Below are 56,229 nucleotides of genomic sequence, written 5' to 3'. Positions count from 1 at the left end.
CCTGCGTTCGACTACCACCGCGTCGGCGCCACCTGGGAATACTCGGCCAACGCGTACGGCGAGGCGATCGCCCGCGCCAGCAAGCAGCCCGACGCCCACCCCACGCTGCGGTTGACCACCAACCTCAACATCGGCCTGGAAGGCCGCGAAGCCCGCGCCCGCACCCGGATGAAAGAGGGCGACGACATCTTCGTCGCGCTGAGCTGGACCAAGCACCCGGCGCCGCAGACCTACGAAGAAGCCGCCGACAAGATGTGGCAGACCACCGAGTGCTGGCGTCAGTGGATCAACATCGGCAACTTCCCCGACCACCCGTGGCGGGCCTACCTGCAGCGCAGCGCGCTCACGCTGAAGGGCCTGACCTACTCGCCCACCGGCGCGCTGCTGGCGGCCAGCACCACGTCGCTACCGGAAACGCCTCGGGGCGAGCGCAACTGGGACTACCGCTACTCCTGGATCCGCGATTCGACGTTCGCGCTGTGGGGCCTGTACACGCTGGGGCTGGACCGCGAGGCCGACGACTTCTTCGCGTTCATCGCCGACGTATCCGGCGCCAACAACAACGAACGCCACCCGCTGCAGGTGATGTACGGCGTGGGCGGCGAGCGCAGCCTGGTGGAAGAGGAACTCAACCACCTGTCCGGCTACGACCACGCCCGCCCGGTGCGGATCGGCAACGGCGCCTTCGACCAGTCCCAGCACGACATCTGGGGCTCGGTGCTGGACTCCTTCTACCTGCACGCCAAGTCCCGCGAGCAGGTCCCCGAGACCCTGTGGCCGGTGCTGAAAAAGCAGGTCGAGGAGGCGATCGAGCACTGGCGGGAGCCCGACCGCGGGATCTGGGAGGTGCGCGGCGAACCAAAGCACTTCACGTCGTCGAAGGTGATGTGCTGGGTGGCGCTGGACCGCGGCGCCAAGCTGGCCGAGCGCCAGGGCGAAACCAGCTATGCCCAGCAGTGGCGCCAGATCGCCGAGGAGATCAAGGCCGACATCCTCGAGCACGGGGTGGACGCTCGCGGCGTGCTGACCCAGCGCTACGGCGACGACGCCCTGGACGCGTCGCTGCTGCTGGTGGTGCTGACCCGCTTCCTGCCGCCCGACGACCCGCGGGTGCGCGCCACGGTGCTGGCCATCGCCGACGAGCTCACCGAGGAGGGCCTGGTGCTGCGGTACCGGGTTGAGGAGACCGACGACGGGCTGAGCGGCGAGGAGGGCACATTCACCATCTGCTCGTTCTGGCTGGTATCGGCACTGGTCGAGATCGGGGAGGTGGCCCGCGCCAAGCGGCTGTGCGAGCGCCTGCTGGCCTACGCCAGCCCGCTGCACCTCTACGCCGAGGAGATCGAGCCGCGCACCGGCCGCCACCTGGGCAACTTCCCGCAGGCGTTCACCCACCTGGCGCTGATCAACGCCGTCGTGCACGTGATCCGCGCGGAAGAGGAAGCCGACAGCTCCGGCACGTTCCAGCCCGCCAACGCGCCGGTATAGCAGCCGTTTGTTCGCGTGCCGGCCCGCGAGCGTGCGCAGTTGTACGCCCGACACGCCGCGGTGACCCCGGCCTGCTGACCGGCATTGTGTGCACTTTCGGGGCGGCCAGGCCCGTCGCGTGCCCGCGAGGGCGCTCACATTTGCGTGAGATGGGGGGTGGGGCCTCAAATTTGGGGACTGTCGCCGCGGCGCTGCGTTGATCTAACGAGTCCCAGCGTCACAAGAAGTCGGCATACGGCCTTTTGGCCGCCTTCGAGCGACAGCTTGTCGCGCTGAGGCCGGCAAACCGGCACATGGTTCCCGACGCGCAGCCGCCGGCTCAGGTCAGGGCGCTGACTTTGTCCATCATGCGGTGAGCGAGGTCGATGCCGCTGGTGCTGACGTCGGCCGACCCCTTGTCGCCCAGGTCCGACGCGCTGTAGAACGCGATGTCGACGTCGACGATGCAGTTCGCGCGCACTCCGAGGGCCCGCGCGTGGGGGATGCCCGAGTCCGAGGGCGAGGTGTCCGAGGTGACCGAAATCGTGGCCGCGAGCACAGAATTGGCCACCCGCACGTCGCTGATGGCCTCGTTGAACTTGATGGTGGAACCGTCCACGGTCACGGTCGCACCGGCGCACTGCTGCCACTGCGGGATGAACTTTGCGAACAACGCGCCCGCGGCCGCGGCGCTGGGCAACGTGACGATCCCTTCCTCCACATTGATCACCTTCGCGGCACCGCCCTCGTGCCACCATATTTGGCTGCCCACGTCCTTGACATTGGCCGAGGCATAGTCCCGCTGCATCTGCATTGCGGTGATGCTCATGCAATCGGCGCGCGGGGACCTATTCCGAGTGCCGCGCAGTTTGTCGGGCCCCCCGAACCATGACCGGTTCATACCCGAGGATTCGAAGGGCTGCTCGAGGATCTTCGACAGCGCCGCGTTGTCGAAAAACACCTGATTGGCCGCTTGCCCGATGAGTGGCCGCGGCTTCATGTTGGGCGCCGGCCGCACCGCTCCGCTCACCACGTGCGTGCAACCGGTGGCCAGGATGACGATCCACAGGCAGGCGAGCAGGCAGCGGGGTCGGTTCATGGGGGTCAGCTCAGGCCGGAGACTTTGTCCATCATCGCGCGCACGACATCGATGCCGCTGGACGCGAGTTCGGCCGAGCCCTGGTCCGACGGACGGCGCGAACTGTAGAAGGCGACCTCGACCTCGACGATGCAATTCACCCGCACGCCCAGCGCCCGGGCCTGCGGAATGGCCGAGGCGCCAGCGCGGTTCGACTTCGACGACACAGTGGCGGCGAGGACGGAGTCGGTCACCCGGACGTCGCTCACCGTATCCGTGAAGCTGAGGCTCTGGTCCGGCAGGTCGATGCTCACGCCGTCACACTGCTGCCACTGCCCACTGAACTTCGCGAACAACTGGTTGGCCGCCGCGACCGTGGGCAGCGTCGCCACGCCTTCGGTCACGCTGATCACCTTCGCGGAACTGCCTTCATGCCACCATGATTCACCGGCGACGTTCTCGATGCTGGCCGACTTGTAGGTGCCCTTCTCCAGCAACGTCGTGACGCCCAGGCAGTCTGTGCGCGACGGCGATTTGCTGTAGGAGCTGCGCAGCTTGTCGGGCCCGCCGAACCAGGGCGGCAGATCCGAGTCCGCCTTGAACGGCTGTTCGAGCATCTTCGTGAGCGCATCGCTGTCCAGCAGCACCTGCTTGATGTTTTGCACCGTCAGCGGTTTCGGCTTGAGGTTCGGCGCCGCGCGCACCGTGCCGCGGACCACGTCGGTGCAACCGGTGGCCAGCATGAGGACCACCAGTCCGGCAAGAACGTGCCTGACGCAGCGGGTTCGGGCCGGCAAGCGTCGCTTTGCGGTCATGCTTACTTCTTACCCCTGTCCCCCGCGGACTCGGTGGACAATGCGGCAACAAACGCCTCTTGGGGTACCTCGACGCGCCCGATGGTCTTCATCCGCTTCTTGCCTTCCTTCTGCTTTTCCAGAAGTTTGCGCTTGCGGGTGATGTCGCCGCCGTAGCATTTCGACAGCACGTCCTTGCGGATCGCGCGAATGTTCTCGCGGGCAATGATTTTCGATCCGATGGCCGCCTGCACCGGAACCTCGAACTGCTGGCGCGGGATCAGTTCCTTGAGCTTGGTGGTCATCTTGTTGCCGTAGGCGAACGCCGAATCCTTGTGCACGATCGCGGAGAACGCGTCGACGGTCTCGCCCTGCAGCAAAATGTCGACCTTGACCAGCTGGGCCTCCTGCTCGCCGGCTTCCTCGTAGTCCAGGCTGGCGTAGCCGCGGGTGCGCGACTTCAGCGAGTCGAAGAAGTCGAAGATGATCTCGCCGAGCGGCATGGTGTAGCGCAGCTCCACCCGCTCCGGCGACAGGTAGTCCATGCCGCCCAACTCGCCGCGGCGTGACTGGCACAGCTCCATGATCGTGCCGATGAACTCACTGGGCGCGATGATGGTGGTCTTCACGACGGGTTCGTAGACCGTGCGGATCTTGCCGTCCGGCCAGTCCGACGGGTTCGTCACGACAATGGTGTTGTCTCCGGCGCCGTCCAACTCCACCCGGTACACGACGTTCGGCGACGTCGAGATCAGGTCCAGGTCGAACTCGCGCTCCAGGCGCTCGCGGGTGATCTCCATGTGCAGCAGACCCAGGAAGCCGCAACGGAATCCGAAGCCCAGCGCCACGGAGGTCTCGGGCTCGTAGGTCAGGGCGGCGTCGTTGAGTTGCAGCTTGTCCAGGGCGTCGCGCAGGTTCGGGTAGTCGCTGCCGTCGACCGGATACAGGCCCGAGTACACCATCGGCTTGGGTTCGCGATAGCCGGTCAGCGCTTCCTTCGCGCCGTGGCGCGCCGTCGTCACGGTGTCACCGACCTTGGACTGCCGCACGTCTTTGACGCCGGTGATCAGATAGCCGACTTCGCCGACGCCCAGACCCTCGCTGGGCTTCGGCTCGGGCGAGACGATGCCGACCTCGAGCAGTTCGTGGGTGGCGCCGGTGGACATCATGGCGATGCGCTCGCGCGGGCTGACCTTGCCGTCCACCACACGGACGTACGTCACCACGCCGCGGTAGATGTCGTAGACGGAGTCGAAGATCATCGCGCGGGTGGGTGCGTCCGGGTCGCCCTGCGGCGGCGGCACTTCACGCACCACGTGGTCGAGCAGGTCGGCCACCCCTTCCCCGGTTTTGCCGGACACCCGCAGCACGTCGGCGGGATCGCAGCCGATGATGTGGGCGATCTCACCCGCGTAGCGGTCCGGGTCCGCGGCGGGCAGGTCGATCTTGTTCAGCACCGGAATGATGTGCAGGTCCCGGTCCAGCGCCAGGTAAAGGTTCGCCAGCGTCTGCGCCTCGATGCCCTGGGCGGCGTCGACCAGCAGGACCGCGCCCTCACAGGCCTCCAGCGCGCGTGACACCTCGTAGGTGAAGTCGACGTGACCGGGCGTGTCGATCAGGTGCAGCACGTAGTCGGTCTCCTGGCCGTTGTCGGACACCCGCCAGGGCAGCCGCACGTTCTGCGCCTTGATGGTGATGCCGCGCTCGCGCTCGATGTCCATGCGGTCCAGGTACTGGGCCCGCATCGACCGTTCGTCGACGACGCCGGTGAGCTGCAGCATCCGATCCGCCAGCGTCGATTTGCCGTGGTCGATATGGGCGATGATGCAGAAGTTCCTGATCTGCGCCGGCGCGGTGAAGGTCTTGTCGGCGAAACTGCTGATGGGAATCTCCTGGACTGACGGTCTGTGCGGCACGTCCAGCGTACTGGGACACGCCGCGGCACGACCGCCCCTCTCCGCTCGCGTCTATGCTGCGAATATGTCGTCCGCTCGCAAATCACAGTGGAAGACGTTGCAGGATTTCGCGGAGAACCTGGTGTCCAACCGTGCTCCCAAGCTTGCCCGTCACGTGCAGAACTCGCAGGCCGTCCTGCGGGAGATACAGCAAGTGGTGAAGGTCACCGTCAACGTCATCGCCGCGGTGACGCCGCAACCGCCCGCCGAGATCACCACGGGACGGCCGGTGAGCAAGACCAGCTTTCCCACCGCGCAGCGCGCCCGCAAGCTCGTCTACGCGCCCAACCTCGACGGCCGCGCCGACCCCGGGGAGATCGTGTGGACCTGGGTGGTCTACGAGGAGGATCCGACCCGCGGCAAGGACCGGCCCGTGCTCGTGGTGGGCCGTGACCGCAGCGTCTTGCTGGGGTTGATGGTGTCCAGCAAGGAGCGGCACGCTGCCGACCGGGACTGGGTCGGGATCGGCAGTGGCAACTGGGATTACGAAGGCAGGGAGAGCTGGGTGCGGCTGGATCGGGTGCTGGACGTGCCCGAGGAAAGCATTCGCCGCGAGGGCGCGATCCTGGAACGTGAAACCTTCGACGTGGTCGCCGCGCGGTTGCGCGCGGACTACTCCTGGCGCTGAGCGCCCCGGCCGGGCGGACTACCCCTGGGTGATGTAGGACTGCAGCTGCTGCTGCTCGGCTTCGAGCTCCTGCATCCGGGTCTTCACCACGTCACCGATGCTGACGATGCCGATCAGGCTCCTGCCGTCGAGCACCGGCACGTGCCGAACGCGGTGCTTGGTCATCAGCACGCTGACGTTGTCCACCGTGTCGGATTTGGTGCAGGTGGCGACCGCGCTGGTCATGATCTTGGACACCGGACGGGACAGCACGCTGGCGCCGTGGGTGTGCAGCTGACGCACCACGTCGCGCTCCGAGACGATGCCGACGACACCCTCCGGGCCCATCACCACCATGGCGCCGATGTTCTGCTCGGCCAGGCCGGCAAGTAGTTCGCGCACCGTCGCGTCGGGGTTGATCGTCGTAACCGCCGCACCCTTGTTCCGCAAGACGTCCGCGATGCGCATTCAGCCTCCAGCCGGTTGTGATCTCCTTCACATCAGGCTACGGCCTACTCGGGCGGCACGGAAGCCAACGCGAGAACACGCAACCCACGCCCGGTTGACCGGGACTAAGGCAACCCTTAGTTTATGGGGGTAACTAACCGATGAATTGGGGGCCTGTGGATACCGTTGCCACTCGCCAGGGCGGGCGACCGCCGGTGATCGCGTTGGACGACGTCGTGCGGACCGGCCGCAGCCTGGGCATGCGACGGCTCAGCATCAACGCGGTGGCCGCCGAGCTCGGCGTTTCCGCGACGGCGCTGTACCGGCACGTCGAGGGCAGGTGGGAGCTTGAGCGCCTGGTCGGCGAAAGCTTGCTCGCCGAACTCGAGTTGCGCGACGACCCCAGCGCGGACATCGAGGTACACCTGCTGTCGTTCGGCCTGCAGTTGTTGGACTTCGCCGCCGACCACCCCGGCCTCGCGTCGTATCTGCAGGTGCTGTTCCCGCGTGGCGATGCCGGTGCGCAGCTGATGGCCGCCGAGGTGGAGGCGCTGAGCCGACGCGGGTTCTCCGCGGACGCCGCGATGGTGTTGAGCAGCGCGGTGGCGACGCTGGCGATCAGCCTCGCGGCGCGAGAAGAGAGCAACGCCAACGCGACCGGCGGCGGACAGGCTCAGGGGTTCGCGGAGGAACGCGACGCCGCCGCCCATCGGCTGGCGCGCGACGCGAGGCTGGGCGCGGCGAGCGTCGGCCTGCCGCAGGTGGAGAGCACGGAGTTTGTGCGGCTGCTGCTGGCCGCATCGATCCGGGGCCTGGTCGCGCTGATTCCGCCCGGCCGCCCGATCGAAGAAGTCGTCGCTCAGCTCAACGTCAAGGGAGAGGAACGCTGATGGCACGCGGGTTTCAGGGGGCGGTGCTGCGAGGTTTCGGCGCCCGCGACCACACCGCAACCGTGATCGAAACCGTCCGGCTCGCCCCACACTTCGTGCGGATACGGATGGTGTCGCCGACCCTGTTCGAAGACGCCGAGGCCGAACCGGCGGCGTGGCTGCGGTTCTGGTTCCCTGACCCGGACGGATCGAACACCGAATTCCAGCGCGCGTACACGATCACCGAGGCGGACGCCGACGCGGGCCGCTTCGCGGTCGACGTCGTGCTGCACGAACCGGCCGGCCCGGCCTGCACGTGGGCAAGCGGAGTGCAACCCGGCGCGGAGATCGCCGTCATGTCGCTGATGAGCTCCTCGGCACGTTTCGCCGTGCCCGAAGAACAGCCCGCCGGCTACCTGCTGATCGGCGATTCGGCGTCGATCCCCGGGATCAACGGCATCGTCGGAACGATTCCCGACGACGTCCCCGTCGAGATCTACCTCGAGCAACACGACGACAACGACACGCTGATCCCACTCGCGCAGCATCCCCGGCTGCGGGTGCACTGGGTGTCCCGCCACGACGAGAAGTCCCTGGCCGCGGCCATCGAAAACCGGGACTGGTCGAATTGGTACGCCTGGGCCACACCCGAAGCCGGGACGCTCAAGCAGGTCCGGACGCGGCTGCGTGACGAATTCGGCTTCCCAAAGTCCGAGGTCCACGCCCAGGCCTATTGGAACGCAGGGCGCGCGATGGGCACACGCCGCGGCGACGAGCCCAAGACGCCGGCCGCCACACGGGCCCCCGCACCGGCGACAGCGCCGGCCCCCGCCCAGGCCCAGCCGGAGATCCCGGCCACGCCGACAGAACCGGTTCCCGCCCCGGCGGCGCGGGGCAGCTGGCGCGCCCAGGCGGCCGGTCGGCTGCTGGCGCCGCTGAAGTCGTCGCTGATCCTGTCCGGCATCCTGCAGGCGGTGATCACGCTGCTGCAGCTGGCGCCGTTCGTGCTGCTGGTCGAACTGGCCCGGCTGTTGGTGTCGGGCGCCCCCGAGTCGCGGTTGTGGCCGGTCGGCATCGCGGCCGCGAGCCTGCTGGGCACGAGCACCCTGCTGAACGCCGCCCTCACGCTCTGGCTGCACGTGGTCGACGCGCGCTACGAACGCAAGCTGCGAACCCAGCTGTTGCGCAAGCTTTCCCGGCTGCCGCTGGGCTGGTTCACCGCCCGCGGGTCGGGGTCGATCAAGCAGCTGGTGCAGGACGACACGCTGTCGTTGCACTACCTGGTCACCCACGCCATCCCGGACGCGGTCGCCGCCGTCGTCGCACCGGTGGCGGTACTGGTCTACCTGTTCGTCGTCGACTGGCGGGTGGCGTTGGTGCTGTTCGGCCCGATCCTGGTTTACATGGTGATGATGTCGGTCATGTCGGTGCAGTCCGGCGCGAAGATTCCGCAATCACAGCGCTGGGCCGAGACGATGAACACCGAGGCGGGCGCCTACCTCGAGGGGCAGCCGGTGATCCGGGTCTTCGGTGGCGCCGCCGCGTCGAGTTTCCGGCGTCACCTCGACGACTACGTCGAGTTCCTGGTGTCCTGGCAGCGGCCGCTGGCGGGCAAGAAGACCATGATCGACCTGGTCACCCGCCCCTCCACCTTCCTGTGGCTGATCACCCTCACCGGGACTGCGCTGATCGCGTCCCATCAGATGGATCCAGTGAACCTGCTGCCATTCCTGTTGCTGGGCACCACCTTCGGTGCGCGGCTGCTCGGCGTGGCCTACGGGCTCGGCGGTATCCGCGGCGGGATGCTGGCCGCCCGGCGCCTGCAGATCGTGCTCGACGAGCCGGAGCTGCAGGTGCAGCAAGTGGCGGGCGAACGATCCCGCGACTCGTCGGGCACCGTCGTGTTCGACAACGTCAGCTTCGGCTACCGGCCGGGCGTTCCCGTCATCCACGACGTGGCGCTGACGCTGCGGCCGGGCACGGTCACCGCGCTCGTCGGCCCGTCCGGGTCCGGCAAGTCGACGTTGGCCGCGCTGCTGGCCCGCTTCCACGATGTCCAGCAGGGCGCGATACGCGTTGGTGGACAGGACATTCGGTCGATGACCGCCGACGAGCTCTACACCCGGGTCGGCTTCGTGCTGCAGGACACCCAGTTGGTGCACGGCACCGTCGCCGAGAACATCGCGCTGGCGGTTCCGGATGCCACCGCCGACCAAGTCCAGGCGGCGGCGCGCGAGGCGCGGATCCACGACCGGATCCTGCGGTTGCCCAACGGGTATGACACCGTTCTCGGTGCCGCCAGCGGGTTGTCGGGCGGGGAACGGCAACGCCTTACCATCGCGCGCGCGATCCTCGCCGACACCCCGGTTCTGATCCTCGACGAGGCCACCGCCTTCGCCGACCCGGAATCGGAATACCTTGTGCAGCAGGCGCTCAACCGGCTGACCCGGGACCGCACCGTGCTGGTGATCGCACATCGACTGCACACCGTCACCGGAGCCGACCAGATCGTCGTACTCGACCACGGCCGCATCGCCGAACAGGGCACCCACGACGACCTGCTCGCCGCCAACGGACGCTACCGGCAGCTCTGGGACAGCGGCCGTCACGAGCCGCTGGCCGTCACGACCGCTCAGGAGGGTGCGCGATGATCCGCACTTGGATAAGCCTCGTCCCGTCCGATCGACGCCCCAAGGTGTTCGCCTATGCCGCACTGACGTTGGCCTCCGTGGCGGTGCGCGCGGTGGGCACCGTGTTGCTGGTTCCGCTGGTGGGGGCGCTGTTCGGCGCCGCGCCCCAACACGCGATCGTGTGGCTGGCCTGGCTCACCGCGGCGACCGTCGCCGGCTGGCTGATCGACACCGCGGCCGGCCGGATCGGTTTCGACCTGGGCTTCGCCGTGCTCGACCACACGCAGCACGACCTCGCCGACCAGCTTCCGGAGGTGCGGCTGAGCTGGTTCACCGCGGAGAACACCGCGACCGCACGGCAGGCGATCGCCACGACCGGGCCCGAACTCGTCGGTCTGGTCAGCTACCTGCTGGCCCCGCTGGCCTCCGCGATCCTGCTGCCGGCCGCCATCGGACTGGCACTGCTCGCCGTGAACTGGCAGCTGGGCGTGGCCGCCCTGATCGGACTGGTGCCCCTGCTCGGGGCACTGTGGGCCGCGGTGCGCCTGTCGCGGCGCGCGGACGCCACCGCGGCCGCGGCCAACACCGCACTGACCGAGCGCATCATCGAATTCGCCCGAACCCAGCAGGCTTTGCGCGCGGCCCGGCGCGTCGAGCCCGCGCGCAGTATGGTCGGCGATGCGCTGGCGGCCCAGCACGGCGCCACCATCCGGCTGCTGACCATGCAGATCCCGGGCCAGGTGTTGTTCAGCATCGCCAGTCAGCTGGCGCTGATCCTGCTGGCCGGGGCGACCGCGGCGATGACGGTGGCGGGCAACCTCAGCGTGCCGGAGGCTGTCGCGCTGATCATCGTGATCGCGCGGTACCTGGAACCGTTCACGACAGTCAGCGAGCTCGGCCCGGCGCTGGAGAGCACCCGCGCGACCCTTGAGCGCATCCGATCCGTGCTCACCGCACCGACCGTCGAGGCCGGGACAGACTCGATGCACCACGCGAATGCCGCTCCCGGCATCGACTTCGACGGCGTCACGTTCAGCTATGACGATGCCGGCAGACCCGTGCTCGACAGAATGAGTTTCGCGTTGCGGCCGGGGACGACGACGGCGATCGTCGGCCCGTCGGGCTCGGGCAAGAGCACCATCCTGGCGCTGATCGCCGGGCTGCACGAGCCCTCCGGCGGTCGTGTGCTGATCGACGGCGTGGACGCCGCGACGCTGAACGGGCAGGACCGGCGGGCAATCAGCAGTGTGGTGTTTCAGCACCCCTACCTGTTCCACGGCTCCATCCGGGAAAACGTCTTCGCCGGGGCCCCCGGCGCCACGGAAGACACGTTCGCCCGGGCGATCGCACTCGCCCGCGTCGACGAGCTCACCGGCAGGCTGCCCGACGGCGCCGACACCGTCGTCGGCGAGGCCGGCTCGGCGCTGTCGGGCGGCGAGCGGCAGCGGGTCAGCATCGCGCGCGCCCTGCTCAAGCCGGCGCCCATCCTGCTGGTCGACGAGGCGACCAGTGCGCTGGACACCGAGAACGAGGGCGCGGTGGTCGATGCGCTCACGGCCGATCCCCAGTCCCGGACGCGGGTGATCGTCGCCCATCGGCTGTCCAGCATCCGTCACGCTGACCGGGTCCTGTTCGTCGACGACGGCAGGATCGTCGAGGACGGCACGGTCGACGAACTGCGCGCCGCGGGTGGGCGTTTCGACGAATTCTGGCGACAGCAGCACGACGCCGCCGATTGGCGCATCCTGGCCGAATAGCCCGTGGGCGGGGCCGGCCGGCTGCAAGGATGGGGCCATGATCGAAGTCACCCTGCTCGGAACCGGCAGTCCCATCCCCGACCCGAACCGCGCCGGGCCGTCGACCCTGGTGCGGGCCGGCGGGCAGGTGTTCCTGGTGGACTGCGGTCGCGGCGTCCTGCAGCGTGCGGCGGCGGTCGGTGTCGGCGCCGCCGGCCTGTCGGCCGTGCTGCTGACGCACCTGCACAGCGACCACATCGCGGAGCTCGGTGACGTGCTGATCACGAGCTGGGTCACCAACTTCGCGCCGGATCCCGCGCCCCTGCAGATCATCGGGCCGCCCGGCACCGCCGAAACGGTGGAGGCGATGCTGAAGGCGTTCGGTCGCGACATCGGCTACCGGATCGCCCACCACGCCGACCTGAACGCGCCACCGCCGATCGAGGTGCGCGAGCACACCGACGGCCTGGTGTGGGATCGCGACGGCGTGACGATTCGCGTGGCTCCCACCGATCACCGGCCGGTCGCCCCCACCATCGGGTTCCGCGTCGAAGCCGACGGCGCCGCTGTCGTGCTGGCCGGCGACACCGTGCCCTGCGCCAGCCTCGACGAGCTGGCCGCGGGCGCGGACGCGTTGGTGCACACCGTGATCCGCAAGGACATCATCACGCACGTCCCCCAGCAGCGCATCAAGGACATCTGCGACTACCACTCGTCGGTGCAGGAGGCGGCCGCGACGGCGGCCCGCGCGGGCGTGGGCACCCTGGTCATGACGCACTACGTGCCGGCGATCGCGCCCGGGCAGGAAGAACAGTGGCGGGCGTTGGCCGCCACCGGGTTCGGCGGACGTATCGAACTCGGCGACGACCTACACCGGGTGGAGGTCAGGCCAGCCGGGTGATCTCCACGATCACGTCGAGGTCGGTCGCGCCCTCCCCGGAGTAGATGCCCTTCAACGGCGAGACGTCGGCGTAGTCGCGGCCGACCCCGACGCTGACGTACTGCTCGGTGATGTCGGTGTCGTTGGTGGGGTCGTAGTTCCACCAGCTGCCGGTCCAGGCCTGGATCCAGGCATGGCTGCGGCCGTCGACGGTCTTACCGATGGCGGCCTCACGTTTGGGGTGCAGGTACCCGGACACGTAGCGCCCCGGAATTCCCATGCTGCGCAAGAGAATCAGCGTCAGGTGCGCGAAGTCCTGACAGACCCCCTTGCCCTTCTCCAGCGCGTCCAGGCCCGACGAGTGCACGCCGGTGGTGCCCGGCAGATAGTCCAGCTCGCTGCGCGCCCACTGCGCCGCCGCGATGACGGCCTCGCTGGGATCGTGATACTTGGTGATCCGTTTGCCCACGGCGGCAACGCGCTTGCTGGACGGAGTGTATGCCGTGGGGCGCAGCACCTCGTCGAAGCGGTCGATCACGGCCATGGACTGCAGCTCTTCCCAGCTGGTCTTGGCCGTCGGCGCCTCGGGGCGCTCCGTCTCGACCACCGACGACGACGTCACCGTCAGCTCCGTGTGCGGCGCGTGCAGGTCGAAAGCCGTTACGGCAGTGCCCCAATAGTCGGTGTAGCGGTAGGACCGGGTGGCCGGAATGGTCTCCACGCGATTGAGGATGACGTTCTGGCGCGGGTTGGACGTCGGCGTCAGCCGCGCTTCGTTGTAGGAGGCAGTGACCGGCGCCTTGTAGGCGTATCCAGTGGTGTGCACCACCCGCATCCGCCACATCAGGATTCTCCTTGACTGTTCAGTAAGTCGCCGCGTTGCCGGGCGTCCGTCCAGGCGACCCACGGCGCGGCGTGGAAGTACTGCAGCGCCAACGCGTCTCCGACGTCGCAACAGGTCCTCTGCAGACCCGCCAAGCGGTTCTCCAGCGATTCCAGCAGCACTCCGGGTTGGACGAATTCCAGTTCGCTGCGGGCCTGTCCGAGCAACCGCTGCGCCTCGGTGGTCGCGCCGATCCGGCTCTGCGGGTTGTGCAGCAGCTCTTCGAGTTGGTGCTCGGCCAGCCGTAGCGAGTAGAACACCGAGCGCGGGAAAAGCCGGTCGAGCATCATGAATTCGACCACGCGGGCCGCGTCCAGCGCACCCCGGTAGGTGCGCAGGTAGGAGTCGTGCGCTCCCGCCGAGCGCAGCAGCGTCACCCACGCCGGCGACGACGCGCTGTCCCCCACCCGCGACAACAGCAGCCGCACCGTCATGTCGATCCGCTCGATCGCGCGGCCCAGCACCATGAAGCGGTACCCGTCGTCGCGGGACAGCGTCGTGTCGGCCAGACCCGCGAACATCGCCGCCCGGCCCTCGATGAACGACAGGAACTCGTGCGGCCCAAGCCGTTTGGCGGCACGTTCGCGCTCCGGCAGCGCATGGTAGGTGGTGTTGATGCACTCCCAGGTCTCGCTGGACGTGACTTCCCTTGCCGACCTTGCGTTTTCGCGGGCCGCCGAGATGGCGTCGACGATCGAACAGCCACCCTCGGTGTTGGGGCTGAAGGCCACCAGGTCCGTCAGGGACCAGACGTCCAGCGCCTCGTCGGGCGGCTCGATGCCCAGCACCTTCAGCAGCAGCCGGGAAGCCTGGTCGGGGTCGACGCTGGAGTCTTCGAGCAGCTGGTGCACGGCGACGTCCAGGATGCGGGCGGTGTCGTCGGCGCGCTCCACGTAGCGACCGATCCAGTACAGCGCTTCGGCGTTGCGGGCAAGCATCAGTCCACCGCCTGTTGCTGTTGCTGCTGGGGTTGCTCGTCCTGGGGTTGCTGGAGCTGCTGCTTCGGCTGCTGTTGCGAAGTTCGCGCGCTTGCCGCTTTCTGCTCCGGCACCGGCTTCGGCAGCGATCGCACCACCTTGGCCCGGCCCAGCTCCCGCTCGGCGACCGACGTGCGCGGCGCCAGCACCCAGGTGTCCTTGGACCCGCCGCCCTGACTGGAATTGACCACCCTGGATCCCTCGACCAGCGCGGTGCGGGTCAGGCCGCCGGGCAGCACCCACACGTCGTTGCCGTCGTTGACCGCGAACGGTCGCAGATCGACGTAGCGCGGGGCCAGCGAACCCTCGATGCGGGTCGGTACGGTCGACAGCTCCATCATCGGCTGGGCGATCCAGCTGCGCGGGTCCTCCCGGATCTTCTTGCCGATCGCGGCCAATTCCTTGCCGGACGCTTCCGGGCCGAACACGATGCCGTAGCCGCCGGAACCCTCGACCGGCTTGATCACCAGCTCACCGATGCGGTCCAGCACCTCCTCGCGTTCGTCGTCCAGCCAGCAGCGGTACGTGTCCACGTTGGCCAGCAGGGGCTTCTCACCCAGGTAGTACTCGATCATCGTCGGGACGTAGGTGTAGACGAGCTTGTCGTCGCCGACACCGTTGCCGATCGCGCTGGAGATGACGACGTTGCCGGCGCGGGCCGCGTTGACCAGGCCGGCCACGCCGAGCACCGAGTCGGGACGGAACTGCATGGGGTCCAGGAAGGCGTCGTCGATGCGGCGGTAGATGACGTCGACCTGGCGCTCCCCCTCGGTGGTGCGCATGTAGACCTGGTTGTCGCGGCAGAACAGGTCGCGGCCCTCGACCAGCTCCACACCCATCTGCCGGGCCAGCAGCGAATGCTCGAAATAGGCCGAGTTGTGCACGCCCGGGGTGAGCACCACCACCGTCGGGTCGGCTTCGTTGGTGGCCGCCGAGTTCCGCAGCGCCCGCAGCAGGTGCGCGGAGTAATCGTCGACGGTGCGCACCCGATGGGTGGCGAACAGGTTCGGGAAGACGCGCGCCATGGTGCGCCGGTTTTCCATGACGTACGACACGCCTGACGGCGAGCGCAGGTTGTCCTCGAGCACGCGGAAGTCGCCGCGGTCGTCGCGGATCAGGTCGATGCCGGCGACGTGGATCCGCACGCCGTTGGGCGGCACGATCCCCATCGCCTCGCGGTGAAAGTGCTCACAGGAGGTGATCAACCGGCGCGGCATCACGCCGTCGCGCAGAATCTCCTGGTCGCCGTAGATGTCGTCGAGGTACATCTCCAGCGCCTTGACACGCTGGGTGATGCCGCGCTCCAGCCGGGTCCACTCCGCGGCCGAGATGACCCGCGGCACCAGGTCGAGCGGGAACGGCCGCTCCTGGCCGGACAGCGAGAAGGTAATGCCCTGGTCGATGAACGCCCGGCCCAGCGCGTCGGCGCGGGCCTTGAGGTCCGAGGCGTCCGACGGGGCGAGTTCGGCGTAAATGCCCTTGTACGGGCCGCGGACGCTGCCCTGGGCGTCGAACATCTCGTCGAAAGCCATCGCGTACGAGTCCGAGGAGTTGTAACCCCCGAAAATGCGTTCTGAGCGCGCCGGGGGACGCGGCTTACCGTTGCGGGACCCGGGTCTGGTCTCCGCCAGTTGCTTCGGAAGGCTCACTTTGCAAATGCTGCCTCAAATTGACGTCAGGGCCTGCCACGGGTTCCCCTTTTGGGAGAAAACGTAACCGACTGATAACCTGGGCAGTCGCAGAGCGGGCACCCCGTGCCCCCTTCATGTACCAAATCAGCGCAGGCACAGACGGGAACTTACAAGCGTGGCCAACATCAAGTCGCAGCAGAAGCGCAACCGCACCAACGAGCGCGCCCGGCTGCGGAACAAGTCGGTGAAGTCTTCGCTGCGTACCGCCGTCCGCGCGTTCCGCGAGGCCGCCCACGCGGGCGACAAGGACAAGGCCGCGGAGCTGCTGGTGTCGACCAACCGCAAGCTGGACAAGGCCGCCAGCAAGGGCGTGATCCACAAGAACCAAGCGGCCAACAAGAAGTCGGCCCTGGCGCAGACCCTGAACAAGCTGGGCTGATCTATCCGCGGTTCGCGGCCAGTTCCGCGACCTTTCTCACCGCCGACTCGAGCGCGTAGTCGGCGTCCACCACGGCGCCTTTGACGTTGGCGTTGAGTTCCGCCACCACCTTCATCGCGGTCGCCACCGAGTCGCGCGACCAGCGCCGGGCCTGCTTCTGGGCCTTCTGCACCCGCCACGGCGGCATCCCGACCTGCCCGGCCAGCCGGTAGGGGTCGCCGGACAGCGGCCCCACCCGGCCGATCGCGTGCACCGCCTCGGCCAGCGCGTCGGCCAGCACCACCAGCGGCTCGCCGCGCATCATCGCCCAGCGCAGCGCCTCCGCCGCCCCCGCGACATCGCCCGCGACGGCCTTGTCGGCGATGTCGAAGCCCTTCACGTCGGCCTTGCCGCTGTGGTAGCGCCGCACCGCCTCGGCATCGACGTTTCCTGCGGTGTCGGCCACCAGCTGGGAACACGCCGAGGCGAGTTCCCGCACATCGGAGCCGATCGCGTCGAGCAGCGCGGTCACCGTCTCCTCGTCGACTTTGACTCGGAGCGAGCGGAACTCCTTGCGGACGAAGTCCGCGCGCTCGCCGGCCTTGGTGATCTTCGCGCACGGATGCACCTGCGCGCCCAGCTTCTGCAGCTGGCCGGCCAGCGCCTTTGCCCGTCCGCCGCCGGAATGCACGACCACCAGCACCGTGCCCGGCGGGAGATCGGCGGCGGCCTCAGCGACCATCGTCGCCGCGTCCTTGCCCGCCTCCCCGGCGGCCTCGAGCACGACGATCCGCTCGTCGGCGAACAGCGACGGACTGAGCAGCTCGGCCAGCTCGTGCGTGGTGACGTCGCCGGCCCGCATGCGGTTGACCGGAACGTCGTCGGCGCCTGAACCGGTACCGGCCCGCTTGCGCGCCGAGCGCAGCACGTCGGCCACCGCCCGCTCGACCAGCAGTTCCTCGTCCCCCAGGACCAAGTGCAACGCCTCGCTCACGCCCCGATGGTGCCACGCGGGGCCGACAGCCTTCTCGGGGGCGTCCGGGGGCGCCGCGGGGGTAGCCCGGCGCTGCAAGAAACTTCCAAGACGTCGACGCCAGCCTCCTCGTCATGGCGAGAACAATCCCCCTGACCGCCGCGGCGGCTGCCGTCGTCGCGCTGGCGGTCGCCGCCCCGGCACACGCCGAACCCACGTCGTACGTCAAGCTGCCCGGTGTCGCCGCGTGCGAGATCACCCCGGAAAACGTGGTGTGCGAGAGCAATTGGCCGCAGGCACCGGTGACGCCGTGCCCCCGGTGTCCGGAGGTGCTGCACATGGACCAGGCGCTGGTGGACGCCGACGGCAACCTCACCTGGCGCGACGCGAACATCGGCCAGCCCGACCAGCCCGGCGGCCCGGGCTGGTTCGTCGTCGACGTCGGGCGGCCCTACCACGGCTACGGCTGGACTGTCGTGGCAGATGCTTCGAACCGCGGAGGCCACTTCACCTTTAGCAACGACTTGACGGGTCACGGCATGGCGATCACCCGGGTCGGGTCCGGCGCCGACGGTCATTCGGAAGTGGTGACGTTCTGAAGCTGGCCGGAATCTCTGCACAACACACCGATGAACAGGAGAAGATGATGAAGCGCATTTCCCGAGCGGCGTTGGCCGCTGCCCTGCCCCTTGCGGCAGGTCTGGTGTTCGCCGGGCCAGCCCACGCCGACACCGAGGGATATCTCAACTACCTGCGGATTCACGGCATTTCCAATGCCGAAAGCTACCTGAGTTTGGGCCAGCAGCAATGCCAGGCACTGCGCAGCGGGGCGTCGGAACGCACGCTCATTGGCCAGCTGGAGCATCGAATGAGCCGCGCCGAGTCCGACCTTGTTGTCACCGGCGCGCATCTGTACCTCTGCCCCGGCGCGTAATCCTCGGCTTTCGCGTTCCCGGGCGCGGCGGGATCGGCCGACTTATCGTATGAGTCGCTGGCTTTTATGACATTGGTTGGAGGCTGATGTGGGCCGGATGAGGCCAGACGTCTGGTGCGCGGTCGCTGGGTTCGCTGCGCTGCTCTCGAGCGGCGCCGGTGCGTCGGCGGCGCCCGGCACCGACCCGATCGTCGGCGACTGGAACGTGACATACGGCGCCCCGACGACGGTCAAGATGGTCCTGTCAGACGGCGTGTACACCGAGATAGCGAAGACACCTGTGCGAATCACGGGCGCTGCCTGTGACATACCGGCCGGCACGGCCATCGCCACGTTTACGCAAAGCGGCTCGGGCAGTTACAAGGGTCAGCACGGCCTGTGGCTCACCAGCAACTGCACATTCAGCCACTGGACCGACGCGACGTTCACCCTCAGCAGCGACGGAACCAAACTGACGGCAAGCCTCGGCGGCGAGACCCCGAGCTTCACCAAGGTCCCCAACGGTGGCTGACGGGGACGGGACGCCGTTCGGGCGGTATCGCCTGATCGAACTTCTTGGCCGCGGCGGCATGGGCGAGGTGTGGCGGGCACATGACACCGAGACCGACCGCGTCGTAGCCATCAAGGTGTTGCCCGCGCACCTGTCCGACGACGAGGAGTTTCAGCGCCGGTTCCGCCGCGAAGCCCATACCGCGGCGCGCCTGAACAGCCCCAACGTCATCCCGATCCACAACTACGGCGAGATCGACGGCCGCCTGTACGTCGACATGCGGTTGATCGAAGGCCGCGACCTGGAAGCCGTGCTGACCGACGGGCCGCTCGATCCGGTGCGCGCGGTCAACATCGTCGGGCAGGTCGCCAAGGCGCTGCACGCGGCCCACAAGGTGGGCCTGCTGCACCGCGACATCAAGCCGTCGAACATCCTGCTCGACGACGACGACTTCGCCTACCTGATCGACTTCGGCATCGCCCGCGTGCTCAACGAGACGCGGATGACCAAGACCGGCTACGCCGTCGGCACCTTTCAATACATCGCCCCGGAGCGACTGGGCCTCGGCAACGAGGAGGATGCCCGCGCCGACATCTACTCGTTAGCCTGTGTCCTCTACGAATGCCTGACCGGCAGGCCGCCGTTTCCCGGCGACACCATGCCGCAACTGATCGCCGCGCACCTCAACGCGCCGGTGCCGCGGCCCTCCGTGAGCCAGTCCGGCGTGCCCGCTCCCGTCGACGCCGTCATCGCGCGCGGGATGGCCAAAGATCCCGCCGAGCGGTACGCGACGACGGTCGAGCTGGCCAAGGCCGCCCGCGAGGCGATCACCGAGCCCATCGCGCGACCCGCGACGACGCGTGTGCACCCCCCTGCCGCGCCGCCGCCCAGTCCGGCCACGATGCCGGCGTATGCGTACGACGCTGGGCCGGTGTCGCTGGATCGGCCGACCGTCGCCGCGACCCGGGAGCCGCCGGCCGTGCCGTTGCCCGCCCGGGCCAGCGGAATCACCCGTGTCGCATGGTCCCTGACCATTCTTGGCGGCCTCGCCATTGTCGCCGGCTTCCTAATTCTTGCGCCTGTCCTGATCCTCATCGGGGTCGTCCTCCTACCAACTGGCTTGGTCATGCTGGCCGTGGGGAAAAAGGGACGTGCGGCCGTAGAGCGCCCCCCACGGCGCCGGCTGAAGTGGCCGCTAATCGGGGCGATTGTCGCCCTCGTCGCCGCCGTATCGGGCATTACCGGCTACCGGCTGTGGCCGGATAGCACGGGGCACACCGTGCTGCCGTTCGTCGAACTCAAACAGCCCGAGGGCCTCGCAGTGGACACATCCGGCAATGTCTACGTGGTCGACGGGCAAAACAAACGGGTGCTAAAACTGGCAGCCGGCTCAAACACCCAGATGGTGTTGCCGTTCACCGGCCTCGACCTCCCCGTCAGCGTGGCAGTGGATACCGCCGGCAACGTCTACGTCACCGATCCCATCGACAAGCGGGCGTCGAAGCTCACCGCCGGCTCAAACACCCAAGCCGAACTGCCGTTCGCCGGCACCGGTATCGCGGTCGACAGTGCCGGCAATATCTACTTCACGAGCGGCAGAGAGGTCGTCGAGGTGGCGGCGGCTTCCGGCACCTCGACCGTGCTGCCGTTCACCGGCCTCACGCAGCCCTGGGGTGTGGCGGTCGACACCGTCGGAAACGTCTACGTGACCGATTATTCCAAAGGTCAGGTGCTGCAGTGGGTGGCCAACTCGAGAACCCAGAAGGTGCTCGCGTTCAGCGGACTCAGTTGCCCCAAGGGCCTGGCGGTAGACCGCGCGGGTGACGTTTATGTCGCCGACTTCGGCAACAATCGGGTAATAAAGCTGGCGGCCGGCTCGAGCAGCCAGACCGTAGTGCCCTACCAGCGCCGTATCGGCTTCGAGAACAGCATCAACGGGCCCACGGGTGTCGCCGTGGATGGCGCCGACAACCTCTACATCGCCGACTGGGGCAACCACCGGGTGCTCAAAATGTCGGCTGGGTGATCGGTTGCCCGCCGTGAAACGCCCGCCCCGGCCCGTCGCGGCGGTCCCAGAGGCGCAATAGCTGCCATCCTCTGTGCGACATGACCAGATAGCAGCGGTACGACGCATATCGTACTCAAAGTAGGATCGCTGTATGGCGAAAGATAAGGTTTCGGTGACAATAGATCAGGCCGTGTTGGCGGCGGCCGATGCAGATGCGCACGCGGCCGGGTTGAATCGGTCCGAGATGATCGAGCAGGCCCTCCGCAACGAGCATTTGCGAATCTCGCTCGAGGACTACACCGCGCACACCGTTCCAGCGCTCGACATCGACGCCTATGCGGACAAGGTCTACCAGGCGAATCGGTCTGCTGGCCGGTGATCTCCCCCGGCGATATCGTGCCACGCGGCGATACCGACGCCGAACTATTCGTCGTCGTCCTTTCGAATACGATTCACCTCGCCGCGGCGACGGGAAGGGTGATCACATGTCCGTTCATTCCCGGCGAAATCCCCAGCGGCACAATGGCGATGGTTGTCGCCGTGACTCAGCCCGAGGGAACTGTGCTGCCGGAGCTCATTCAGTGGCTGCCCATCGCTGCTCTCGCTGAGCCGCTAGGAAATATCGGCGCCGCAGCGCTTGGCGAAACGGTCGCGATCGTCACAGCGCTCGTTCACTGACCGGCCTTGCGCATCTGGCCTGATGGCGGGCCCGGCGTCTGCTCGCCAACCGCGGGCGCCCTCGCCGAAAGTGAATCCACTGCGGAATCAGCGCCGTTTTTTCGCAGTCAGTTCACTCTCGGCGCAGCGGACACGGAACCGGCCAGCCACCCGGCCAGCCACCACGCCAGCACACACAGCAGGCCGACCACCCCAGACCAGCCGCACGCCAGCCGAAACCACCGCCACCGCCACAGCACCAGCACCAGCACACTGACGCCACCGACCAGCACGACGCCGGGCACACTTTTGGGCACCGGCACCGTCGCCCCGGGCACAGAGGCCGCCCAATGCGCGACGTGCACCACCAACCACACCTCGGGCCCGCTGAACCGGATCAACAGTTGCGCCGCGGCGGGCCATAGCCCACAAAGGACGGCTGCGGCGGTGCCCAGCACCGTGATCGGCGCGATCAGCGGCGCCGCCGCGAGGTTGGCCAGCACGGCCACGACGCTGAACCGCCCGGAGATCGCCGCGACCAGCGGCGCGGTGACGACCTGCGCGGCCCAGGCGACGGCGACGGCGTCGGCCAGCGGCTTTGGCCACCCGCGCGCGACCAGCCGCCGCGACCAGACCGGCGCGATGATCACCAGCGCCGCCGTCGCTACGACGGACAGCGCGAACCCGACGTCGACGGCCAGTTGCGGCGCGACGGCCATCAGTAGCAGCACGGTCGCGCACAGCGCCGGGATCGCCTGCCGTCGCCGCGACGACAGCAGCGCGGCCAGCGTGATCGCGCCCATCACCGCGGCCCGCAGAACGCTGGCCGTCGGCTGTACGACGATCACGAACGCCACCAGCGCCAGCGCGGCAAGCAGCACGGCGAATCGCGGGCCGATCAGCCGGGCCGAGAACAGCACCGCCCCGCACACGATCGTCACGTTGGCGCCGGACACCGCCGTCAGGTGCGTCATGCCTGCCGCCTTGAAGTCGCGGGTGGTCGTGGCCGACACGGCCGAGGTGTCGCCGAGGACCAGGGCGGGCAGCATCGCGGCCTGCTCGGCGGGCAGCACCTCCCGGACGGCGGCGGCGAACCGCGCACGCACGGCATACGCGGCCCGCTGCACCGCGCTAGCCTCGCCCGCGACCGGCTTACCCGTCACATTGAGCACCGCGACGCTCAGGTCGTGGCGCTTCGGGTGGCTGATGCGCGCGGTGAACCGGAGCGGCTGCCCGACCATGACGTCACTGAGCTCGGAAACCCTGGCGAACACCAGCACGCGGCCGGACACCTCGTCGTCACGCAGGCGTTGCAGCGTCGCGCGGAACATCAGCCGGCCCGAGCCCAGCGACATCGCGCTCTCGCTGGGGGTCACCGTTACCGGAACGGTGGCGCCGAAGGCGGCGGTGACCGGGTGGCGCGCGACCGCATCGGCGCGCAGGGCGATCGCGAGCCCGAACCCCGCCCCCACGAGACCGACTGCCAACAGGCCGACGCTGACAGCGCGGGATCGTGCCGAACGCCACCACAGCAGGCCCGCGCCGACGGCCAGCAGCGCGCAGCACGACGCGAACAGCCGGCCGACCGGCCACACGATGCCGGCCGCGGTCACCACCCAGCTGGCGAGCGCCGCCGGGACCAGCCGCACATCGAGGCGCTCCAGTGCTGAGTCGGTGCCGGGGTCCGCCACCGGCGTCAGACACGGACCAACGCACGCAGTTTCTCCAGCCGCGCGGGGCCGATGCCGTCGACATCGGCGAGCTGATCGACGCTGGTGAACCTGCCGTGAGCCTGCCGCCAAGCCACGATCGCGGCAGCGGTGACGGGCCCGACCCCGGGCAGGGCGTCCAGCTGCTCCACGGTCGCGGTGTTGAGATCGACCGACTCACCCCGCTTGGCCCTGGTGGTACCGGGCGTCGAGCCGGGCGACGGCCCCGATGCCGACGGCGTGGCCGAACCCGGGCTCACCGAACTGCCGAGAATCTTCGGCTGCCCGGACGGCGAGGCCAGCCCGACCACGATCTGCTCGCCGTCGCCGACCGGGCGGGCCATGTTCAACCCGATGGTGTCGGCGCCATCCGCGACCCCGCCCGCGGCCTGCAGCGCATCGGCGATCCGCGCCCCCGGCGCCAGGGTGACCAGCCCGGGCTTGTGCACCAAGCCGACGACACTGACCACCACCGGGCGGTCGGGACCCGCGCTCGGACTTGGCGAGGATTTCGGCCCGGCCGATGAAACGGGCTGCACCGGCGGCAGTTTCGCCGACATCACCGGCGCAGGCCGGTCGCGCGCCAGGGTGAACACCGTGACCAGTACAGCGAGCGCCGCCACCACGGCCAATGCGATGGCGCCCGCGCGACCGGGGTCGGCGCGCAGGCGGGCGATCCAGCCGTCGCGGCGGGAGGCGTCGGGCAGCCAGCGCGGCAGCAGCGAGTTCTCGTCGTCCTCGTCGGGGGCGTCGGGCTCGGCGGGAGCGTTGGGGTCCGGGTCGGCACCCAGCCGCCGTTGCAGCCGCTGCGCGGGAAGTTCTGTTCGCATGGGCCCGACCGTAGGCGCGGCCACCGCCACAGCGGCCCCCGGAAGCGGCCCACCAATCCCCGCCTGTGGATAAACCCGAGGCTGTGGAAAAGCCCGACGCACCATGGGTCAAGATGGAACCCATGAAACTGGCGCTCACCGCAGACGAAGCCGCCTTCCGCGACGAACTTCGCACCATCTACACCACGCAGATCCCCGAGGAACTCCGGGAGCTGGTCCGTCAGGGCTCGTCACTGACCAAGGACCAGATCGTCACCAGCCACCGAATCCTCAACGATCACGGCCTCGCGGTGCCGAACTGGCCGGTCGAATGGGGCGGCAAGGACTGGACGCCCACCCAGCACCAGATCTGGTCCGACGAGATGCAATTGGCGTGCGTCCCCGAGCCGCTGAACTTCAACGTCAAGATGGTCGGGCCGGTGATCGCCGAATTCGGCTCCCAGGAAATCAAGCAGCGCTTCCTGCCGCCGACCGCCAACATGGACATCTGGTGGTGTCAGGGATTCTCCGAGCCGGAAGCCGGCTCCGACCTGGCCTCCCTGAAGACCACCGCGACCCGCGACGGCGACACCTACGTGGTCAACGGGCAGAAGACGTGGACCACGCTCGGCCAGTACGCGGACTGGATCTTCTGCCTGGTCCGCACCGACCCGCAGGCGCCCAAGCGGCAGGCCGGCATCTCGTTCCTGCTGATGGACATGGACACGCCGGGCATCACGCTGCGGCCGATCAAGACGATCGACGGCGGCCACGAGGTCAACGAGGTGTTCTTCTCCGACGTGCGGGTCCCCGCCGATCAGCTTGTCGGAGAAGAGAACCAGGGCTGGACGTACGCGAAGTTCCTGCTGGGCAACGAGCGCACCGGCATCGCCGGTGTTGGCCGCACCAAGGTGCGCCTGGCCGAGGTGAAGAAGCACGCCGCGGAGATCGGTGTGCTCGAGGACCCGCTGTTCGCCGCGCGCCTTGCCGAAGCCGAAAACGAGTTGCTGGCACTGGAACTCACCCAGGCACGGGTGGTCTCGGACTCCGCGGACGGCAAGCCCAACCCGGCGTCCTCGGTGCTCAAGCTGCGCGGCAGCCAGTTGCAGCAGATCGCCACCGAACTGCTGGTCGAGGTCGCCGGTCCGGACGCGCTGCCGGTAGACGGTGACGATATCGCTTCTCCCGCTTGGGCACAGTCGAGCGCCCCCCGCTACCTCAACTACCGCAAGACGTCGATCTACGGCGGCAGCAACGAAGTACAGCGCAACATCATCTCGTCCACCATTCTGGGATTGTGAGGCAGCCATGGACTTTCAGCTGAGCGACGAGCAGTCCCTGCTCCGCGACACCACCCGTGACCTCCTCGCGCGGGCCTACGACCCGGAGAGCCGCATCAAGGTGATCGACACCGATCTCGGCTGGAGCCGCGACGTGTGGAACCGGCTGGCCGACACCGGCATTCTGGGACTGGGGTTCGACCCGGACGAGTCCGGTCAGCTCGAGATCATGGTGGTGGCCACCGAAATCGGGCGACGGCTGGCCCCCGAACCCGTCGTGTACGCCGCCCTGGCTCCCGGTTCGCTGATCGTCGAGCAGGGCAGCGACGCACAGAAGGAACTGCTGGACGAGGTCGCGGCCGGCCAGCGCCTGCTGGCGTTCGCGCACGACGAACCCGGCCGCCGCAAGCCGCAGGACGATCTCTCCACTCGCGCTGAGCGGGAAGGTGATTCGTGGCTGCTGAGCGGCCGCAAGAACCCGGTGCTCGCGGGCGACAGCGCCGACACGCTAGTGGTCAGCGCCGCGCTGCCCGACGGCGGCGCCGGGTTGTTTCTGGTCGATGCGCAAGCTGTTACGCGCCACCCGTACCCGACGTTCGACGGGCAGCGCGGCGCGCAGATCGACCTTGACCGCACGGCCGCCGAACCCTTGGGCGAACCGGTGGACGCCTCACGCGCTATCACCCGTGCCATCGTCCGCATCCAGTCGGCGCTGTGCTCCGAGGCCGTCGGCGCGATGGAGGAAGCGCTGCGGCTGACCACCGATTACCTCAAGACCCGCAAGCAGTTCGGCGTCACGCTCAACAAGTTCCAGACCCTCACCCAGCGCTCGGCGGACATGTACGTGTCGCTGGAGATGGCCCGCAGCATGAACTTCTACGCGGCGATGTCGATCGCCGACGGCAACCTCGACCCGCTGATCGCCTCCCGCGCCAAGCTGCAGATCGGCCGGTCCGGACGGCATATCGCGCAGGAGTCGATCCAGTTGCACGGCGGGATCGGCGTGACCGCGGAATATCCGGTGGGCCATTATGCGGCCCGGCTCACCGCGATCGAGCACACGCTGGGCTCCTCGCAGGCTCACCTGCAGTGCCTCATCGACCACATCGGCGACTACGACCTGGTGCGGCTCTAGTAGATGGCAAAGCTCTCGGACCGAGTCGTCGAGTTCCTTTCCGCCGGTACGCGCACCGGCATGCTGGCTTTCGTTGCCTCAGACGGCCGTCCGCTGGTGACCCCGGTGTGGTTCGTCTTGGACAAGACCGAAGACGGCGGCGAGCTGGTGTTCACCACCCATCGCGAGACACCGAAATACCGTGCGCTGCAGCGTGATCCGCGAGTGTCGATCTGTGTCGACGACCCGCACCCGCCGTACTCTTTCGTGCAGGTGCAGGGCACGACGACGGTCAGCGAAACCCAAAGCGAAGTCCTGGACATCGCCACCCGCACCGGGGCGCGGTACATGGGGGCCGACCGTGCCGAGGAATTCGGCCGGCGAAACGCGGTAGCGGGCGAAGTGGCCGTGCGGGTCCACCCGACAAAAGTCATCTCCGCATTCGACATCAGCGACTAAAAGGATCACCAGATGAGCCGAGCCACCCCTGCACGCGAGGACGACGAGCGGACCGCGCTGCGGCGCGTTCCGCTGCTCGCCGACATCGACGACGACCAGCTCGGTCAGCTGGCCGGCGCCCTTGATCGGCGTCTCGTCCCCGCCAACGAGTGGCTCTTCCAATACGGGGATCCGTCGGACGCGATCTACATCGTCGCCTCTGGGCGGTTCGCGGTCGTCGGCGCCGACGGTGAGGTATTTCGCGAGATGGCGTGCGGCGACTCGATCGGCGACCTGGGCGTGATCGCCGCCGCCCCGCGGTCGGCCGGCGTACGGGCCGTTCGCGACGGCGTGGTCTGGCGGATCAGCGCCGACACGTTCACCCAGGTGCTCGAGACGGCTCCGCGACTGCAGTCGGTGATGCTGCGCGCGATGGCGACCATGCTGCAGAGGTCCCGATCCGCGGAAGTCACTCAGCGTCCCCGGGTCATCGGCGTGCTGTCGGCCGGCAACGCGGTCGCCGGCCCGATCGCCGAAAAGATCGGGGCCCTCCTAGGCCTCTACGGCGAGACGGCCACGCTGGCTCCGCCCGTCGAAACCACCGTCGACGTCACCGACTACAGCGAGCTGGTGGAGGCATTCAACGAGCCCCTCGACCGGGCGGAGCGCAGCAACGACTGGGTTCTGGTGCTGGCCGAGCGGGGCTCCGGCGAACTGTGGCGGCGGTATGTCGCCGCGCAGAGCGATCGGCTCGTCATCGTGGCGGCCCAGAAAAATCCGCCGAAAGATCTGAAATCGCTTGACACCCATAGCGTTCCGGTACATCTGGTCACGTCCAAGCAACAACCGAACCCGAGCTGGTGGGATTTGCTCCAGCCGGTTTCGCAGCACCCTGGTGACGACGACGGCATCGCCGCTCTGGCCCGCAGGATCGCCGGCCGATCCCTGGGACTTGTGCTCGCGGGCGGCGGCGCCCGGGGATTGGCGCACTTCGGCGTGTACGAAGAGCTCACCCGCGCCGGCGTCGTCATCGACCGGTTCGGCGGAACGAGTGCCGGCGCGATCGCCGCGGCCGCGTTCGCACAGGGCATGAGCGACCAGGAGGCGATAGCCGCCGCGCGGCAGTATCTCGGACAGGGCAACCCGCTGGGCGACTACACGATCCCGGCGGTGGCCTTCACGCGGGGCGGGCGCATCGAGCGCCTGCTGGAGAGCTTCGTCGGCACCACCCTGATCGAACACCTGCCGCACGGGTTCTTCGCGGTGTCCGCGGACATGATCTCCGGCGACCAGGTTGTGCTGCGACGCGGACCGCTGGCGCTCGCCGTGCGCGCGTCGATCTCGATTCCCGGCCTGATGCCGCCGGTGCTACAGGGTGAACGGATGCTTGTCGACGGCGGACTGCTCAACCAACTGCCGGCCGACGTGATGTGCGCCGACCTGGACGGCCAGGTCATCTGTGTCGACATCCGGCAGAAGTTCGTGCCGTCAAAGGGCTTTGGCCTGCTGCCCGCTTCCGTGCCGCTGCCCGGGTTCGTCCGGCGGCTGCTGACCGGCTCCGACGTCGCGCTGCCTCCGCTGCAAGAGACGATGCTGCGCACCGTCGACTTGGCGGGCTCCGCGGTGAACCTGCACGACCCGCAGATCGCCGCCGTCATCGAACCCGACGTCACGGCGATCGGTCCGATGGACTTCAAGAAGCTCGACGCCGCGCTGGAGGCCGGGCGGGTCGCGGCGCGGGCGGCGCTCGAGGCCCACCCGACGCTCGGCGGCTAAGTTGTAAGCCGTGGACGCCCATTGGGGAGAGGAGCCGCTGGCCCACCTCATCGTGAGGGCGGAGGACGGCGCGAACATCGTGCCGATTTTCGATCAGCTCTTCGTCGGCCGCGTGTGCGCGGGCATCGCCGAACACCGCCGGTTGGTGATCGACGACCCGGGAGTCTCCCGGAGCCATCTCGAGATCCGGCTGGACCCCGCTACCGACCGCGCCTTCATCATCGACACCAGCACCAACGGGACGCTGCTCAACGGCGAGCGCCTGGAACGCGCCGTACCGGTCCCGATCAGGCCAAACGACCAGATCCGCATCGGCGACGTCGCCCTGCGGTTCCGCTCGGACCGGTTCAACGCCGCCACCGAGAACACTGCGGACTACACCCTGACGCGGATCACTGAGGACCTCATGGTGATGGTCGTCGGCGATATCACCAACTATTCGACGATCTCGGAGGTCACCGACAACAAGGTGATCGCGGAGAGCCTGAATTATCTGTGGCACGAGCTGCGCGAGGTGCTGCGTGCCCATCGCGGCACACTCAACCACTACGCAGGCGACGCACTGTACGCGGTGTGGGGGCTGCGCACGCTACCCAACGCCAACGAGCTGGCGATCAACTTTGCACTGGCCGCAAACCGGCGAGTCGAAGAGCTCGCGCCCAGTCTCGCACTCCGCGATCCACACGGCGCGCCGATCCGCATGGGCTGGGCGGTGGTACAGGGCCGGGCGGCGCTGGCCGCCATGTCGAGAACGGTCGAGGCCGTGATCGGCGACGCGACCAACATCGCGTTCCGGCTGGCCGGCATCGCCGGGCGCGGCGGCCGCGCGCCCGTGATGACCACCGCCACCGTGCACGCCGCCGCCGAGACGAAATACGTCTGGGGCCAACCCGAAGAGGTTGAGATCAAGGGCCGGCGCGAAACACAGATCGCGTTTCCGGTCATCGGCGTCCGCGGCTGACCAACCCGGCAAAGGAGTACTCGATGAGCACAGCCAGCACCGACCGTCCGCTTCGGGTGATCCAGTGGACCACCGGCAACATCGGGCGGCGGTCGCTGCACGCCATCATCGGTCGGCCCGACATGGAACTGGTCGGGGTATACGCGCACGGCCAGGACAAGGTCGGGGTCGACGCCGCGGAGCTGGCGGGCTGGCCGGAGCCGACGGGCGTGACCGCCACCAGCGACATCGACGCTCTGCTCGCACTGCGCCCCGACGCCTGTTGCTACAACCCGCTGTGGCCCAACATCGACGAGCTGGAGCGGCTGCTGGAATCGGGGATCAACGTGTGCTCCAGCGCGGCCTGGATCACCGGTGGCAAACAGACCGCCGCGGACCGCGAACGCATCGCGAGCGCCTGCCGGCGCGGCGGCTCGACGATCTTCGGCAGCGGCGCGCACCCCGGAATGACCAACATGGTCGGCATGGTGCTGTCCGCCTCCTGCGAGCGCGTCGATGAGATCCGCATCACCGAGTCGGTGGACTGCTCGACCTACGAATCGGCGGAAACGCAGACGGCGATGGGGTTTTCGCAGGATCCCGACACCCCGGGGCTGGCGGAGAACGTGCGCCGGGAAAGCGAAGTCTTCGCGGAATCGGCCGCGATGATGGCCGACGCGATCGGCGCCAAGCTGGACAGGATGACGTTCGACGTCACCTTCACCCCGGCCACCGCCGACTCCGATCTGGGCTTCATGAAGATCCCCGCCGGAACCGTCGGCGGCGTCTTCGGCTACCACCGCGGCTGGTCCGGCGACCGCAACGTCGTCAGCGTCGGGTTCAACTGGACGATGGGCCAGCACGTGGTCCCGCCCAAGCCGCTCGAGCACGGCCACGTCATCCAGGTGTTCGGGTTGCCCAACATGCGGACCGTGCTGCACTGTCTGCCGCCCAAGGACTGGACGGAGCCCGGTTTCATGGGCCTGGGGATGATCTACACCGCGATGCCGGTCACCAATGCCGTCCCGGCGGTGGTGGCGGCCGCACCCGGGATCGTGACGCTCGCCGACCTGCCGCCGGTCACCGGGCGGGTGGCTCGGTAGGACCCTGAGGAAACGCTTACGTGCACTAAGGTCTAACATACTTAGCCGAACAAAGGTTTTCTCGAGATTCACGTGCATGTGGCGGGAAGCAAGCCCTGACGTGGCGCGTTGCAGACCAGGATCATAAGCGGAAGGCGGTGACATGGCTGGTGCCGTGGCGGGTCCCACAACGCGCTTGCTCAAACGAGCCTGGATACCCCTGCTGTTGGTGGTGGTTCTCGCCGTCGCGGCGCTGGTCGTGTCCAGGTTGCACAAGATTTTCGGCTCTGAAGACCTCAACGCGAACGCCGGCGCCGGAATCAAGATCGTGCAGTTCAACCCCAAGGTCGTCCGCTATGACGTGTACGGTCCCCCCGGGTCCACCGCGAGCATCAACTACTGGGACGAGAACGCCAACACCCATCAAATCGACGCGGCCGCGCTGCCCTGGTCCGTCACCGTGTCCACGACGCTGCCCTCGGTGAGCGCGAACATCATGGTGCAGGGTGACGGCGGCCAGATCGGCTGCCGCATCACCGTGGACGGTGTGGTCCGCGAAGAGCGCAACTCCGACGGCGTCAACCCACAGACCTTCTGCCTGGTGAAGTCCGCATGAGCGACATCGAGAACCGCGCGGACGAGGCAACTGACGCGGCCACGGGCCCGATCAGAGTGGCCGACCGGCGGGATGCCGAGCCCGACGGCGCGAAGCCGCACCGCCCCTTCATTCCGCACATGATCCGCATATTCGCCATTCCGATCCTGCTGCTGTGGGTGCTTGTCACGATCGCCGTCAACGTCTTCGTTCCCAGCCTCGAGGTCGTGGGCGAGGCACACTCGGCGCCGATGGCCCCACTGGACGCTCCGTCGATGCAGGCGATGATGCGGCTGGGCCACAACTTCAAGGAATTCGACTCCAACAGCACGGTCATGATCGTGCTGGAGAGCAAGAATGCGCCGCTCGGGGATCCGGCACATCACTACTACGACAACCTGATTCGTCAGCTGCAGCAGGACCACACGCACATCCAGCACATCCAGGACTTCTGGGGAGACCGGCTGACGGCCGCGGGCGCCCAAAGCGCCGACGCCAAGGGCGCCTACGTGATGTTGAATCTGGCCGGCAACCAGGGCACCACGCAGGCCAACGATTCGGTCGAGGCGGTCCGCAAGGTCATCGAAAAGAACAAGCCGCCGGCCGGGCTGGACGTGTACGTCACCGGGCCGGCCGCGCTGTCCGACGACATGCACGTCATCGGCAACGCCAGCCTGGCCAAGATCACGCTGTTCACCCTCGGCGCGATCGCGATCATGCTGCTGCTGGTCTACCGCTCGATCATCACGACGGTGATCCAGCTGTTCATGACCTTCGTCGCGTTGTTGTGCGCGCGCGGGGTCGTCGCGCTTTTCGCGAACGCCGACCTATTTGGGCTCACCACCTTCGCCGCGAACATCCTGACGATGCTCGCGATCGCGGCGGCCACGGACTACGGGATCTTCCTCGTCGGCCGGTATCAGGAGGCGCGCCGATCCGGCGAGGACCGAGAATCGGCCTACTACACGACGTTTCGCGGGGTTGCGCCGGTGGTGCTGGGGTCGGGGCTGACCATCGCCGGGGCCACCTACTGCCTGAGCTTCGCGCGGCTGCCGTGGTTCAACACCATGGGCGCTCCGGTGGCCATCGGGATGCTGGTCGTCGTGCTGGCCGGCGTCACGCTGGGGCCCGCCATCGTCTTCCTGGGCAGCAAGTTAGGGCTTTTCGAATCCAAGGTGGCAGCCAAGCGGGGGCGCCTGTGGGGCCGGGTCGGCACCGCGGTGGTGCGCTGGCCCGCACCGATCCTCGCGGTGAGCGCCGCGGTCGTCATGGTCGGCATGGTCGCGCTGCCGGGCTTCAAGACGAGCTACAACGACCGCTACTACCTGCCCACGAGCGCGCCTTCCAACCAGGGTCAGGAGGCGGCGGACCGCCATTTCTCGCAGGCCCGGATGAACCCCGACATGTTGATGATCGAGTCCGACCATGACATGCGGAACACGGCCGACATGCTGGTCTTGGACCGGGTGGCCAAGAACATGATGCGGGTGGTCGGCATCGCCATGGTCCAGGACATCACGCGGCCGTTGGGCATCCCAATTCAGCACAGCTCCATACCGTTTCAGAACAGCATGTCGAGCCAGACGACGATGCAGAACATGAAGTTCCTGAAGGACCGGATGGCGGACATCACCACGATGGCCGACCAGATGCAGTTCATGATCGACACGATGCAGCGCATGTACGCGGTGACGCAGGACCTGTCCCATGCCGCCGACGAAAGCGCCAAGACCACGGCCGAAACCGCGGCCATCACCGACGATCTGCGCAACCACCTGGCCGATTTCGACGACACCTGGCGACCGATCAGGTCCTACTTCTATTGGGAGAAGCACTGTTTCGACATCCCGCTGTGCTGGTCGTTTCGGTCCCTGTTCGACTCCCTGGACGGATTCGACAAGCTTGCCGAGCAGTTCCACAAGCTGACGGCGGACATCCAGCACACCGCGGACGCGACACGCCAGATGCTGACGCTGATTCCGCCGATGATCGCGACGATGAAGACGACCAAGGCGCTGACGCTGACGATGCAGTCCACCTTCTCGGCGATGCTCGACCAGATGGAGGCGCTGAGCAACACGGCGATCGTGATGGGCCAGAGTTTCGACACCGCCCAGAACGACGACATGTTCTACCTGCCGCCGGAGGCCTTCGAGAACCCCGACTTCAAGACCGGCCTGCGAATGTTCCTGTCGCCCGACGGCAAGTCGGCCCGGTTCTTCATCACCCACCAGGGCGATCCGATGACCCCGGAAGGGATCTCGCGCGTCGCCGCCGAACGGTCGGCGGCGCAGGAGGGGCTGAAGCAGTCGTCGCTGTCCGACGCCCGGGTCTACCTGGGCGGCACGGCCGCAACCTTCCGGGACATGGCCGACGGTGAAAAGTACGACCTGATGATCGCCGTCGTATCGGCGCTGACGCTGATCTTCATGATCATGCTGCTGCTCACGCGCAGCGTCGTCGCCGCGCTGGTCATCGTCGGGACCGCGGCCAGTTCCATCGCCGCGTCCTTCGGGCTGTCAGTCCTGATCTGGCAGAACCTGCTCGGCTTCAGAATCCACTGGATCGTGATGGCGTTGTCCGTGATCATCCTGCTGGCCGTCGGATCCGACTACAACCTGCTACTGGTGTCCCGCTTCAGGGAAGAGATCCACGCCGGACTCAAGACGGGGATCATCCGATCGATGGCCGGCACCGGCGGCGTGGTGACGGCGGCGGGCCTGGTGTTCGCGTTCACCATGGCGGCCATGCTGGGCAGTGAGTTGACGGTTCTCGGTCAGTTCGGTTCGACGGTGTGCATCGGCCTGCTGCTGGACACGCTGGTCGTCCGCACGTTGTTGATGCCATCGATCGCCACGCTGCTGGGCCGCTGGTTCTGGTGGCCGCAGGTGGTGCACCCGCGCGGCGATTACGGGCGGCCGAAGGTCGCTTCGACCTAGGGCGTCGCGGTCGCCGCCGTCGGGTGCGCTGTCTCGGCCGAGAGGCATGCCGGTTTGCCCGCCTACGCGCGACACGCTGTCGCTCAGAGGCGGGCAAAAGCGTATGTGCCGACTTTCTTGTGACGCCTGGGACTCGCGGAACCGACTCAGCGCCGCGGCGAGAGTCCCCAAAGTCGAGGCTCCACCCGCGATTTCACGCAAATTTGAGCGCCCTCGCCGGCCAGCACGGCGTGTCGCCGTACATCTGCGCACGCTCGCGGAGTGCGGTGAGGGCGCGAGTCAGGGGACCTGAAGGCATACCGCGACGGCCCCGGCACCGACATGCACCGCCAGCACCGGGCCCAACGGGGAGATCAACGCCGGCTCGCACGCCGGCAGTCGCCGGGCCAGTTCCGCCGCCACTTCCTCGGCGCCGTCCGGGTTGACGACGTGATGGACCGCCAGCGCGGCGGCCCCGTCCCCGACCACCTCGCAGACCCGGTCGAGCATCGCCGTCGTGGCGTGACTGACGGTGCGTATCCGTTGGGCGAGAACAAGTTTGCCGTCGTCGATGCGTAGCAGTGGCTTGAGCGCCAGCGCGGTGCCCAACCACGCCTGCGCCCCGCCGATCCGTCCGCTGCGACGCAGGTTGTCCAGCCGGTGCACGACCATGAAGGCGTGACTGCGGCTCACCGCCGAAGTTGCGGCCGCCGCCACCGTCTGCAGGTCACCACCGGTGGCCGCGGCCCGCGCGGCGGCCAGCACGACGAAGCCGGCGCCCATCGCGGTGGACCGCGAGTCGATCACGCGCACACTAGAACCCACCTCCGCGGCGGTTCGTTGCGCGGCCGCGCAGGTGCCCGACAGCGCCGACGAAATATGGACCGCCACAACGCCGTCGCCTTCGCTGTCGGCCAGGGCTTGACGGTAGGCCGCGCACAGTTCGGCCGGGGTGGCCGCCGCGGTGGTGGCGTGGCGCTTGTGGATGTCGTCGGGAATCGGATCCACGCCGTCGCGCAGGTCGACGCCGTCGAGCAGGATGTGCAGCGGAACCACGCGGATCGCCCACTTCTCGCACACGTCGGCCGGCAGCCGCGACGACGAGTCGGTGACCACGACTACCGGCATCAGCGGTGAGATTTCGGATTCGGCACGCCGGCTTCGGCCAGCGCCTTGAGCATCAGCTCCGCCACCGCCTGGTGTGCCTCGAAATTCCAGTGAATGCCGTCGGGGTTGCCGCGTCCACTCATAATCTCCTCGCCGACAGCGGCTTTGAGATCCACCAGTGGAACATCGTGCCGCTGCGCCCAATCGGTGATTGCGGCCACCGTCGGGGCCCGGCCATGGTGGGCCTTGCCGTAGGTCTCCGCGATGTGCACCGACGGCAGCGAGGCCACGATCGGGATGCCGGGCCGATTAAAATCTATTGCGCCACGGGTTTGTTCGAGGTATTCGGCGGTCAGGTGCGGCGGCAGCGCGGACCGGGCGATCGGCGACAAGCGCGGCTGCAGCCAGCCATAGCCGTCGCGGACCCAGCGCCGCAGCAACGGCGGCCGCACGTAGCGGATCAGCTCCCGCACCGCCGTCGGCCACACCGAGGGCAGCGAGTCCATTCCGCTGGTCGCGAAGACCACCGCACCCGCGCGGGGCAGCGCCGCCCAGGACCGGGGGTCCTGCGTCGCCGCCCACCACACGTCGCGGCAGGTCCAGCCGATGCGGCCGATGAGTTCCAAGTCCCAATCCAGTTGCGAAGCAACAATATTGGGCCATATACGCGGGTCGTCGGCGGGCAGGCCGCCGGTGGGTCCGTAGTAGGCCAGCGAGTCGGCGAACACCAGCAGCGTGGGTCTAGAGGACGTCATTGGCCACCTGCGCCGAAGCGTTCCACACATCCAGCCGCCAGCGAACAGCGTCAAAGTCTTCCGGGGTGGCCGAGTCATCCGAATGGCCCGACAACTGCACCCAGCTGGCATTGCCCATGCCGCCCAGCACGGGCCAGTTCGCGACCGGCAGCTTCAGCAACGCGGCCGACAGCGCAGCGATGAGGCCCCCGTGCGCGACCAGCACGACCGGACGCGCCGGCTCTGCGCCGCTTTCCAGGCCCCATTCGGACTCGCGCGCAACGATTTCGGCAACCAGCGGCACACTGCGGGCGGCCACGTCGACCCGGCTTTCCCCGCCGTGGGGCGCCCACGTCGCATCGTCGCGCCAGGCCAGCCGGGCGCCGGGGGCTTCGGCGTCGACCTCGGTATGGGTCAGGCCCTGCCAGTCCCCCAGGTGGGTCTCGCGCAGCCGCTGGTCCACCCAGACCTGCAGGCCGGTGCGCTCCCCCAGCTTGAGCGCGGTGTCGTAGGCGCGATGCAGGTCCGACGAGACGATCAGCAACGGCTGCAGCTTGCCCAGCACCTCGGCCGCGGCGACGGCCTGCGCGCGGCCCAGGTCGGTCAGCGCGCTATCCAGCTGACCCTGCATCCGGCTGCCGGCGTTGAAATCGGTCTGCCCGTGGCGCAGCATCACCAGCCGACGGATCCTCATTCCGCAATCTCCACCGCTACCACCGGGCAGTCACCCCAGAGCCGGTCCAGGGCATAGAAATTCCGCTCGTCCTGATGCTGGATGTGCACGACGATGTCGCGATAATCCAGCAGCGTCCACCGGCCCTCCCGGGCCCCCTCGCGGCGGGCCGGCTTGTGTCCGGCGCGGCGCATCTTCTCCTCGACCTCGTCAACGATCGCGTTGACCTGCCGCTCGTTGGACGCCGACGCGATCACGAAGCAGTCGGTGATGAACAGCTGCCCGGAGACGTCGATGACGACGACGTCGTCGGCCAGCTTGGACGCGGCCGCGGCGGCGGCCACCGTCGCCATGTCGATGGCTTCCTGCGTGGCCGTCATGCGTTGACCGTCTCGTCGGCTTTGCGGTAAAGCCGGCGCTTGGACACGTACTGCACGACGCCGTCGGGCATGAGGTACCACAGTGGACGGCGCTCCTCGGCGCGCTGACGGCAGTCCGTCGACGAGATCGCCAGCGCGGGGATCTCGACCAGGGCCAACGCGTCGGCGGCCCGCTCGCCCAGCACCTCGGTGATGTGGTCATGGCCCAGCTCGTAGCCCGGCCGACTGACCCCGATGAACCGCGCCAAATCGAACAGCTCCTCCCAGCCCTGCCAGGACAGGATCGTGGCCAGCGCGTCGGCGCCGGTGATGAAGTAGAGCTGCGAATCCGGGTTCAGCGTGTGCAGGTCCCGCAGCGTGTCCTTCGTGTACGTGGGACCGCCGCGATCGATGTCCACCCGGCTCACCGAAAAGCGGGGGTTCGACGCGGTGGCGATCACCGTCATCAGGTAGCGGTCCTCGGCGGCGGACACCCGGCGGCGCTCCTTCTGCCACGGCTGGCCGCTGGGCACGAACACCACCTCGTCCAGCTGAAACTTGTGGGCCACCTCACTGGCAGCCACCAGGTGGCCGTAATGGATGGGATCGAATGTCCCACCCATCACGCCGAGCCTGCGCAGCTGCTCTTGCATGGTGTGCAAGCTTACTGGAGCGCCGTTTCGCCAGCTTGCGCGGCGGCGCTCGCCGACCTGCGGAAACACCAGGGTGTGGGCATGCCCACACCGCCTTTCGGGCGGAAGTCGACGACGCGATAGTGCGGCGCTGCACGAAACCCGGCGCCAGGGCACGCTGCTGGCCACCGATGCTTGCCGGTCGATGAGAATCGGACTTGACGCCGGTGCGCCGTGAGTCAGACGGGCAGCAACTGGTCGATAACCGTGGCCAGCTGGCTGGCGGAGCGGCACTCGTGCATGGTGATCACCTCTTGGTAGCGCGGCACCGCCGAATCCCCGCTGCCCCAAAGGTGCCGCGGCTCGGGGTTGAGCCAGTGCGCGTGCCGGCTGGCGGTCACCATGTGGTTCAGCAGGTCGGTCTCCGGGTTGCGGTAGTTGGTCCGCCCGTCGCCGAGGACCAGCAGCGAGCTGCGCGGCGACAGCACATTCGGAAACGCCTGGATGAACGAGGCGAACGCGTTGCCGTAGTCGGAATGCCCGTCGCGGCTGTAGACGCCCGCCTCGCGGGTGATCCGCTGAATCGCCACGGCGAGGTCGGCCTCGGGGCCGAACATGTGCGTCACCTCGTCGGTGGTGTCGATGAAGGCGAACACCCGAACCCGCGAAAACTGTTGGCGCAGAGCGTGTACCAGCAGCAGCGTGAAGTGGCTGAACCCGGCGACCGAACCGGACACGTCGCACAGCACCACCAGCTCCGGGCGCGCCGGGCGCGGCTTGGCCAGTACGACGTCGATCGGCACCCCGCCGGTGGACATCGACTTGCGCAGCGTCTTGCGCAGGTCGATCGTGCCGGCGCGGCTGCGTCGCCGACGGGCCGCCAGCCGGGTAGCCAGGGTGCGGGCCAGCGGCGCCACCACCCGCTGCATCGAGCGCAGCTGCTCTCCCGAAGCGCGCAGGAACTCGACGTTTTCGGAAAGCTGTGGGATGCCGTACATCTGGACGTGCTCACGGCCGAGCTGCTCGGCGGTGCGCCGCTTGGTCTCCGCGTCGACCATTTTGCGCAGCTGCGAAATTCGCTGCGCGGCCATCGCTTTGGCGATCTGCTCCTGGGTGGGCGTGGGCTCGTCGCCGTACGGCGCGAGCAGCCCGGCCAGCAGCTTGCCTTCCAACTCGTCCAGCGCCATCGCCTTGAGCGCCTGATACGACGAGAACGACGGGCCGCGGCTGGAGTTGTATTTGCCGTAGGCCTCCACGATCCGCGCGATCATCGCGACCATCCGCTCGTCCATGTCGGCGAGCTCGGGATTCTCGGTAAGCAGGTCCAGCAGCATCTGCCGCATTGCCTCGACGTCGTCGGGCGGCAGGCCGCCGTCCGGATCACCGGCGTCGGTGTCGTCCTCCAAGACCACCGCCCGCGCGCCCAGGGCCGCGGGGAACCACAGATCGAACATCGCGTCATAGGTTTCGCGATGGTCGGCGCGGCGCAACACCGCGCAGGCCAGCCCCTCACGCAGCACCTCGCGATCGCCCAGGCCCAGGGTGGTCAGCACCCGTCCGGCGTCCACGGTCTCGGATGGCCCCACCGAAATCCCGGCCCCGCGAAGCGCTTCCACGAATCCGACCAGATGACCGGGCAGGCCGTGCGGGGCGAGTGGACGGCTGGGACGCAGGCGGCGGGTGGCCATTAGTTCAACCTGAGCTCGCCGGCCGCGCGCTGCTGGTCGGACTGGTGTTTGAGGACCACGCCGAGCGTCGCGGCCACCAACGCGTCGTCGATGGTGTCCAAGCCGAGCGCGAGCACGGTGCGGCCCCAGTCGATCGTCTCGGCGATGGACGGCAGCTTCTTGAGCTGCATCCCGCGCAGCACCCCGATGATGCGCACCAGCTCCTCGGCCAGGTGCTCGGGCAGCTCCGGTACCCGGGACAGCAGGATGCGGCGTTCCAGGTCGGGGCTGGGAAAGTCGATGTGCAGGAACAGGCAGCGACGCTTGAGCGCCTCGGACAGCTCGCGGGTGGCGTTGGAGGTCAGCAACACGAACGGCGGCCGTTCGGCGGTGAGCGTGCCGAGTTCGGGAACGGTGACGGCGAAGTCGGACAGCACCTCGAGCAGCAGACCCTCGATCTCGATGTCGGCCTTGTCGGTCTCGTCGATCAGCAGCACGGTGGGCTCGGTGCGCCGGATTGCCGTCAGCAACGGACGCTGCAGCAGGAACTCCTCGCTGAACACGTCGTCCTTGGTGGCCTCCCAGTCCCCCGACCCGGCCTGGATACGGAGAATCTGCTTGGCGTGGTTCCACTCGTAGAGCGCGCGGGCCTCGTCGACGCCCTCGTAGCACTGCAACCGGATCAGACCCGACCCGGTCGCCTGCGCGACGGCGCGGGCCAGTTCCGTCTTGCCGACGCCGGCCGGACCCTCCACCAGCAGCGGCTTGCCGAGGCGGTCGGCCAGGAACACCGCCGTCGCGGTGGCGGTGTCCGGTAGGTAGCCGGTCTCCGCCAGTCGGCGCGAGACGTCGTCGATGTCGGCGAACAGCGGCGCCGGCCGGGCGGGGACACTCACAGTCGAATTCTCCTCATTAGATTCAGGCCGGACGAATCTGGCCGTCGCCCCACGCGATCCACTTGGTCGAGGTCAGCTCGGACAGTCCCATCGGGCCGCGGGCGTGCAGCTTCTGGGTGGAGATGCCGATCTCGGCGCCGAAGCCGAACTGCTCGCCGTCGGTGAACGCCGTCGAGGCGTTGACCATCACCGCGGCCGCATCGACACCATCGGTAAACCGTTGGGCCGCAGCCATATTGCCGGTCACGATGGCCTCGGTGTGGCCGGTGCCGTATTCGTTGACGTGGGCGATGGCGGCGTCGACACCGTCGACCACGGCCACCGCGATGTCCATCGACAGGTACTCGCGGCGCAGCGCGTCCGATTCGGCGTCCGTGTCAAGACACATGTGCACGGTCACCCCGGCGTCCTGCAGGGCGCCCAACAGCCTGGGCAGGGCGTGCTCGGCGATCGCCGAGTCGACCAGCAGCGTCTCCGCGGCGTTGCAGACGCTTGGCCGCCGGGTCTTGGAGTTCAGCAGGATCCGCTCGGCGACCTCGAGGTCCGCGCCGCCGTCGACGTAGACGTGGCAGTTGCCGACACCGGTCTCGATGGTGGGCACCTGGGCCTCGCGGACGACCGCGTCGATCAGGCTGGCACCGCCGCGCGGGATCACCACGTCGACCAGGCCGCGGGCCTGGATCAGGTGGGTCACGGTGGTCCGGTCCGCCGACGACAGCAATTGGACCGCGTCGGCGGGCAGGTCCTCGCTGACCAGCGCCTCCCGCAGCACCTCGACCAGAGCCTGGTTCGACTTCGCCGCCGACGAGCTGCCGCGCAGCAGCACGGCGTTGCCGGACTTGAGCGCCAAACCGAAGGCGTCGACCGTCACGTTGGGCCGGCCCTCGTAGATCATGCCGACCACGCCGAGCGGCACCCGCTGCTGGCGCAGCTGCAGGCCGTTGGGCAGCGTGTAGCCGCGCAACACCTCGCCGACCGGGTCCGGCAGCCCGGACACCTGGCGCAGGCCCGCAGCGATGCCGTCGATACGCTGCGGGTTCAGCGCCAAGCGGTCGAGCATCGCGTCCGGGGTGCCCGCGGCGCGGGCGGCGTCCAGGTCCTCGGCGTTGGCCGCCAGCACCCGCTCGGCGTTGGCCACGATCGCCTCTGCCGCGGTCTTGAGCGCGTGGTCCTTGGCGACGGTCGGCAACAGCGCCAGGGCGCGCGACGCGGCCCGGGCCCGACGTGCGGCGTCGTGGACCTCCTGACGCAAGTCGAGAAGCTGTGTGGCCTGCGAACTCATCTACCCAGGGTATCGGCGTTACGGCCGGCCTGGCGCCTCACCCCACCCGTTGGTGCTGGACCAACTGTCGCACCCTGCTTCGTCGCTCGTCGAGGATGTGGCCGAAATTCCGGAGCAGCAGCGGTTCGCGCGTCACCAGATGCTCGAGGTGTTCGCGGTCGATCTCCAGCGCGGCGACCTCCTCCAGCGCATACGCCGTCGCCAGGTTCGGTTGTCTGGTCAGCGCGGTCAGCCCCAAGAACGAGCCCCTTTCCAGCGTGCTGATCGGGACGCTGGACCCGTCGGCGGCGATCGCGGTGAGCTGGACACGCCCCGCGACCAGGAACGTCATGCCCTCAGGCACCTGGCCGACCGACTCCACGACCTCGTCGGCGCCGTACCGGACGAGCCGCGCGCAGGAGCGCAACGCCCGCTGCTCGTCGGCGCTGAGCCGCAGCGCGGGCGCCACCACGCTGCGCAGCGCGTCGTCCACCCGCTCGTTCGTCGAATAGTCGTCGTCGGAGTCGTCCAGGTGCAGTCCGGCCCGTCGGGCGGCGTACCAGATCCAGCGCAGAAACGTGGCCCGCGCGGCGCCGTCGTCGGCGGGCGAGTCCAGCGCGATCGAGGTGCGGTACTCGCCGGCGCCGACGGGCACCGAACGGGGCACGCTGCCGGCCCGCAACTGCGGCAGCGTGCGGGCAACCCGGGACAGGGTTTCACACACCCGGTCGGGCGGGTCAGCAACCGAAAAGACAGTCGTCAGCGCCAACTTGTGGGCATCCGGCGGACGGCTGAGATTCGTGAACGCGGTGCTGGCCAGCATCGAGTTCGGGGTGACCCGGACTCCGCTGCCGGTGTCGATGTGCACGGCCCGCCAGTTCACCTCGACCACACGTCCCCGCGCCGCTCCGGTGTCCAGCCAGTCGTTCATCCGGAACGGCTGTTCGAACAGCATGAACAGGCCGGACACCACCTGGCCGACGGAGTTCTGCAGCATCAGGCCGATGACGACCGACGTGACGCCCAGCGCGGTGAACAGCCCGCCGACCCGAACGCCCCACACGTAGGACAGGATCAGCGCCAGCCCGACACCGATCAGCGCGAACCGCGCGGCGTCGAGGAAGATGGCCGGCAGCTTCTTGCGCCAGCTGTCTTCGGGCGCACCCTCGAACACGGTCGCGTTGAGCCCGGACAGCAACACGACCATCACCAAGAACCCGAACAGGGTGGTGAGGATCCGCACCAGGCCCGATCCGGCCGGCACCTCCGACGCCTTCACCAGCAACAGCAGTAGCGCGGCGAGCGGCACCAGGTAGTTGCGGAGCAGACCCACCTGCCGGGCCGTGCGGTTGTTGCGACGGTTCAGCAGGTCATGCAGTTCGGTGAGCCCGATCAGCACGATCGGCAAGCCCACGGCGATACCGATCGCCCAGTAGAACCACGGCGAGTTGAGTGCGTTCATTACCGCTCCGACAGTCGATAGATTGCCTGTTCGGTCCCGCCGACGGTAATCCGCCCGGCCGGGGTGAACTGCCGCACGTCGCGCATCGCCTCGTACACCTGGGAGGTCACGAAGATACCGAGCTGCGGTGCGCCACTCTGCATTTGGTAGGCCAGGCTCACGGCACCACCCCACATGTCGTACACCAGGCTGGACCGCCCCACCAGTCCGCTGACGACATCCCCGGTGTTGATGCCGACCCGAAGGCCCAACTGATGGCCGGTCTGGTTGTTGAACCGATCGATGATGCGGTCCATCTGCAGGGCGAAATCGACACTGCGATGGATGCTGTCCAGGCGCGGGGTCACCACCCCGCAGCTGGCCAGATAACCGTTGTGGAAGGTGCGAATCCGTTCCACACCAAGGGTTTCTGCCGCCGCGTCGAACTGCCGGACGATTTCGTCGATGGTTCCCACCAATTCGTTCTCGGGTAGGGCGGTGGAGATCTCGTCGAGGCCGACGATGTCGGCGTAGATGATGGCGACGTCCTGGTGCCGCTGCGCGATCGTCGTCTCACCCTCGCGATACCGCTGCACGACGGACTCCGGCATCAGCGACAGCAGGAGGCGGTCGTTTTCCCTGCGCTGCTCTTCGAGCAGCTCCTCCTTGATCGCCAGATTCCGGCTCATCTCATTGAAAGCCGCTGTCAGGTCACTGATTTCGTCTCGTGAGGAGACCGGGATATTGATGTCGTAGTCGCCGGAGCTGATCTTGCGGGTGCCCTCCTCGAGGCGCCGGATGGGCCGCACCGATCTCTGCGCGATGAGCATCGAGGCCACGCAGATGACAAAGATCATCCCGCTGACCCCGATGCCGAGGGTTTTGCTGAACTTACCTAGGCGCGCAAAGGCATTGGAGTCGTCCCTGGTGGCCAGGATCGACCAGTGCAGGGCGGAGTTCTTGATGTCCAAAGGGGCGTAGGCTTCCAATTCCCGGTTGCCGGTGTAGTCGGTCGCGCTGACGATCCCGGTCTCCCCGCGCTGTGCCGCACGCAGACCCGCGCTCGGCACGGGTTGCACCAGCGTCGTTCCGCCGAGGCGAAGCGCGCGTTCCACCACGTCGGGTGGGGTGCCGGCGGCGATGGCATCACGCTTGTAGGCATTCGGGTCCTCTAGGAAAAGCCGTGAATCGGAACGCATTAAGTTGTCGGGGCCGGCCAGGTACGTCTCGGTGGCCCCGCCCATCCCGCCGGCCTGCCAGTTCTTGTTCGCGGTCATGATGTTGTTGATCTTCGTGATCGGCACCGGCAGGGCCATGACGCCGTCGATCTTGCCGTTCATGCCGACCGGCGACACCACCCAGGCCGTCGGGGCGTCGAGTTGCGGCTGATACGGCTGAAAGTCGGTGATCCAGACGAACTCGACGTCGTTGGAGGCCAGCGCCTTTTGGTATGCCTCGCGCAGCTTGGTTTCGCGATACGGACCATTGAGGATGTCGGTGCCGAGGTCGGGACCTTTTTTCACCGTGTAGACGACGTTGCCGTGCAGGTCCAGCAGCAGCGCGTCGCGGTAGTCGAAGCGGGTGACGATATCGCGCAGGTAGAAGTCGAATCGGGCATTTGCCGCCGTCCACGCGCTCCCGTCGCCGGCGTCGGTGACGGGCATCGAGTCCTTCCTCGGCCCGGCTGTGTACCAGGCCTGGAGGTATCTCTGAGCATTCGTGGTGGGCATGATCGCGTTGAGATCGAGCGCGTCACCGGTTACCCGGTTGATCGGCTTGATCATCTCGTTCTTGTAATAGGTTTCGAGTGCATCCTGCTGCGGGGGCGTGATCGGTGAGTTGGCCAACTCGTTGAACCCGGCGGTGAGCGCCGTCGTGGCCTCGACGATGCTGAATCCGCCGCTGTAGACGATCAGCGAATTGGTCACCTGACGGAACAGCGACTCCACTCCACGCTTTTGCGCCTCACGCAGCTCGATCAGCCGCTCCGACTCGACTTCCCGCAACGCGCTTCGCCCGGACACGCCGCCGATCAGGCCGATCACCGCCACCGCCAGGATGCTCGAAAGCAGCAGCGCCACCATGATCTTGGACTGAATGCCGAACCGGAAACGCCGCCACGGCAGCGGTCGGCGCACGTGCCGCCTTCGCGGCGGGACGGTTGCGTCGTCGGGAACTGAGTCAGTTGGCTCGTCCGATGTCAATCGGTTTCCTTTCCGTTACGGGCCTCCTGCCTGTTGTACGGCAGCCGGATAACGCGCAGAGCAGCGCGACGACGGCGAGATGATCACGATTGCGATTAACGTCAACGGAATGGCGACCCGGGTCTGCGTAGTCGGTAGCGTGAACATGGATTTGACGATGCACGTGGCAAGCTTGCCGCGCCCGGGCGAGACGGTGCTGGCGTCGTCGTTGACGCACGCACCGGGCGGCAAGGGCGCCAATCAGGCGGTGGCGGCGGCGCGGGCGGGCGCGCGGGTCCAGTTCGTGGGCGCGCTCGGCGACGACGAAGCCGGCGGGCGGTTGCGGGATCACCTGCTGGCCAACGGCGTTGGAACGGAGTCGACGACCACCGTTTCCGGACCCAGCGGAACGGCGATCATCGTGGTGGACGCCGACGCGGAGAACACCATCGTGGTGGCACCGGGTGCCAACTCCGGACTGGACGCGGACGGCCCGGGCGTGGCGGCGGCGATCGCCGACTGCGGTGTGTTGTTGACCCAGCTGGAGATCCCGGTGGCGACGGCGGTGGCCGCGGCGCGGCAAGCCCGGACCACCGGAGCGGTCGTCATGGTCAATGCCTCACCGGCGGCCCAGGATCCGGCCGGGCTGGCCGAACTCGCTGCCGTCGCCGACGTGGTGATCGTCAACGAAGACGAGGCCGGCCAATGGCCCTGGCGGCCAACACACTTCGTGGTGACGCTGGGCGCGGGCGGCGCGCGGTACGTCGGCGCCGGCGGCGAGTTCGAGGTATCGGCACCGGCGGTGACACCGGTGGACACCACCGGGGCCGGCGATGTGTTCGCCGGAGTCCTGGCCGCCAGCTGGCCGCGTGAGCCGGACCCGGCGCGGGTTGAGCGAGCGATGCGGCGCGCGTGCGCCGCCGGCGCGCTGGCCACGCTTGTGCCCGGCGCCGGCGACTGCGCACCGGATGCCGACGCGATCGACGCCGAAATCGACCGGACGCGCTAGCGCGGCCGCGGCTGCAACGCTAACCCTCCGGCATCAGCGCCGCGATCTCCGACGCCCGCATCCCCGTCGTCGCGGTCGCCAGATCACCCTGGGCCAGCGCCGCCGCCGCCGTGCGCAGCGCGGTCGCGGCGTGGTTGAAGAGCGCCGAGCCCGTGCTGATGCGCTTGACCCCGGCCGCCGCCAACTGCGCCGCCGTGGGCCTGTCCGCCTTGGTGCCCACCAACAGGTTGACCGGCTTGGGCGCGACGGCGTCCACGATCGCCGCGACCGCGGCCATGTCCGGCGGATACGGCGCGTAGAGCACGTCCGCACCCACCTCGGCGAAGGCGGACAGACGGCGGATCGTGTCGTCCAGATCGTCGCGGCCCTGGATGAAATTGTCGGTCCGCCCGGTGAGCACGATGCGGCCCCGCGCAGCCTGCGCCGCCGCCCGCACCCGCGCCACCGCGTCATCGAAATCACGGATCGGATTGGCGGGATCGGCGGAGGTGTCCTCGACCCCGATCCCCGCCAGGCCCGCGTCGATCGCGGCACGCACCGTCGCGCCCACATCGTCGGGCGTCGCGCCGTATCCGTCCTCGAAATCGCCGTTCACCGGCAGGCCGCTGATTTCGATGAGCAGCCTGGCGTGCGCCAGATGCTCCTGGAGGCTTACCGCGTGCCGCCCGTCGCGGCGCCCAAGCGTGGCGGCCAGCGCCGCCGACGAGGTGCCCAGCGCGGCGAACCCGGCGTTCTTGAGGATCAGCGCCGACAGTCCGTCCCAGGCGTTGGGCATCACAAACGCGCCCGGCTGCTGGTGCAGGACCACGAACTTTTCGTAGTGCTCGGCTTGATTCATGCCGTTCATGTTGCCCGGTTGGCAGCACTTGGCAGTGGTCGGCGTCGATCTGGCAGCGCCTCGCGGGCAACGTCGACGGGGTTAACACCCTGCAACGAGAGGAACGCAATGTCCGCCATCACTTTCGACCGCACCGGTACCCGCGATGGGTTCCTTCGTCTGGCGATGCGCGCCGACGCCGTCTTGACCGGCCTGTCCGGTGTCGCCGGTATCCCGCTGGCCGGCTGGCTCGCCGATATCTCCGGCACCACTAAGGCGTTTGAGTACGGCATGGCCGCGTTCTTCATCGCCTACGGCGTCGCCGTCTTCGGGCTGGCCGCGCTGCCGTCGGTGCGCCGCGCCGGCCTGGGCGTGGCTGTCGCCAACCTGCTTTACACGGTGGCCAGCGTTGCCCTGGTGCTCGCCGATGTCTTCCCGCTGACCGCCACCGGCGTGGTCCTCACGCTGGCGACCGGCGTCTACACGCTGGTGTTCGCGGAACTGCAATACCAGGGCTGGCGCCGCGCGAAGGCCTAGTCGCCCCGCCTCTGCTCGCCGAGCGTGAATCCACTGCGAAATCACCGCCGTCATTCCGCAGCCACTTCACGTTCGGCGCAGCGGTGAAGTCCCGGCTGCGCCGCGCTCAGCTCTCGGGGATCTGGCGTTCGATCTCGTCGAGCCAGATCCGCGCGGACATGTCCGAGGGGGCGCGCCAGTCGCCGCGCGGCGACAGCGCGCCCCCGTGGGACACCTTGGGGCCGTTGGGCAGCGCCGAGCGCTTGAACTGGCTGAACGAGTAGAACCGCTGCACGAAGATCTGCAGCCAATGCCGGATCTCCTTGAGGGAGTAGGACGGTCGCTTGTCCTCGGGGAATCCCGGCGGCCAGTCGCCGCGCTCGGAATCGCTCCAGGCGTGCCACGCCAAGAAGGCGATCTTGGCCGGACCAAACCCGTAGCGCAGCACGTGGAACAGCGAAAAGTCCTGCAGGGAAAACGGCCCGACCTTCGCCTCGCTGCTCTGCAGTTCCTCCTCCTCGCCGCTCGGAACGAGTTCGGGGGTGATCTCGGTGTCCAGCACCGACTGCAGCACGTCGCTGACCTGAGACTCGAACTCCCCCGTCGAGATCACCCACCGGATCAGGTGCTGGATCAGCGTCTTCGGCACTCCGGCGTTGACGTTGTAGTGCGACATCTGGTCACCGACACCGTATGTCGACCAGCCCAGCCCGAGCTCGGAGAGGTCGCCGGTGCCCAGCACAATGCCGCCGCGCTGGTTGGCCAGCCGGAACAGGTAGTCGGTGCGCAGGCCCGCCTGAACGTTCTCGAAGGTGATGTCGTAGACCTTTTCCCCGCGCGCGAACGGATGATCCATATTTTCGAGCATCAGCTTTGCGGTGTCGCGGATGTCGATCTCGGCGAAGGTGACCCCGAGCGCACGGCAGAGTTCGATCGCGTTGCGTTTGGTGCGATCCCCCGTCGCGAATCCGGGCAGCGTGAACGCCAGAATGTCTGTGCGCGGCCGCTCTTCCCGATCCATCGCGCGGGCCGCGACGATCAGCGCGTGCGTCGAGTCCAGCCCGCCGGAAATGCCGATGACCACCTTCGGGTAGTCCAGCGCCCGTAGCCGCTGCTCGAGTCCGGAGACCTGGATGTTGTAGGCCTCGTAGCAGTCCTGCTGCAGCCGGTTGGGATCGGCGGGCACGAACGGGAACCGCTCGACCCTGCGCAGCAGCCCGATGTCGCCCGACGGCGGGTCCACCCGGAACTCGATGCGCCGGAACGAATCCGCCAGCACCCGGTGGTGTCGCCGGTTGTCGTCGAAAGTTCCCATCCGTAGGCGCTCGGAGCGCAGCAGCCCGGTGTCCACGTCGGCCACCGAGCGCCGCTGCCCCTTGGGGAAGCGCTCGGATTCGGCCAGCAGCACGCCGTTTTCCCAGATCATCGTTTGGCCGTCCCAGGCCAGGTCGGTGGTGGATTCGCCCTCCCCGGCGGCGGCGTACACGTACGCGGCCAGACAGCGCGACGAGGCGGAGCGGGCCAGCAGGCTGCGGTCCTCGGCGCGCCCGATGGTGATGGGGCTGCCGGACAGGTTGGCCAGCACCGTCGCCCCCGCCAACGCGGCCTCCGCACTGGGCGGCACCGGCACGAACATGTCTTCGCAGATCTCCACGTGCAACACGAAGTCGGGCCGGTCCGCGGCGGCGAACAACAGGTCAGGCCCGAACGGTGCCTCGATGTCGCCGAGCCGGATCGTGCCCCGCTCGCCGTCACCCGGCGCCAGCTGGCGACGCTCGTAGAACTCCCGGTAGGTGGGCAGGTAGGACTTGGGTGCCACGCCGAGCACCGCGCCGCGGTGCAGGACGACGGCCGTGTTGTAGGCGCGGTGGCCGTGCCGCAACGGCGCGCCGACCACCAGCACGGGCCGCAGCTCGCGGGTGGCCTCGACAAGCTCGCGCAGCGCGTCCTCGACGGCGTCCAGCAGCGAGTCCTGCAACAGGATGTCCTCGATCGAGTACCCCGACAGCGTCAGCTCGGGAAACACCGCCAGGGCCACGCCGTCGTCATGGCATTCGCGCGCCAGCGCCAGCACCGACGCAGCATTGGCGGCCGGGTCGCCGATCGTGGTGTGGTGGGTACACGCGGCGACGCGGATGTAGCCATGTCGGTAGGCGTTGTAGAAGTCCGTCGAGAAGTCCATTGCCCCTCATTCTCGCCCGTTCAGTGTCAAGGCCGGATCGTCGGGTATCACCAACGCATGAGCGACACCACAGTCCTGGTGGTCGACATGCTGAACACCTACCGGCATGAAGACGCTGAAAACCTGATACCCAATGTCGAGAAGATCATCGAGCCGCTGGCTGACCTCGTCCGCCGCGCGGACGAATCCGACAGCGTCGACCTGGTCTACGTCAACGACAACTACGGAGATTTCACGGCGCAGTTCTCCGACTTGGTGCACGCGGCCTGCGACGGCGCGCGTCCGGATCTGGTGGACCCGATCGTGCCGGCGCAGAACATCTGCGTGTTGACCAAGGCCCGGCACAGCGCGTTTTACTCGACCCCGTTGGCGTATCTGCTCGGGCGGCTGGGCACCAAGCGCCTGATCCTGACCGGCCAGGTGACCGAGCAGTGCATCCTCTACAGCGCGCTCGACGCGTACGTGCGCCACTTCCCCGTCGTAATCCCGACGGATGCGGTCGCGCATCTCGATGACGAGTTGGCCAAGGCGGCGTGCGAAATGATGCGACGCAACATGTCCGCCGAAATCACCACCGCGGCGGACTGCCTGAAGTAGTCCGGCGCGCAAGCCGCCGCGACACTGAAACGTCTGCGACGACACGCCGGGTGAGGGCGCCCTGGGTTAAGTTTCGACGATAGCCACGGCTGCGCGCAGACACGCCATTAGCCCGGACCCGTACCCTCGACTGGGTGACGCCTTACCGCCCGGAATCCCCGGAGCTGGTCGCCCTGCTGGCCGGCCTGCGGCTCGCGGTGCTGACGGGCGCCGGCATCTCCACCGACTCGGGCATCCCCGACTACCGCGGCCCCGATTCGCCGCCGAGCAATCCGATGACGATTCAGCAGTTCACCTCGGATCCGGTGTTCCGGCAGCGCTATTGGGCCCGCAACCACGTCGGCTGGCGGCACATGGACGACACCCAGCCCAACGCCGGACACCGGTCAGTCGCCGCGCTCGAGCACCCGGGGGTGGTGACCGGAGTAATCACCCAGAACGTCGACCTGCTGCACACCAAGGCCGGCAGCCGCAACGTCGTCGACCTGCACGGCAGCTACGCGCGGGTGGCCTGCCTGAATTGTGATTACACGATGAGCCGCGCCGCGCTGGCCGGGCAACTCGAGGCGCGCAACCCGGGGTTCATCGAGCGCGCCGAGGCCGTCGGCGGGCTGGCGGTGGCACCCGACGCCGACGCGATCGTCGCCGACACCGCGTCGTTTCGCTACCTGGACTGCCCGGCCTGCGCCGGCATGCTCAAGCCCGACATCGTCTACTTCGGCGAGAGCGTACCCAAAGAGCGTGTGGCCCGGGCCTATTCGCTGGTCGAGTCGGCCGAGGCACTGCTGGTCGCGGGCTCGTCGCTGACGGTGTTCTCCGGTTACCGGTTCGTGCGCCACGCCGCGTCGCTGGGCATGCCGATCGCGATCGTCAACCGGGGCCGCACCCGCGGCGACGACCTTGCGACCCTCAAGGTCGACGGCGGCTGCTCGGAAATCCTGACCCTGCTGGCGTCCGAACTGGTCGGCGTTGCCCTGTCTTAGAAGCTGCAGGGCATCTTGCCGATGGAGTGGATGAAGTTGCCGACGACGTAGGTCGGCTCGCCCGCCTCGATGTCGGGCACCTGACGCAGCAACTCGCCAAAGATTGCCCGCAGCTGTGCCCGCGCCACGTGCGCCCCGAGGCAGAAGTGCACCCCGCCGCCACCGAAGCCCACGTGCGGGTTGGGGCTGCGACCCAAGTCGAAACGCTCGGGGTGATCGAACGCCTCTTCGTCGCGGTTGCCCGACGAGTAGAACATCACCACCTTCTCGCCGGCCGAGATGGTCTGTCCGCCCAGTTCGAAATCCCTTGTGGCCGTGCGGCGAAAGGTCATCACCGGGGTGGCCCAGCGAATGAATTCCTCCACCGCTGTGCCGATGCGGTCCTCGAACGCCGCGCGCAACCAGTCCCGCTGATCGTGGTATTCGGTCAACGCCTTCAGCGCGTGGCTGGTGGTCTGGCGCGTGGTGTCGTTTCCGGCGACCGCGAGCAGGACGAAGAACGCGGACACGTCCGCGTCGGTCAGTCGGTCGCCGTCGACCTCGGCGTTGACCAGGCTGCTGAACAGGTCGTCGCCGGGGTGTTCGCGGCGGTGCGCGGCCAGCGAGCCGGCGACCTGGTGCAGGTACACCTGGTTCTCGAACGCGACCTCCAGCGGGTGGCGCCCTTGCAGGTAGTCGGGGTCGGTGAACGACACCAGCGCGTCGGCGGCGTGCGCCACCTGCTGCCGTTCGGATTCCGGGATGCCGACCATGTCCGACAGCGTCCGGATGGGCAGCTCCTTGGCGCAGTGCTCCACGAAATCGACGCCGCTGCCCGCGGCCCGCAACTCCTCGACGATCTTCTTGGCGTTGACGTTGATCGACTCCTCGATGCGGCGTACCTGCCTCGGGGTGAATGCGGCGTGAGCGAGCTTGCGCAGCACGGTGTGTCGCGGCGGGTCCATCGCCAGGAACGACTGCGACGCCTCGAGCAGCTCCTCGGGGAACGTCTCGAACATCACCCCCTTGCCGGAGATGAACACGTCGTTGTTGCGGCTGACGGTGACGATGTCGGCCCGCCGGGTGACGGCCCAGTAGCCGGGGTCGGTGGGATCGGGCGTCATCGTGTCCTCGGCCGGGGGGTGCCAGCTCACCGGACGCTCGGCGCGCAGCACGGCGAACGAGCGCTCGCGATCCTCGGCCGTCGTCGCCCAGAACGCCCGCGACGAAAGGTCGATCGGGTCGTAGGTACGGCTATTCCCGGGCATCGTCGCGGTCATATTCGCGACCATATGTCTAGACACAGTGTCTAGTCAAGATGTTAAATCAACCCGCTATGCTGCGCAAATGCCGTCCGTTACCCGCAAGCCACAGGCGAATCGCCAGCAGCGCCGCGAGCACATGGAACGGCGTCTGCTGGATGCGACCGAGCGGCTGATGGGCGACGGCGCCACGTTCACCGAGCTGAGCGTGGACCGGCTGTCGACCGAGGCCGGCATCTCGCGCGCCAGCTTCTACATCTATTTCGAGGACAAGGGCCACCTGTTGCGGCGCCTGGCCACCGAGGTGTTCGCCGAACTCGCCGACGCCGGCGAACGCTGGTGGGGGGTGGCCGGCCGGCACGATCCGAATGATGTCCGTGCCGCGGTCGCGAGGATCATCGCGAGCTTCCGGCGTCATCAGCCGGTACTGGTCGCGCTCAGCGAGATGGCCGGTTACGACGCGGCGACGGCGCAGACCTATCGAAGCCTGCTGGTCGCCATCTCCGAGCGGGTCACCCGGGTGATCGAGGACGGACAGGCCGACGGCTCGATCCGCCCGGAACTGCCCGCGGCCACCACGGGCAGCGCGCTGACGTGGATGGTGGAGCGCGCGTGCCAACAGAACCTGCCGGTGAATCCGCCCGGCTACGACGCGGAGCTGGCCGCGTCGCTGACCGAAATCATCTGGGGCGCACTGTATCTGAAGCCAATGCGCTGATATCGGGTCAGCGTGCCCGGCGCAGCTCGGCGATGAAGCGCCGGCCCTGGTTGTCGATGACCTGCCAGGAGTAGGGGCCGATGACCTGAGAGTGACCGAGCATCTGCACGGCCGCCCGGCCCTCCTGCTCGACGCGAATGCCGTCGACCCGCATGCCGTTCGATGTCGTAAGTGCCCACATGATGTCTTCCCTTTTCTCGCTTGCTGTTGAGAAAAGGTTCGGACGGCACCCTGCAAGGATCCTCTAGGAATCCTTGAACGATTCTTGAAGCGGCGGCCTACACGGCGACCAGGTCGTCGGCATGCACCGCGGGACGGCGCAGGTCGCCGGGCAGATCGGCGGTTGAACGACCCATCATCGAAGTGAGTTCTGTTGCGTCGTAAGCGACTACGCCCCGGGCGACCATGGCCGCGTCCGGTCCGCGCAATTCGACGACGTCGCCCGCGGAAAACCCGCCCGACACCGCGGTGATGCCCGCGGGCAGCAGCGAGCGGCGGTGCCGCACCACCGCGCGCACCGCGCCGTCGTCCAGCGTCAGCCAACCCGACGCGTCCGCGGCGTAGCGCACCCAGAACCGCCGCGCCGACATCCGGTCGGACCGCGCGGCGAACACCGTGCCCACCGACGCGTCGGCCAGCGCGGGGGCGGCGTCGGCGGCGGCCGCAAGCAGGACCGGCACGCCGGCGTCGGCGGCCAGCAGCGCCGCGGACACCTTCGACGCCATCCCGCCCGTGCCCAGATGACTGCTCTGGCCGGCGATCACGCCGTCCAGGTCCTCCGGCCCGGCGACCTCGGCGATGAACTCGGCCCCCTGCGACTTGCGCGGGTCCGACGCGTACAGGCCGTCGATGTCGGACAGCAGCACCAGCGCGTCCGCGCCGACCAGGTGCGCGACCAGCGCCGACAGCCGATCGTTGTCGCCGAACCGGATCTCGTTGGTGGCGACCGTGTCGTTCTCGTTGACAATCGCGACCGCGTGCAGCGCGCGCAGCCGGTCCAGCGTGCGCTGGGCGTTGGTGTGCTGCACCCGCATCGAGAGGTCGTGCGCGGTCAGCAGCACCTGCCCCACCGTGCGGCCGTAGCGCGCGAACGCCGCGCTCCACGAGTTCACCAGCGCGACCTGCCCCACGCTGGCCGCCGCCTGTTTGGTCGCCAAATCGTTTGGCCGACGGGACAATCCGAGCGGCTCGATGCCCGCGGCGATGGCGCCCGAAGAAACGATGACCACGTCGGAGCCCGCCTTCATGCGGCCTTCGATGGCGTCGACGAGGCCGGCCAGCCGGGCGGCGTCGAACACCCCCTTTGGCGTGGTCAGTGCGGTTGTGCCGACCTTGACGACGACGCTGCGGGCGGTCCTGATGGCCTCGCGATGGCGGCTGGTCATGAGTCTTCGCGCTGACGCCGCTGGCGCCGGGCGGCCTTGCGTTCCGCGGCGCCGACGCGGTCGGTGGCCTCCAGTCGCGCGTCGGTGCCGCGTCCGGTCATCGTGACGTCGACCCCGGCGGGCGTCTGGGGTTCCCAGTCGAAGGTCATGTCGCCGATGGTGACCGCGCATCCCGGTTGCGCACCCAGCCGCAGCAACTCGTCCTCCACGCCGAGGCGGGCCAGGCGGTCGGCGAGATAGCCGACGGCCTCGTCGTTGTCGAAGTTGGTCTGGCCGATCCAGCGCTCGGGCCGTCGGCCGCGGACCACGAAGCTGCCGTCGCCGTTGGCCTCCACGGTGAAGCCGCTGTCGTCGACCGGGACCGGGCGGATCACCGGCCGTCGGGCCACCACGGGCGGGCGTTGCGCGTTGTAGGCCTCGATCATCTGCCACAGGCCGAAGACCAACGGCTGCAAGCCTTCCCGGGTAGCGGTCGACACCAGGAACACGGGCCAGCCCCGCTCGGCGATCTCGTCGCGGACGAACTCGGCGAGCTCGCGGGCCTCCGGCACGTCGATCTTGTTGAGCACCACCGCGCGGGGCCGCTCCGCGAGGTCGCCCAGCACCGCGTCGCCCTGCAATGTCGGTGTATACGACGCGAGTTCGGCCTCCAGCGCGTCGATGTCGGAGATCGGATCCCGCCCCGGTTCCTGCGTGGCGCAGTCCACCACATGCACCAGCACCGCGCAGCGCTCGATGTGCCGCAGGAAGTCCAGGCCCAGGCCGCGTCCCTGCGATGCGCCGGGGATCAGACCGGGCACGTCGGCGACGGTGAATGCGTGCTCGCCCGCGGACACCACCCCGAGGTTGGGGACCAGCGTGGTGAAGGGATAGTCGGCGATCTTCGGCTTGGCCGCGGAGATCACCGACACCAGCGACGACTTCCCGGCCGACGGGAACCCGACGAGGCCGGCGTCGGCGACGGTCTTGAGTTCAAGAGTGAGGTCGCGCGCCTCGCCCTGCTCGCCGAGCAGCGCGAAACCGGGCGCTTTGCGGGCGCGCGACGCCAGCGCCGCGTTGCCCAGGCCCCCGCGACCCCCGGTGGCGGCGTCGAAGCGGGTGCCCGCGCCCACCAGATCGGCCAGCAACCGGCCGTTCTCGTCCAGGACGACGGTGCCGTCGGGGACCTTCACTTCCAGGTCCGCGCCGGCCGCGCCGTCGCGGTTGTTACCCATGCCCTGCTTGCCGGACGGCGCGGTGACGTGCGGGCGGAAGTGAAAGTCGAGCAGGGTGTGCACCTGCGGGTCGACGACGAACACGACGCTGCCGCCGCGACCGCCGTTGCCGCCGTCGGGACCGCCGAGTGGCTTGAACTTCTCGCGATGCACCGAGGCGCAGCCGTTACCGCCGGAACCCGCCCGCGCGTGGATGACGACCCGGTCGACAAACCGAGGCATCGGAGTACCCCTTAGTCGGCAGATCCCCCGGCCGGGACGATGTTGACGGTCTTGCGTCCGCGCTTGAGCCCGAACTCGACCGCGCCGGCCGCCTTGGCGAACAACGTGTCATCCCCACCGCGGCCCACGTTGACGCCAGGGTGGAACTTGGTGCCGCGCTGACGAATCAGGATCTCGCCGGCCTTGACGACCTGGCCGCCGAACCGCTTCACACCGAGCCGCTGAGCTGCGGAATCCCGACCGTTGCGCGAGCTGGACGCGCCCTTCTTGTGTGCCATATCTGGTCCTCTACTTGAT

General features: G+C 68.2%; 53 protein-coding genes and 1 pseudogene (2 of these 54 only partly in view). 26 read left to right on the top strand and 28 right to left on the bottom strand.

The features are described 5' to 3' along the window. On the top strand, positions 1 to 1,488 hold the 3' portion of the coding sequence (locus AC5Y5V_RS04760; RefSeq protein WP_499931505.1) for a glycoside hydrolase family 15 protein. 558 nt of this gene lie to the left of the window's left edge; 1,488 of the gene's 2,046 nt are visible here — the last part of the coding sequence; its start codon lies beyond the left edge, outside the window; its stop codon occupies positions 1,486 to 1,488. A gap of 319 nt (positions 1,489 to 1,807) precedes the next feature. On the opposite strand, the gene AC5Y5V_RS04755 is transcribed toward AC5Y5V_RS04760, so the two are convergent. The 3 genes and pseudogenes from AC5Y5V_RS04755 to lepA form a co-directional block, all read right to left on the bottom strand. Continuing rightward, positions 1,808 to 2,566, bottom strand: coding sequence for a sensor domain-containing protein (locus AC5Y5V_RS04755; protein ID WP_499931503.1), 759 nt, complete (start codon positions 2,564 to 2,566; stop codon positions 1,808 to 1,810). Between the two features lie 5 nt (positions 2,567 to 2,571). Next, positions 2,572 to 3,360, bottom strand: a complete 789-nt coding sequence (locus AC5Y5V_RS04750) for a sensor domain-containing protein (RefSeq protein ID WP_499931502.1) — start codon at positions 3,358 to 3,360, stop codon at positions 2,572 to 2,574. 2 nt (positions 3,361 to 3,362) lie between these two features. Then, a pseudogene (gene lepA / locus AC5Y5V_RS04745) lies at positions 3,363 to 5,338 on the bottom strand (translation elongation factor 4). Between lepA and AC5Y5V_RS04740 the strand changes: the two are divergent. Further along, a complete protein-coding gene (locus AC5Y5V_RS04740; protein ID WP_499931500.1) occupies positions 5,320 to 5,922 on the top strand; it encodes a type II toxin-antitoxin system PemK/MazF family toxin in 603 nt (200 codons plus the stop codon). The pseudogene lepA and the gene AC5Y5V_RS04740 sit on opposite strands and share 19 nt — an antisense overlap. 18 nt (positions 5,923 to 5,940) lie before the next feature. Here the strand turns inward: AC5Y5V_RS04740 and AC5Y5V_RS04735 are convergent, their stop codons facing one another. Further along, a complete protein-coding gene (locus AC5Y5V_RS04735) occupies positions 5,941 to 6,369 on the bottom strand; it encodes a CBS domain-containing protein (RefSeq protein WP_499931498.1) in 429 nt (142 codons plus the stop codon). Between the two features lie 140 nt (positions 6,370 to 6,509). Between AC5Y5V_RS04735 and AC5Y5V_RS04730 the strand changes: the two genes are divergently transcribed. Genes AC5Y5V_RS04730 through AC5Y5V_RS04715 form a run of 4 tightly spaced genes read left to right on the top strand, consistent with a single transcriptional unit; the run spans position 6,510 to position 12,484 of the window. Continuing rightward, a complete protein-coding gene (locus AC5Y5V_RS04730) occupies positions 6,510 to 7,238 on the top strand; it encodes a TetR/AcrR family transcriptional regulator (protein WP_499931496.1) in 729 nt (242 codons plus the stop codon). After that, complete coding sequence (locus AC5Y5V_RS04725) at positions 7,238 to 9,868, top strand: ABC transporter ATP-binding protein/permease (RefSeq protein WP_499931494.1); 2,631 nt, start codon at positions 7,238 to 7,240, stop codon at positions 9,866 to 9,868. The genes AC5Y5V_RS04730 and AC5Y5V_RS04725 overlap by 1 nt, the downstream gene beginning before the upstream one ends. Next, positions 9,865 to 11,604: an ABC transporter ATP-binding protein gene (locus AC5Y5V_RS04720; RefSeq protein ID WP_499931492.1), complete on the top strand. Its 1,740-nt coding sequence runs from the start codon at positions 9,865 to 9,867 to the stop codon at positions 11,602 to 11,604. Before AC5Y5V_RS04725 ends, AC5Y5V_RS04720 begins: the two co-directional genes overlap by 4 nt. Positions 11,605 to 11,641: 37 nt before the next feature. Beyond that, the gene (locus AC5Y5V_RS04715; protein ID WP_499931490.1) at positions 11,642 to 12,484 is read left to right on the top strand and encodes an Rv2407 family type 3 sulfatase; all 843 of its coding nucleotides are present in this window, start codon (positions 11,642 to 11,644) and stop codon (positions 12,482 to 12,484) included. On the opposite strand, the gene AC5Y5V_RS04710 is transcribed toward AC5Y5V_RS04715, so the two are convergent. The 3 genes from AC5Y5V_RS04710 to AC5Y5V_RS04700 are packed head-to-tail and all read right to left on the bottom strand — an operon-like array spanning position 12,468 to position 15,981. After that, complete coding sequence (locus AC5Y5V_RS04710; RefSeq protein ID WP_499931488.1) at positions 12,468 to 13,307, bottom strand: transglutaminase family protein; 840 nt, start codon at positions 13,305 to 13,307, stop codon at positions 12,468 to 12,470. The two genes, AC5Y5V_RS04715 and AC5Y5V_RS04710, sit on opposite strands and share 17 nt — an antisense overlap. Further along, the gene (locus tag AC5Y5V_RS04705; RefSeq protein WP_499931486.1) at positions 13,307 to 14,284 is read right to left on the bottom strand and encodes an alpha-E domain-containing protein; all 978 of its coding nucleotides are present in this window, start codon (positions 14,282 to 14,284) and stop codon (positions 13,307 to 13,309) included. The genes AC5Y5V_RS04710 and AC5Y5V_RS04705 overlap by 1 nt, the downstream gene beginning before the upstream one ends. Next, entirely contained in the window at positions 14,284 to 15,981 is a 1,698-nt protein-coding gene (locus tag AC5Y5V_RS04700) for a circularly permuted type 2 ATP-grasp protein (protein ID WP_499931559.1), read from the bottom strand. Before AC5Y5V_RS04700 ends, AC5Y5V_RS04705 begins: the two co-directional genes overlap by 1 nt. Positions 15,982 to 16,129: 148 nt before the next feature. On the opposite strand from AC5Y5V_RS04700, the gene rpsT reads away from it, so the two are divergent. Further along, positions 16,130 to 16,393 carry a 30S ribosomal protein S20 gene (rpsT, locus tag AC5Y5V_RS04695; RefSeq protein ID WP_499931485.1) on the top strand — a complete coding sequence of 88 codons (264 nt, stop codon included), beginning with the start codon at positions 16,130 to 16,132 and terminating at the stop codon, positions 16,391 to 16,393. Between the two features lies 1 nt (position 16,394). Here the strand turns inward: rpsT and holA are convergent, their stop codons facing one another. Then, complete coding sequence (gene holA / locus AC5Y5V_RS04690; RefSeq protein WP_499931557.1) at positions 16,395 to 17,354, bottom strand: DNA polymerase III subunit delta; 960 nt, start codon at positions 17,352 to 17,354, stop codon at positions 16,395 to 16,397. Positions 17,355 to 17,479: 125 nt separating this feature from the next. Between holA and AC5Y5V_RS04685 the strand changes: the two genes are divergently transcribed. The 6 genes from AC5Y5V_RS04685 to AC5Y5V_RS04660 all read left to right on the top strand — a co-directional run bounded on the left by AC5Y5V_RS04685 (position 17,480) and on the right by AC5Y5V_RS04660 (position 21,455). Then, entirely contained in the window at positions 17,480 to 17,944 is a 465-nt protein-coding gene (locus AC5Y5V_RS04685; RefSeq protein ID WP_499931483.1) for a hypothetical protein, read from the top strand. 47 nt (positions 17,945 to 17,991) lie between these two features. After that, the gene (locus AC5Y5V_RS04680; protein ID WP_499931481.1) at positions 17,992 to 18,279 is read left to right on the top strand and encodes a DUF732 domain-containing protein; all 288 of its coding nucleotides are present in this window, start codon (positions 17,992 to 17,994) and stop codon (positions 18,277 to 18,279) included. Positions 18,280 to 18,376: 97 nt separating this feature from the next. Then, positions 18,377 to 18,790, top strand: coding sequence for a hypothetical protein (locus tag AC5Y5V_RS04675; protein WP_499931479.1), 414 nt, complete (start codon positions 18,377 to 18,379; stop codon positions 18,788 to 18,790). Then, positions 18,783 to 20,795, top strand: a complete 2,013-nt coding sequence (locus AC5Y5V_RS04670) for a protein kinase domain-containing protein (protein ID WP_499931477.1) — start codon at positions 18,783 to 18,785, stop codon at positions 20,793 to 20,795. The genes AC5Y5V_RS04675 and AC5Y5V_RS04670 overlap by 8 nt, the downstream gene beginning before the upstream one ends. Before the next feature lie 133 nt (positions 20,796 to 20,928). Further along, the gene (locus AC5Y5V_RS04665) at positions 20,929 to 21,156 is read left to right on the top strand and encodes a ribbon-helix-helix protein, CopG family (protein WP_499931475.1); all 228 of its coding nucleotides are present in this window, start codon (positions 20,929 to 20,931) and stop codon (positions 21,154 to 21,156) included. Beyond that, positions 21,153 to 21,455 (top strand): toxin, encoded by a 303-nt coding sequence (locus AC5Y5V_RS04660; RefSeq protein WP_499931473.1) that lies wholly within the window; start codon positions 21,153 to 21,155, stop codon positions 21,453 to 21,455. Before AC5Y5V_RS04665 ends, AC5Y5V_RS04660 begins: the two co-directional genes overlap by 4 nt. 107 nt (positions 21,456 to 21,562) lie before the next feature. Here AC5Y5V_RS04660 and AC5Y5V_RS04655 read toward each other — a convergent pair whose 3' ends face one another. Both AC5Y5V_RS04655 and AC5Y5V_RS04650 read right to left on the bottom strand, forming a co-directional pair. Further along, positions 21,563 to 23,125 carry a ComEC/Rec2 family competence protein gene (locus tag AC5Y5V_RS04655; protein ID WP_499931472.1) on the bottom strand — a complete coding sequence of 521 codons (1,563 nt, stop codon included), beginning with the start codon at positions 23,123 to 23,125 and terminating at the stop codon, positions 21,563 to 21,565. A 5-nt stretch (positions 23,126 to 23,130) separates the two neighbouring features. Next, positions 23,131 to 23,973 carry a helix-hairpin-helix domain-containing protein gene (locus AC5Y5V_RS04650; protein ID WP_499931470.1) on the bottom strand — a complete coding sequence of 281 codons (843 nt, stop codon included), beginning with the start codon at positions 23,971 to 23,973 and terminating at the stop codon, positions 23,131 to 23,133. Between the two features lie 122 nt (positions 23,974 to 24,095). Between AC5Y5V_RS04650 and AC5Y5V_RS04645 the strand changes: the two genes are divergently transcribed. The 8 genes from AC5Y5V_RS04645 (at position 24,096) to AC5Y5V_RS04610 (ending at position 34,116) form a co-directional block, all read left to right on the top strand. Beyond that, positions 24,096 to 25,253 carry an acyl-CoA dehydrogenase family protein gene (locus AC5Y5V_RS04645; RefSeq protein WP_499931555.1) on the top strand — a complete coding sequence of 386 codons (1,158 nt, stop codon included), beginning with the start codon at positions 24,096 to 24,098 and terminating at the stop codon, positions 25,251 to 25,253. Between the two features lie 7 nt (positions 25,254 to 25,260). Continuing rightward, positions 25,261 to 26,367, top strand: coding sequence for an acyl-CoA dehydrogenase family protein (locus tag AC5Y5V_RS04640; RefSeq protein WP_499931468.1), 1,107 nt, complete (start codon positions 25,261 to 25,263; stop codon positions 26,365 to 26,367). 3 nt (positions 26,368 to 26,370) lie between these two features. Continuing rightward, positions 26,371 to 26,805: a PPOX class F420-dependent oxidoreductase gene (locus AC5Y5V_RS04635; protein ID WP_499931466.1), complete on the top strand. Its 435-nt coding sequence runs from the start codon at positions 26,371 to 26,373 to the stop codon at positions 26,803 to 26,805. A 12-nt stretch (positions 26,806 to 26,817) separates the two neighbouring features. Next, the gene (locus AC5Y5V_RS04630; protein ID WP_499931465.1) at positions 26,818 to 28,560 is read left to right on the top strand and encodes a patatin-like phospholipase family protein; all 1,743 of its coding nucleotides are present in this window, start codon (positions 26,818 to 26,820) and stop codon (positions 28,558 to 28,560) included. A gap of 10 nt (positions 28,561 to 28,570) precedes the next feature. Beyond that, the gene (locus AC5Y5V_RS04625) at positions 28,571 to 29,521 is read left to right on the top strand and encodes an adenylate/guanylate cyclase domain-containing protein (protein ID WP_499931463.1); all 951 of its coding nucleotides are present in this window, start codon (positions 28,571 to 28,573) and stop codon (positions 29,519 to 29,521) included. 23 nt (positions 29,522 to 29,544) lie between these two features. Next, complete coding sequence (locus AC5Y5V_RS04620) at positions 29,545 to 30,603, top strand: NAD(P)H-dependent amine dehydrogenase family protein (protein WP_499931461.1); 1,059 nt, start codon at positions 29,545 to 29,547, stop codon at positions 30,601 to 30,603. A 142-nt stretch (positions 30,604 to 30,745) separates the two neighbouring features. Next, on the top strand, positions 30,746 to 31,198 hold the full coding sequence (locus tag AC5Y5V_RS04615; RefSeq protein WP_499931459.1) for an MmpS family transport accessory protein: 453 nt from the start codon (positions 30,746 to 30,748) through the stop codon (positions 31,196 to 31,198). Then, positions 31,195 to 34,116, top strand: coding sequence for an MMPL/RND family transporter (locus tag AC5Y5V_RS04610; RefSeq protein WP_499931457.1), 2,922 nt, complete (start codon positions 31,195 to 31,197; stop codon positions 34,114 to 34,116). Before AC5Y5V_RS04615 ends, AC5Y5V_RS04610 begins: the two co-directional genes overlap by 4 nt. 279 nt (positions 34,117 to 34,395) lie before the next feature. Here AC5Y5V_RS04610 and AC5Y5V_RS04605 read toward each other — a convergent pair whose 3' ends face one another. The 10 genes from AC5Y5V_RS04605 to AC5Y5V_RS04560 form a co-directional block, all read right to left on the bottom strand. Continuing rightward, complete coding sequence (locus AC5Y5V_RS04605; RefSeq protein ID WP_499931456.1) at positions 34,396 to 35,223, bottom strand: DegV family protein; 828 nt, start codon at positions 35,221 to 35,223, stop codon at positions 34,396 to 34,398. Beyond that, the gene (octT, locus tag AC5Y5V_RS04600; RefSeq protein WP_499931454.1) at positions 35,223 to 35,957 is read right to left on the bottom strand and encodes a diglucosylglycerate octanoyltransferase; all 735 of its coding nucleotides are present in this window, start codon (positions 35,955 to 35,957) and stop codon (positions 35,223 to 35,225) included. The genes AC5Y5V_RS04605 and octT overlap by 1 nt, the downstream gene beginning before the upstream one ends. Further along, positions 35,944 to 36,630 carry a glucosyl-3-phosphoglycerate phosphatase gene (gene gpgP, locus AC5Y5V_RS04595; RefSeq protein WP_499931452.1) on the bottom strand — a complete coding sequence of 229 codons (687 nt, stop codon included), beginning with the start codon at positions 36,628 to 36,630 and terminating at the stop codon, positions 35,944 to 35,946. Before gpgP ends, octT begins: the two co-directional genes overlap by 14 nt. Then, positions 36,627 to 36,989 (bottom strand): ribosome silencing factor, encoded by a 363-nt coding sequence (gene rsfS, locus AC5Y5V_RS04590; RefSeq protein WP_499931450.1) that lies wholly within the window; start codon positions 36,987 to 36,989, stop codon positions 36,627 to 36,629. The genes gpgP and rsfS overlap by 4 nt, the downstream gene beginning before the upstream one ends. Continuing rightward, complete coding sequence (nadD, locus tag AC5Y5V_RS04585) at positions 36,986 to 37,621, bottom strand: nicotinate-nucleotide adenylyltransferase (protein WP_499931448.1); 636 nt, start codon at positions 37,619 to 37,621, stop codon at positions 36,986 to 36,988. The genes rsfS and nadD overlap by 4 nt, the downstream gene beginning before the upstream one ends. Positions 37,622 to 37,839: 218 nt before the next feature. After that, entirely contained in the window at positions 37,840 to 39,288 is a 1,449-nt protein-coding gene (locus tag AC5Y5V_RS04580; protein WP_499931446.1) for a vWA domain-containing protein, read from the bottom strand. After that, complete coding sequence (locus tag AC5Y5V_RS04575; RefSeq protein WP_499931444.1) at positions 39,288 to 40,163, bottom strand: AAA family ATPase; 876 nt, start codon at positions 40,161 to 40,163, stop codon at positions 39,288 to 39,290. The genes AC5Y5V_RS04580 and AC5Y5V_RS04575 overlap by 1 nt, the downstream gene beginning before the upstream one ends. A 22-nt stretch (positions 40,164 to 40,185) precedes the next feature. Next, positions 40,186 to 41,445 carry a glutamate-5-semialdehyde dehydrogenase gene (locus AC5Y5V_RS04570; RefSeq protein ID WP_499931442.1) on the bottom strand — a complete coding sequence of 420 codons (1,260 nt, stop codon included), beginning with the start codon at positions 41,443 to 41,445 and terminating at the stop codon, positions 40,186 to 40,188. A 37-nt stretch (positions 41,446 to 41,482) separates the two neighbouring features. Next, positions 41,483 to 42,886 carry a mechanosensitive ion channel domain-containing protein gene (locus AC5Y5V_RS04565; RefSeq protein ID WP_499931440.1) on the bottom strand — a complete coding sequence of 468 codons (1,404 nt, stop codon included), beginning with the start codon at positions 42,884 to 42,886 and terminating at the stop codon, positions 41,483 to 41,485. After that, a complete protein-coding gene (locus tag AC5Y5V_RS04560; protein WP_499931438.1) occupies positions 42,886 to 45,069 on the bottom strand; it encodes an adenylate/guanylate cyclase domain-containing protein in 2,184 nt (727 codons plus the stop codon). Before AC5Y5V_RS04560 ends, AC5Y5V_RS04565 begins: the two co-directional genes overlap by 1 nt. Before the next feature lie 109 nt (positions 45,070 to 45,178). On the opposite strand from AC5Y5V_RS04560, the gene AC5Y5V_RS04555 reads away from it, so the two are divergent. Then, positions 45,179 to 46,057: a ribokinase gene (locus tag AC5Y5V_RS04555; protein WP_499931436.1), complete on the top strand. Its 879-nt coding sequence runs from the start codon at positions 45,179 to 45,181 to the stop codon at positions 46,055 to 46,057. A 19-nt stretch (positions 46,058 to 46,076) separates the two neighbouring features. Here AC5Y5V_RS04555 and AC5Y5V_RS04550 read toward each other — a convergent pair whose 3' ends face one another. Then, complete coding sequence (locus AC5Y5V_RS04550; RefSeq protein WP_499931434.1) at positions 46,077 to 46,895, bottom strand: isocitrate lyase/PEP mutase family protein; 819 nt, start codon at positions 46,893 to 46,895, stop codon at positions 46,077 to 46,079. 108 nt (positions 46,896 to 47,003) lie between these two features. Here AC5Y5V_RS04550 and AC5Y5V_RS04545 point away from each other — a divergent pair, with 108 nt between their 5' ends. Beyond that, a complete protein-coding gene (locus AC5Y5V_RS04545; RefSeq protein WP_499931433.1) occupies positions 47,004 to 47,411 on the top strand; it encodes a hypothetical protein in 408 nt (135 codons plus the stop codon). 106 nt (positions 47,412 to 47,517) lie between these two features. Here AC5Y5V_RS04545 and AC5Y5V_RS04540 read toward each other — a convergent pair whose 3' ends face one another. After that, positions 47,518 to 49,572, bottom strand: coding sequence for an NAD(+) synthase (locus AC5Y5V_RS04540; protein WP_499931431.1), 2,055 nt, complete (start codon positions 49,570 to 49,572; stop codon positions 47,518 to 47,520). Between the two features lie 57 nt (positions 49,573 to 49,629). On the opposite strand from AC5Y5V_RS04540, the gene AC5Y5V_RS04535 reads away from it, so the two are divergent. Next, positions 49,630 to 50,169, top strand: coding sequence for a cysteine hydrolase family protein (locus AC5Y5V_RS04535; protein ID WP_499931430.1), 540 nt, complete (start codon positions 49,630 to 49,632; stop codon positions 50,167 to 50,169). Positions 50,170 to 50,303: 134 nt separating this feature from the next. Next, a complete protein-coding gene (locus tag AC5Y5V_RS04530; protein WP_499931428.1) occupies positions 50,304 to 51,152 on the top strand; it encodes an NAD-dependent protein deacetylase in 849 nt (282 codons plus the stop codon). On the opposite strand, the gene AC5Y5V_RS04525 is transcribed toward AC5Y5V_RS04530, so the two are convergent. Then, entirely contained in the window at positions 51,149 to 52,411 is a 1,263-nt protein-coding gene (locus AC5Y5V_RS04525; protein WP_499931426.1) for a cytochrome P450, read from the bottom strand. The two genes, AC5Y5V_RS04530 and AC5Y5V_RS04525, sit on opposite strands and share 4 nt — an antisense overlap. Before the next feature lie 67 nt (positions 52,412 to 52,478). On the opposite strand from AC5Y5V_RS04525, the gene AC5Y5V_RS04520 reads away from it, so the two are divergent. After that, a complete protein-coding gene (locus tag AC5Y5V_RS04520; RefSeq protein WP_499931424.1) occupies positions 52,479 to 53,111 on the top strand; it encodes a TetR/AcrR family transcriptional regulator in 633 nt (210 codons plus the stop codon). Between the two features lie 7 nt (positions 53,112 to 53,118). On the opposite strand, the gene AC5Y5V_RS04515 is transcribed toward AC5Y5V_RS04520, so the two are convergent. The 5 genes from AC5Y5V_RS04515 to rplU all read right to left on the bottom strand — a co-directional run. After that, a complete protein-coding gene (locus AC5Y5V_RS04515) occupies positions 53,119 to 53,292 on the bottom strand; it encodes a hypothetical protein (protein WP_499931422.1) in 174 nt (57 codons plus the stop codon). A gap of 97 nt (positions 53,293 to 53,389) precedes the next feature. Then, positions 53,390 to 54,496 (bottom strand): glutamate 5-kinase, encoded by a 1,107-nt coding sequence (proB, locus tag AC5Y5V_RS04510; RefSeq protein WP_499931420.1) that lies wholly within the window; start codon positions 54,494 to 54,496, stop codon positions 53,390 to 53,392. Next, on the bottom strand, positions 54,493 to 55,932 hold the full coding sequence (obgE, locus tag AC5Y5V_RS04505) for a GTPase ObgE (protein ID WP_499931418.1): 1,440 nt from the start codon (positions 55,930 to 55,932) through the stop codon (positions 54,493 to 54,495). The genes proB and obgE overlap by 4 nt, the downstream gene beginning before the upstream one ends. A gap of 11 nt (positions 55,933 to 55,943) precedes the next feature. Then, positions 55,944 to 56,210: a 50S ribosomal protein L27 gene (gene rpmA / locus AC5Y5V_RS04500; RefSeq protein WP_499931416.1), complete on the bottom strand. Its 267-nt coding sequence runs from the start codon at positions 56,208 to 56,210 to the stop codon at positions 55,944 to 55,946. Positions 56,211 to 56,220: 10 nt separating this feature from the next. After that, positions 56,221 to 56,229: the final stretch of a 50S ribosomal protein L21 gene (gene rplU / locus AC5Y5V_RS04495; RefSeq protein WP_499931414.1), read on the bottom strand. The gene runs 303 nt beyond the window's last position; only the last 9 of its 312 coding nucleotides appear in the window; its start codon lies beyond the right edge, outside the window; it ends in the stop codon at positions 56,221 to 56,223.

It is taken from the genome of Mycobacterium sp. NGS68 (genome assembly GCF_059812195.1).
Note: the sequence above shows the minus strand (reverse complement) of the source record. Positions and strands in the feature narration are given on the sequence as shown.

Bases quoted from the DNA above. Each gene is read 5' to 3' on its own strand.
- nadD (WP_499931448.1), bottom strand. From the start codon at position 37,621: ATGCAAGAGCAGCTGCGCAGGCTCGGCGTGATGGGTGGGACATTCGAT.
- AC5Y5V_RS04730 (WP_499931496.1), top strand. From the start codon at position 6,510: ATGAATTGGGGGCCTGTGGATACCGTTGCCACTCGCCAGGGCGGGCGA.
- AC5Y5V_RS04605 (WP_499931456.1), bottom strand. From the start codon at position 35,223: ATGCCGGTAGTCGTGGTCACCGACTCGTCGTCGCGGCTGCCGGCCGAC.
- AC5Y5V_RS04570 (WP_499931442.1), bottom strand. From the start codon at position 41,445: ATGAGTTCGCAGGCCACACAGCTTCTCGACTTGCGTCAGGAGGTCCAC.
- AC5Y5V_RS04680 (WP_499931481.1), top strand. From the start codon at position 17,992: ATGAAGCGCATTTCCCGAGCGGCGTTGGCCGCTGCCCTGCCCCTTGCG.
- AC5Y5V_RS04645 (WP_499931555.1), top strand. From the start codon at position 24,096: ATGAAACTGGCGCTCACCGCAGACGAAGCCGCCTTCCGCGACGAACTT.
- AC5Y5V_RS04720 (WP_499931492.1), top strand. From the start codon at position 9,865: ATGATCCGCACTTGGATAAGCCTCGTCCCGTCCGATCGACGCCCCAAG.
- AC5Y5V_RS04555 (WP_499931436.1), top strand. From the start codon at position 45,179: ATGGCGACCCGGGTCTGCGTAGTCGGTAGCGTGAACATGGATTTGACG.
- AC5Y5V_RS04675 (WP_499931479.1), top strand. From the start codon at position 18,377: ATGAGGCCAGACGTCTGGTGCGCGGTCGCTGGGTTCGCTGCGCTGCTC.
- AC5Y5V_RS04515 (WP_499931422.1), bottom strand. From the start codon at position 53,292: ATGTGGGCACTTACGACATCGAACGGCATGCGGGTCGACGGCATTCGC.
- AC5Y5V_RS04535 (WP_499931430.1), top strand. From the start codon at position 49,630: ATGAGCGACACCACAGTCCTGGTGGTCGACATGCTGAACACCTACCGG.
- AC5Y5V_RS04725 (WP_499931494.1), top strand. From the start codon at position 7,238: ATGGCACGCGGGTTTCAGGGGGCGGTGCTGCGAGGTTTCGGCGCCCGC.
- AC5Y5V_RS04705 (WP_499931486.1), bottom strand. From the start codon at position 14,284: ATGCTTGCCCGCAACGCCGAAGCGCTGTACTGGATCGGTCGCTACGTG.
- AC5Y5V_RS04545 (WP_499931433.1), top strand. From the start codon at position 47,004: ATGTCCGCCATCACTTTCGACCGCACCGGTACCCGCGATGGGTTCCTT.
- rpmA (WP_499931416.1), bottom strand. From the start codon at position 56,210: ATGGCACACAAGAAGGGCGCGTCCAGCTCGCGCAACGGTCGGGATTCC.
- AC5Y5V_RS04740 (WP_499931500.1), top strand. From the start codon at position 5,320: ATGTCGTCCGCTCGCAAATCACAGTGGAAGACGTTGCAGGATTTCGCG.
- AC5Y5V_RS04620 (WP_499931461.1), top strand. From the start codon at position 29,545: ATGAGCACAGCCAGCACCGACCGTCCGCTTCGGGTGATCCAGTGGACC.
- AC5Y5V_RS04665 (WP_499931475.1), top strand. From the start codon at position 20,929: ATGGCGAAAGATAAGGTTTCGGTGACAATAGATCAGGCCGTGTTGGCG.
- AC5Y5V_RS04550 (WP_499931434.1), bottom strand. From the start codon at position 46,895: ATGAATCAAGCCGAGCACTACGAAAAGTTCGTGGTCCTGCACCAGCAG.
- AC5Y5V_RS04635 (WP_499931466.1), top strand. From the start codon at position 26,371: ATGGCAAAGCTCTCGGACCGAGTCGTCGAGTTCCTTTCCGCCGGTACG.
- rsfS (WP_499931450.1), bottom strand. From the start codon at position 36,989: ATGACGGCCACGCAGGAAGCCATCGACATGGCGACGGTGGCCGCCGCC.
- AC5Y5V_RS04735 (WP_499931498.1), bottom strand. From the start codon at position 6,369: ATGCGCATCGCGGACGTCTTGCGGAACAAGGGTGCGGCGGTTACGACG.
- AC5Y5V_RS04685 (WP_499931483.1), top strand. From the start codon at position 17,480: ATGGCGAGAACAATCCCCCTGACCGCCGCGGCGGCTGCCGTCGTCGCG.
- obgE (WP_499931418.1), bottom strand. From the start codon at position 55,932: ATGCCTCGGTTTGTCGACCGGGTCGTCATCCACGCGCGGGCGGGTTCC.
- AC5Y5V_RS04710 (WP_499931488.1), bottom strand. From the start codon at position 13,307: ATGTGGCGGATGCGGGTGGTGCACACCACTGGATACGCCTACAAGGCG.
- AC5Y5V_RS04525 (WP_499931426.1), bottom strand. From the start codon at position 52,411: ATGACCGCGACGATGCCCGGGAATAGCCGTACCTACGACCCGATCGAC.
- AC5Y5V_RS04715 (WP_499931490.1), top strand. From the start codon at position 11,642: ATGATCGAAGTCACCCTGCTCGGAACCGGCAGTCCCATCCCCGACCCG.
- AC5Y5V_RS04750 (WP_499931502.1), bottom strand. From the start codon at position 3,360: ATGACCGCAAAGCGACGCTTGCCGGCCCGAACCCGCTGCGTCAGGCAC.
- AC5Y5V_RS04630 (WP_499931465.1), top strand. From the start codon at position 26,818: ATGAGCCGAGCCACCCCTGCACGCGAGGACGACGAGCGGACCGCGCTG.
- proB (WP_499931420.1), bottom strand. From the start codon at position 54,496: ATGACCAGCCGCCATCGCGAGGCCATCAGGACCGCCCGCAGCGTCGTC.
- gpgP (WP_499931452.1), bottom strand. From the start codon at position 36,630: ATGAGGATCCGTCGGCTGGTGATGCTGCGCCACGGGCAGACCGATTTC.
- AC5Y5V_RS04580 (WP_499931446.1), bottom strand. From the start codon at position 39,288: ATGGCCACCCGCCGCCTGCGTCCCAGCCGTCCACTCGCCCCGCACGGC.
- AC5Y5V_RS04615 (WP_499931459.1), top strand. From the start codon at position 30,746: ATGGCTGGTGCCGTGGCGGGTCCCACAACGCGCTTGCTCAAACGAGCC.
- AC5Y5V_RS04650 (WP_499931470.1), bottom strand. From the start codon at position 23,973: ATGCGAACAGAACTTCCCGCGCAGCGGCTGCAACGGCGGCTGGGTGCC.
- AC5Y5V_RS04520 (WP_499931424.1), top strand. From the start codon at position 52,479: ATGCCGTCCGTTACCCGCAAGCCACAGGCGAATCGCCAGCAGCGCCGC.
- AC5Y5V_RS04755 (WP_499931503.1), bottom strand. From the start codon at position 2,566: ATGAACCGACCCCGCTGCCTGCTCGCCTGCCTGTGGATCGTCATCCTG.
- octT (WP_499931454.1), bottom strand. From the start codon at position 35,957: ATGACGTCCTCTAGACCCACGCTGCTGGTGTTCGCCGACTCGCTGGCC.
- AC5Y5V_RS04540 (WP_499931431.1), bottom strand. From the start codon at position 49,572: ATGGACTTCTCGACGGACTTCTACAACGCCTACCGACATGGCTACATC.
- AC5Y5V_RS04610 (WP_499931457.1), top strand. From the start codon at position 31,195: ATGAGCGACATCGAGAACCGCGCGGACGAGGCAACTGACGCGGCCACG.
- AC5Y5V_RS04640 (WP_499931468.1), top strand. From the start codon at position 25,261: ATGGACTTTCAGCTGAGCGACGAGCAGTCCCTGCTCCGCGACACCACC.
- AC5Y5V_RS04565 (WP_499931440.1), bottom strand. From the start codon at position 42,886: ATGAACGCACTCAACTCGCCGTGGTTCTACTGGGCGATCGGTATCGCC.